A 57,605-nucleotide genomic window follows, 5' to 3' on the forward strand; every position below is an offset into this window, starting at 1 on the left:
ATCAGTATGGACGGCCGGGGCGCCTGGCGGGACAACGTGTTCGTTGAGCGGCTGTGGCGCAGCGTCAAATACGAGGAGGTGTATCTGCGGGCCTACGACAGCGTCAGCGACGCTCGCGCCTCGATTGGCCGCTATCTGGACTTCTACAATTGCCGCCGTCCACATTCGAGCCTTGACGGCAGCACACCGGATCAAGCCTACTTCACCCCGCTGCCGCTCCGCACGGCAGCCTAACCCCGGCAGAGGCTCCACTTATCGACGCGGATATTCTGTTCAGACAACCGGGGCCAGCTCACAGATCAATCTTTTGGCGATGAGCGCCAAGATGATTTCCAAGTCGGCGAAGCACCTGAGTATAGCGCTTAACCGTCGTCGGTTTTGGGTTTTTCTGAGCTGCATATTGGGCAATCGCCTTATCGATAATGTCCCGATGTTCTGCAGAGAGATGGGGATGATAGTTGCGGCCGCCACCGGAGACAGGACCCGGATCGGGTGGGCGCGCCTCCGCCAAGTTCTGCTCAAAGCCCTCTTGCCCGGCATGCCCCCCTGCGGCTCTTCCAAGACCGCGTGCTGCACCCGGGACCAAGCTGTTACATTGGATGGATCGAAATTGTACGGGTCCACGATAGCCTCACGTCCAAGAAATCAATTGAGCTGATCCTATTATGGATAGGCTTTCCAGAAGCTGACGAGGCCGTCGCTCGCAAAGCAATGCATCGCCACATCGGCAAAACGACCGACCCGCGGCTCTCAATCGTCGCGGGGCTTCATGGGTTTCAGGGCCCGCCTTGCTCTCGGCCGATGAAGCCTTCCGGCGGCATGGGAACCGACGACTCGTCATTGCTTTGCTTGAAACGGCATACCGGCGGCCCCGCACTTGTCCGCGGTCGATCTTCTCTCCCGGCTGGAAGCGTCTGCGCGCGGTCGGTTGAGCGGCCATCAGCGACGTACCCTGCAGTGATTGCTGAAGTATTGGCGATCAAAGGCCGCTCGACGGCTCATAAGCACCGCAGAGATCAAACTAGCGGTCCGAGCTTCATGTTTTAGGATCTAATCTCGACAGGTTATTTCGTCGAACACCGCAAGCCGTTCGCTCGCTACGGCGCTCTGGAGGGCGCGCTTCGCGAGCGGCTTGCTCGACTCGCGGCAGCTGATTCAGGAGAGACTACCGTGGGCTTCCGGCCACAATATCGACAAACAAGGAGTTCGTGAAGTAAGCGTAGATCGGATCCCGTTTTGACTGGCGCTTCACCGTTATATTAGCCCGCGCGCCGCGCTGACGCGCCTTCCACTTTCCGGACAATGCGAAGAGATCGGCATCACTGTCCGCCAATGAAGTGGCGATCAAATCTATGGGCCGCACGGGCGCACATGGTCCTGTTCGGGAGAAGACGGCTCACCCTGTGACATCGAGGTATTCGACATCGCCCGACCCAACCGCCGACATCTTCCGGAGGACGCGACCGAGGGCATCGGGTAACAGTGAAAGGCCGTTCGTTGGCCTGGTGTCCGATCACTTTCGAGCTTGATCGGATGCGCCCGGCTGTCATCGAAGTCTCGGAGGTAAAGGATCATCTTTCGTGAATGATGTCGCAGAGCCGGGCCTTGCAAATATCGATAGGCTTCTGCTGACATCATCTCGCGGCACATATTATATGTGAGTTTCACGACCTCTTTGAAGAGATCGGCTTATGTCTATGCTTGACCATACTCTTAGGTCGGACGCCCGCTGGACAGATGGGTGGCTTCCAGTCAGGAGGGCCACCGGCCGCTTTCGTTTTTGTGAATCGCGTCGGGTTCGTCAGCTTTCGGAAAGCTAGTCATTCTACAGTGACGTCGAAGTTAGCGGCTCGTGGTAGGGACAGCGCTTGCCCTGTGTATGCGTGGGGCTTTTGGGCGCCGAGTCACGTTTCTGCTAACTTCAACCAGTGCGGGCGTGGCAGCGACAGCGTCTGATTCACCGTCCTGACCAGCGCCGAGTCGCGCCCGCGCTGCTTCCGGTGTGGCACTGGGGTCATATGTAAGCCCTCGGATCTTCCAGAACTAATAGCCAGCTCCGGAGAGGGGATCCAGGCCGTAAATTCGAAAATTGTTGAAGGACCTTGTAGTCGGCTCGCCCAAAAGCTTGCCCGTTAGGCTTGAAACGAACACAGTGCATAGTGTTATCAGTTTCGGTTCCGGTGCTGAGATCTTCAACCAGAGCCGGACCTCAGCGAAAGCGCAATGACGAGGACAAGCACGGATTGTTGCCGAGCTCGTGGCGAGCGTCGACCCGGTCGTGCGATGGTGCGACGGCACGCATTGTCGTTGACAGCAGCTGTTTGGCTGGCGAGGTCAGTGGAGAAGCGGCCGGTGACGATTCTAAAGCAGACGAAAATACAACTGGTGCCGATTGTTTTGGATGCGTGATGCCCGCCCTTAGCCCTTAGCCCCGCGCGCAAGAGCTAAAGGCGTCGAAACCCACACGAGGAGCTTAGCCAACTTTCAGGAAAGTCTAACGGGCCGCCGGTCCTGCATGAGTTGCAAGCGCAGCCCATTCAGACTTTGACGCGCCAGCGCACGAGCTCATCAATCTGAGTGACCGACCAGCCTCTCTCTGAGCATTTTCCCCTTGCTGCATTACTTCCAGAGAGCTTCGGCCGAGCATGGCCTCCAACGTCCGAAGGGGGCGCTGTGAGCTCTGCTTCACGTCGGGCGCGCGTCAGGGCGCCACAATCCATGTTTCCTGCTGTAGTTGCACTGCCGGACGCGAGGCGGATGTCCGGCATCGACCGCGAAAGGATCCACTCGCGGGCCTCGGCCAAGTATGTTGCAACCTCCCAAACACTCACGTCATCCTTAGTGTGACGACAGTCGATATATCATGTCGGTTCGGGTTCCAGTAGCGGTAGGCGAGACTTTTGAACAACTCACCCATCTGATCTGAGCGAACAGTAAATTCCCCATAGTTGGGATCAAAGAGGGTCGTCATTCCATTCGATGTCGACGTTGCGATTGTGTGGGCGCCACCTGCGGCGAAACGCAAGCTGACCAAGTAGATCGACCGATCGTCGGCGACCTCATTCACGATCTGGTCAATGCGCGAAGATGTACCAAATCTATATCGCGTCTCTTGGGCGAACGGCTCTAGACCGGCTTCGCGTAACATCGTCCTTTTTGCCTGAAGGTTGTGGGACCCTTCCGCCCTATTCCTTCGCAACAGACTCTTGAGGTCTTCATACCGCTGCTGCCGGATTGCCGCTGAGCTGTGATTTTGAGTTCCCGGGCGCAGCGCCGTCATCCGGGATGATGGGCTGCTCGGGAGATTGAGGAGCCACTCCGCTGCCAATCCAACGCAGATTCCGTCCACATTGGCCTCGGACAATTCAGCAGTCCTGTATTCGAAGAGAGGACGAATGGGCCTCGCGGGAGAGGATGGATTTGAGCTGGAGGACAGAGAAGATGTGCTGGGCTCCAAGGTGCTTGGACTATAAATGACTGCATCTGAGGTCTGTGGCTTGCTGCAGCAGAGCCCCATTTTGTCGGACAATTCCCTAGATGGCGGGCTCTCCCGTTGAGCGAGATCCGTCAATGCTTGAGCAAATTCGTAGCTGTCCGCCGATCCACTCGGTTCGTCAGCTTGATTAGGGCGTGTGGATCGGTCACTAACTCGATTATACATGCCGCCTCGCCTGCTTCTTCAGCCTACGTTTCCTCAGAACGAGCGCGGGCTGCTTGCACTCTGCTTGTGAATGATCTCGCGGCAAGCTGACGACGAGCTGACAACCAGATAACTTAGCGAAGCTACCGCCCCGCGCCTAATTGGTGTCTCGACGGTCTCTGCTCACGGGCCCCGCTGCAGATGCGAGATTGTGGCCGACGAGCTGATGACTGTCGCACAGCGACGGCAGGCCCGACCTTCTGCAATTCCGGATGCGGTCAGGGTGATGGGGCAAGAGCGCCTTCGTCAAACTGAATTCGACCGTCGCCTTGAACTCGATCTCACAACCATCGCATTACGCCGCCGGTCGGCACACACTTCTCGTTGCAAAGAGTGCGCAATTCGCATCGTCGGATCGCCCAGTGATGTCTTGTGAGGATCGTCGGCCCGGCGAGATGCTGTTGTTGCCGCCGAACTGCGTTCAGCATGGCTCCGCGATCTTTACCGGGACCAGTGCACTATTAGCTTCTCCTACTCGATAGTAGCAAATTCGGCTCAGCCCCGCGCACGGCTACGACCAATTGGATCCTGGACATACACACGCTTTTGGCGCCTCAGTTCGGCGGCGCCGAATCGGTGCTTCTGCAGCCGCTCGGCGTCACCTTCCGCTTGGGTTCCTAACTCAGCTCATCATGGTGCAGCGCTCATCCGCGCGAACAACATTGCTGCGTCTGAGGGCTCTAGTCCAACGATGCCTACAAAGCTCGGCGGCGGCATCGGGATGTCCCGATGCGTGGGTCTCCACAGGTGAAGGCAATATCGGCTGTTATTCACATACTGCGAATATGGCGGATGCAGTTGCATGACGCACTCCTCTTCATCCCAGAACAGGTCTTTTACAAAGCACATCTCTTCCCAATTCGGACAGCGCCGCGGCGTCGAGACTGCAACATGCTCCCAGCCAGGACGAACAAATCCACTTATCTTTAGCTCACACCCGCAAGGCCCCTGCACAAGGAAAACGCCGCAAGGGCCTGATCCCGGAACCGTAGCGAACCGGCCGTGTTGCACGCGGCCGGCCTCCAGCTTCTCTATCAACTGCGCTCGCACGCCCGCCCCTTTGCCTTTCGGAGGTCATTGAAACCGACGCAGAGCACGTTGTCTCGCAAAGCGCTACTATACCGCTCTTCAGAGCACCATCTGAGAAAGCCGCAGATGTCCATCATCACTCGTTCTCCTGCTATACTCTTCTAACGATCGCATCGTGCGCCGAACGCTCTCAGGGGCCACTGATGACGTGAGTACGAGCGGTAGCACATCTGAGCGAACCCGAATCAGTCCGCCGACGCACCTTCCCGCTCATAATACAACTCTGTCATCGAGCCCCTCTCATGCCCAGCATCTTACTCATCGATGCCATCCAGTGTTGGTCGCACATCGCCGAATAGAGCGCGCATCAGCAACACTTATGTCTGCCATCGCTCTCCCCGCGCTTCAAGCAAGCGTTAGTGCGCATTCATGTCATGGCCGCTTGAGCACAAGAAACTGGCGGCACCTCCTCTTCAATGAATTGGTCGGCATCATGGCATTCTCTCTATAGCGGGCTTTGACATGTACATTCCATGATGACTCGCAAAGCCAGTGATGGCTCCAGCTGAACCGACGATATTACTGCTTGTGAGATCGTACCTGTCATTCACGGCTTTCTCGCCGGGTCTGAACAGTGGCAATCCGCCCATCTAGGTGAACATGATTGAAAGACCGGGCGTCGAACCGGCCTGCGGCCCGAGCCGCGTACGCCTGGCATGAATCGTCCTTGAACCGACGACATCTAGCGGATCGTTGCCATCTCGGCCTCTTGTCGTAAGCTAGCGGTCAGAAACAACGATTAGTGGATCTCAATCAGGGCGATCGTCGGCCGCTCTTCACGCGACACTACGATGCAAGTCCGAATTCATTGCTCACGGTATGGCGCTCGCGATACGCTCAGCCTTCTGTCGCTAATGCCGTTGTTGTCTTTCGGACATGGACGTCGCGAATCCGACATCTGGCAGCGGCTCTGTGTCGAGAACGTCCGACATACGCGCTTTTGTCGGCATCAAAGCGGTCCTGATACTTCTGCGTCGTGGCATGTAGATTGCTGCGGTGACGGAAAGCGACCCTAACTGTACCGACCATACACGAGCCTACCATCGGACGGAGGCTCGCCGCGCAACAGGCAACATTCCGATACTCTCCTTATGCAAGATGACTGCGAACTTCTGAGTGGTACGAGGTATGCAAAGCCCGGCATTTTTCTTTCGGTCGATCAGGGCGACGTCTGATGAAATGACGCATTGGCGCGCACCAAAGCACCCGCCGACCAAGCATTACGGCGCCGTTTGTCGCTCCCGGCAGCAAAGGGGGTGGAACCTTTGGCCACTGGCCGCACTCCTCATAAATGCGCTGCTTTGGGCCGGACTCTGCTGGATCATCGCAACGTTCTTCTGAAGTCATCTCGCGGATGGCAGAGGCGCTAGGGCTTTGCGACCTCTTCGCATGCCGCGACCGCACCGCATGCGCACGCATCATCAATCGGACGTGCCCCCTTTCACACTTGGTTCCGGCGCAAACTTCGCGGGACTACCTGGAAATCCGCCCCTCGGGCGAACGCAAAGGAAATCTTGAGGCATGACGCAGATATCTCGAGTTGGCGAAACTGATATGCCATTGCAGCCTCGACCAAGTTCCACGCACTGACCTGTAACAGCTGAACGTTCCGACGCTGATGGCATCGCGGCGTCCGCGTTTACTGCGACGCATTGACTGCAAATTGAGGTCCAGGCTGCGCATTTTCTTATGAGGATTAGCTTTCGAGAAGCTGACGAAGCAAGTCGGCCTGAAGGAGCGTTGGGCAGGCGGACTGCTCCGCCATATATGTCGCGATCCGGAGCGCGGCACAAGACCGTCAGGATGCCCGCCCTACGGTGCCCCTCAACGTCCCTTCCAGGCACTGACTTGCTTGCTGAGCGACATTTGCGTGGCATTGGGTCCGGTAGCGACCAACAGGTTGGCGTCTTTTGATGATCTGTGGGGACGCTTTACAGCTCTTCCTCATGCCATGGATCGTCCTCGTCTTTGTGCATCTGCCACACGTGGGCGCGCCGAGCCAGCTTGTCGTATTCCACGGCAATTTTGAGCAGCCTGTCTTTAGCTTTCCCGTCGCCGAGCGCCTCCGCTTTCTTTCGCGTTGCTTCCGCACGGCCTCGCCAGTGCTCGGGTTGGTAGAGTTTACTCTTCGGATTCATGCCGAGAGCATGCAATTCGCAGATCAAAGAAATGCGACACCGGCGCTCCGTATAATCACGTAGCAGCGACGCTTGGAGCCTCGGGTGCCGAGGCGGCAGTCGCCATGCACAGCCGCTATTCTGAAACACCACTGTGCGCGTTGCGGCCGAGGCTCGTACGAAGAACGCACAGCCCCGACATCATCAGACGATCAGACGCACGAAGGGGCTTGAATCGCACGTAGCGTTAGATTGTACGATCCTCGACAAGCCGCAGCCACCTCCGACAATCCAGCCCGTTCCAGACACGTCAAGAGAATTGCGAATGTTTCAGATATCTAAACTCACCTGGCGCGACTCGATCAGGACGCTACGATCCTCAACGAGCATCCTCGTCCGCGCTGCGTCGGAGCTGCTCCTGTCGCGACTGGACGAAATCGCGCGTTTCGAGCTCTACACGGCAGGCGCTCCACCCCAGCGGAACGCCAGACGGAGACTCCATCCCAGATAACCTTACCCAGCGTCTTCACATATCTCTGAACACAGGCGCGATTACAGCAAACGTAGTCTCGTCGCGCGCCATCATGGTTCGCTAACGATCGAATGCATCATCAACAGTGGCTTGGGCGCACCTGCGCTTTTGCCTGCCCTCTCCCTGCGTCGCGATAGGGGCATGCCCTTCCCCCGGCGTCGCGCCGGCTACGGCGTCGGTTGGCGGTTGGCTGAGCCAGAGTACCTCATGTCAGGCCCAAACAGTGCCTCGCGACACCCAGGCATGCACCGAGTCACTGGAAGCTCCAGAATGATCACTTGCTGGGCCAGCTCAGCCGCCAGTGCTTCCACTCTTCGTGGTACTCCGCCACTAGGCAGGTGTCGCTTCTGTCGTGCCGGACGGAGGACCAGCACCGCACGGACCGCAAAAGCGGAAGAACGAGCATGCCGGCACCTTCCTTAAGCAGTTCAGCCTGTTTCTCGGCGGACAGGTCACGTTGCGCTTCGCGCAGGAAGAACAATAACGCAACCAACCGGACTTGAATGGATATCATGACTCAAAATCAACGAAGTCATTTGGCTTCGCGCCTCACAATCTCCCGCTGCGCCATTGCTCTTGTCATCGCAACAGCGGTAATCTCAGGGCCGGTCAACGCGGGCGAGGAAACGCCGACCGCAGAAGAGAAAGAGGCTTGCATGGAGGACGTGTTCCGCCTTTGTAGCAGCCACATACCAGATCGCACCGCTATCACTGCCTGCCTCAGATCCAAGCAAGCGAGTCTCGGCCAGCGATGTCGCTACGTGATCTCCGTGCGAGACACTGGCAAGAAAAGCAGCGACTCGAGGTGAATGTGGCGGCCTGTTCGTTCGCCTATCCGCGGAAGTGATCGCAGCGTGACCTGCAGGACACCCGCGGTCAGGCGACGCGCATGGCCGCCTACAATTGCCCAACGCTCTGGTTCAGTCGCGCTTGTCGAGATAGGCGAATGCAGGAATTGCCCTTCGATACGTTCTGATTGCCAATAGGGGTGCGGCGTACGTTATCAAAACGCTGCACAAGCTTGAAATCGCTCTGCAATCCTACCATGAGGTTGATGCGGGGCCCGCTCTTCGAGCGCGACTGTTCGGTGCAGCCCGTTTGCAGAAGTTCATCCAGGACCTGCACTTTCGCAGTCCGACATTGTCTCAATTGGGCATGCAATCGAGCTCACCCCTGCGCGGCGGCTCCGATACGCGGATATGTCCCGACCACCGGCAAAGTACTTCGTCTCGAGTATCCGGATGGCCTATGGATCGACAGCGGCGTCATGCAAACCGGCACATCACGGCGTTCGATCCCATGCTCGCCAAAATCATCATTCCACCGCAGAGGCTGTTCTGAAAACAGATCGCCTCGACGCGCCACAGCACGGCGTATTCTGCTGTAAGGCAGGACCGAACATGACCGGGCCCACGCGGGCGGATCAACGGGACGCGTCCATCGCTCTGGGACGGCCACCTTCATTTACAACCAGGTGGGGTTATTGTGTGGAGCCAGCTAAGATCGGGCTCGACCTACCCAGCACGGATAGCCTCGAAGCAAGGTAGAGGAAGCCGCTTCCACGGTTCACCACCGCGGCCGGCGACGGACGGCTAAAGGCTTTGAAGGATGCGGTGATCCGGCCGGAACACCGCGGTAAAGAGGCCACTGCGGGCACGAGACAGCGTCATCGGTCCTGTGGCAAACAACTGCAGTGTTCGAACTGACCGACGATCTCCTCTCGACGGCTCCACCGAAATGGAGAGCTTGACCCTCACGTAGCGTCAGGTTGTAGCCTCGCCAAGCATGCCCACACTCAACCGCCTGCCGCCTCAAGCGTCAATGAGGCCATGCCACGTGGGACGGGCGACTGCATCAAGGCAATCGATGCCGGGTGTCTTCAACGATGACTTGCGGAAGAGCTCGAGGTTTGGACAGGAACGTGTAAAGTTCGATGGAAGTGCTTAGATCGATCATCGGCAAAGTTGCCACAGGCGCCACTCTGACGCGTGAGGAAACTGCGTCAGCCTTCGACAGCATGATGTCGGGTTACGCGACTCCCTCGCAAGTCGGCGCCTTGTTGATGGGGATGCGGGTCCGGGGCGAAACGGTCGAAGAAGTCACTGGCGCCGCCTTGGCGATGCGGAATAGAATGCCGCGGGTCGAGTCGACATGCGACCCCGTCGGCCTCGCCGGCACGAGCAAGACCCCTATGCATTCGGTCAACGTGTCGACTTGTGCTTCCTTCATCGTCGCCGGGGCCGGCATTCCCGTGGCCAAGCATGCCAACCGCGGTGCGTCTTCGGGTTCAAGCGACGCAGTCGTGTTGGCGCGCCTCGGTGTAAAGGTTGATCTCAAGCCTGACGCGATCGCACGTTGCGTGCAGGAAGCCAACATCGGCTTCATGTTTGCGTCAGCCCATTATCCGGCGATGCAGCGCATCGGGCAGATCCGGACCGCAGTTGGAACCCATACGACCTTTGATCTGATCGAGGCTCTGTGCAATCCGGCCGGGGTCAAGCGGCAGATCGTTGGGGTACTGTCTCCCGAATGGTTGCAGCCTCTGGCATACGTCTTGAAGAACCTTGGTGCCGAGTCAGTGTGGGTTGTTCATGGCTCGGACGGGTTCGACGAAATAACCCTCACCGGCCCAACGTTTGTTGCTGCGCTTGAGGCAGGTATAGTCCGCACCTTCGAAGTGACCCCGGAACAAGCCGGGCTCCCCCGCTGCCGCAACGACGCGCTGGAAAGCAGCGATGCGGAGACTAATGCCGTTGCGCTGCAAAATGTGCTTAATGGCGTACCAGGTCCATTTCGCGACGCCGCGCTTTTGAACGCGGCGGCGGCGTTGGTCGTGGCTGGGCGGGCCTCGACACTGCAGGAAGGCGTAGCACTTGGACAAGAATCACTTGATCGCGGCGCCGCAGCCGCTCGACTGAAGCGCCTGATCACGGTTTCGAACGCCTGACAGCCGAGCCGGCCGATGTTCCAGTATTGCGACCAGGTCTGCTGCTCACGAGCGCGAAAATATTGGAGCCACGAATGCACGTCACTTCTGCGGGATTCAAGGAGCCTGCGCCGCCAGCGCTCGGTCGAAAGCAATTCGCGCCGAGCACGGGCGCGAGAGCCAACCTCAACGATGAAACCCTGTTGCAGCCCGCGTTGCCGAGGGAGGACCCGCGATGAAACGCGCTGCGCGCCAAAGGAGATGATGATGTCCCGGCAGAAGATTGAAACACTCGGATCTATTGCTGCGATAGAACACATCATACGGAAGTTTCGGGAATTGATCGATACAGATAGCTCGATCCCACCGGAGTTGCGGGGTGCGCTGCACGCGACGCTCGATGAGCATCTTCTCGCGGCAAAAAAACGTGTTCTCCTAAAAGTACATTAGGTGCGCCGATGCCGTCTACATGCGGAGACCCTCTGGCAGGGCGGGCGCCGTTACCGCAATCGGCGTCATCCCGTCCGAAGGGGGCTCAGCGAGATTCCGGCCCAGCTGGTTGAATCGCGACCACGATTCCCTGTGCACTGGCGCGTCGCCGGGCTGCTCAGCGCGGTTCGCTGTTTAAGGAGGCCTGTCGAAACAAGGCGGCGGCAATTCTCAGTTCTGCCGCTGCGATCGCCATCCGGCGTAACCCGCCGAGATATTGCACATCCGTCCGGTCATGACTGTAGCTAATCCGGAGGACATCGAAGTCATACCCGGTCTCCATCTGAGCCTATTCGTCACGCAATTTCGACACCGGGTAACTCATTACAGGCCCCATAGGGATCAAAGTCGTCTCTGGGTGTGGAGACACTAGAAGTGGGGTTCCACAGCAGGGACCAATCATGAGCCACCAGTTCCCTCCTGCGATTCGGGATATGCCATCTATCCAACCGGCAGAGTTCCGCCATGCCATGCAAAGCCTGCCGAGCGGTGTCGCCATCGTGACGACCGGGACGGCAGCCGGACGACGTGGACTGACGGTGAGCTCTGTGACGTCCATCTGCATGGAGCCGCCGTGCCTGGTCGTTGGCATCAATGCCCGCTCCGAGGCACATGACGAGATCCTTGCCAACGGCAGCTTTGGAGTCAGTGTTCTCCGCAGTGACCAGGAGGACCTTGCGCTGCGTTTTGGCGGTGGGGAGGGGGCGAAAGGCGTTCACCGCTTCGACACCGGGGCCTGGGATCAGGGCGTCCTCGATGTACCGCTATTGCCCAACGCATTTTGCGCGCTCGAATGCGTTTTGTATGACCACAAGGCGCTTGTCACACACACCGTCTTTATCGGACGAATTGTCGCGGCCCGACAAAGCGATGGAAATCCATTGATCAACTTCCGGGGCGCACTTCGTACTTTACTGCCAGACTGAGTGCGGTTTTTGCGCAGGCCGTCGGGACAGCGGAATGGTCGATGGCCTCACTCCCTAGTCGCTTCCACGACAGCCATCCAACAATTGCCTGGGCTGCGACTGGTTCCACAGATTAGGCTCGATTGAAAGGTCTCATCAGCTCCGGCGATTTCGGCGCTTCGCCTGTCGAGCTACGCTTGTGCCGGTCTGCGACCTCCCGCGTCGAAACGCGTGCGGGTACCTGATCAGGACAACTGCATAGTCTCCTCGAAACTACCAGCTTTGGTAGATCAGTTGTGAACGACAGGCGAGTAAGCATCGTTGCCGCAGCAGGATCGGGTTCATAGGCACGCCCCGGGTCACAATGGTTGGCGCTTCTCTATATCTTCGGGCTCGATTCCGATGTGAGTACTTGGTGACGTTATGATCTTGCGATGACAAATCGAATTCAAATGCGTCAGACAACTATGTCCAGCAACGCGTTCGAAATCGCCCAGATTCTCGAGGGCATTCGCCGCTGGGTCCTGATCGAATCTCCGACGGAGCGGCCGGATCAGATCAACAAACTCGCTGATGTCGTCGCAGCAGGTTATCGCGACCTGCCGGCCGGTGTCGAGCGCGTTGCGGGGCGTCACGGCTGCGGCGATCATTTGGTCACCCGCTCTTCTTGGGGGCAGGGCGTACCGGGCATTCTGGTGTTGAGCCATCTCGACACAGTTCATCCGATGGGATCCATCGAACGGCTACCCTTCAAGATCGACGGCGACCGTGCGTTCGGCCCCGGCATCTACGACATGAAAGGCGGTGCCTACCTCGCCTATCACGCGTTCCGGCAAATCTGCGCCGATGATGCACGCCCGCCGCTCGGCATCACGCACCTCTACGTCTCGGACGAAGAGCTCGGCAGCCCAACCTCGCGCGCGCTGATCGAGGCCGACGGCCGCAAGGCCAAATACGTACTGGTGACCGAGCCCGCTCGGGACGGGGGCAAGGTCATCACGGGACGCAAGGGCGTTGCGCGCTTTGACGTATTCATCAAGGGCGCTCCGGCGCATGCAGGTACGCGGCCCGAGGACGGCCGCAGCGCGATCCGGGAACTCGCCCATGTGATCCAGACGCTGGAGGCGATGAACGATCTCACGCGCGGTATCACCGTCAATGTCGGCGTCGTCCGCGGCGGCACCAGGCCCAACGTCGTCGCGGAACTGGCCTATGCGCAAGTCGACGTGCGCGTCCCCACCATGGCACATGCCGACGAGCTGGTGCCGAAGATTCTCGGCATCACCTCGCGCTCCGACGGCGTCAGCGTGACGGTATCAGGCGAATTGAACCGTCCGCCATATGAGAAGACCAGCGCCGGTGCTGCACTTTACGCACACGCCAAAACGCTCGCCGCCGAACTTGGCTTCGAGCTGCTCGACGCGTTCAGCGGCGGCGGCTCCGACAGCAATTTCACCGCGCCGCATACCGCGACCCTTGATGGCCTTGGCGTTGACGGCAAGGGCGCGCATACGTATCATGAGCAACTCTACATCTCGTCGATCGAACCTCGCGCGCGGTTACTGTACCGCCTGTATCAGACGCTGCGATAATCCTGACGCCAGGCGAAGTCAGTGACGGCGAGGTGCGTTTGATGACGGCCGCCGGCAATCGCAGGACCGTTCCTCGCCCACCCCCACGGCGCCTACAGTCTGCGCCCCCTCTCGCCGACTCATCGAAAACCATCGGTCGGATGCCGGATTTGCCATTGCCAAATCATAGAAGTGACTGAGCTATCCAATGACGGCAGCGGAGGTCAGGCGGGCAATCGGCTGCAAAGGGCGCGAGCCCTTGGTCGCGAAAGGGCGAACGTTTCCGAGAATGGGCTTATCGGCAGCGGCCCTGATCTCAAAGGCAGGCGAACTTTCTCGACGCAAATCGCAGCGCTGAATGCGTGCGACACCAGACCGGCCGGCGAGCCGATTTAAGAGCTTGGCCACGTTCACACAGTGCATAAAAGGGCTTGAATCGGACGTAACGTTAAGTCGTACGGTCTTGAGGTGGGCACCTGTCTCGGTCTGCTGCCAAAATCGTGAAGGATTGCGAATGTCTCAGCTGGTCAGATCCTCGTCTCCATGGTCAATCATGATCATCATCCCCGGTGGCGCGGCGGTCGGAATGGTTCTGCAGCCAGTCCTAATTGTGGCGCGATGGCTCGAACGTAGCTTTGAAAGGCTCTCCATTCCGAAAGCGAGACTACGTGGCTGTTCTGGCCCGGGGCACCAGAGAGCCGGCGAGGTCAGAGTTGAGCGACGTAGACCTCCATCCGACCCCCTAAGTCGGGGACGCTGCTTGCCGAAGCTGAACAAAGCCCCTCCTCTGGCGCGACACCGCGCCAAAATCAGTTCGCCGAACTGGCTTTCCGCTCTGTCACTGCTTTCTCGTGGTGGCAAGGCATGGCGATCGCGCAAAGGTGCGACAGATGGCTGGGCTGCGCAGGTTTTCAAGGAGCCAGAGCTGCAATTGTCGCTCCGCTTGGCCAGCGCGGCATCGCAAAATATTGCTTGGCATTATGGAGCAGCAAGTTGAAAGAGCCCGACGGCCTCAAGAAGGTCCTGTTGATCGACCATATTGAAGGCCAATGCCGTTGCATCATCGGCTTCAAAGATGGAGATGCCAGAGAGGCCTATATGTGCGGCGAGCCTGTATATCAAAGACGCGGCAAGAAATTGTCTTCGTGGTGTTTCTATCACCACGGACAGATGCACACGACCGTCGCCCAGCAGAACAGAGAGAGTGATCAATCGGCCGAGATCCCTCAAGTAATATCCATTGTTCGCACCCCATGAGAACCATCATCCCTCCAAGGCCGTCTGATCATAGCCTGTATAAATGCCAACCGAATCATGTCATCGGAGACTCGCCAAGCAATTCCGGGTTGCGGCGGAAACCACTCCCTGCAAGCGTACTATGCGGGCGTGAGGTGCTTGAATATCGAGTTGAATCTCCGCAGCCTGACCGACCAAAAAGCTGCGTATACTCCAGGCGAAACTGCGATCTATTTCGAAGGGCAGCCTCTCAGCTACGTCGGCCTCGGCCGACAGACTGACGATATCGCTCGCGCTCACCGACCTAGCCTCTCTCGTAGCAGGACGGCGCCAAATCAAGCTTCGCTCAGTGCTCAACATGGCGCAGCAGGTTCACCATTGTTTGCATCACTGCCTGATCGCGCCCAAATGCCCGGAGGTCACGGATGCCGCGGATCCTGATCATGAATGCCGGTACGGCTCAAATGTCGGGCTCCGATCTGACACGAGCTCAACTTTCGCTGGCCGCCAATTCGGCATACCGTTCAGCGTGGTTTGCTCATGAGGGTGACCTGATAGTCTCCCCGGTAGTCATCCCCGCGGATCTGCTATCCTTCATTGGCGCGACGCTCAATTTCGACGCATCGAGTCTCTGTCTGCTTGTACCTCAAGGCGGCAACCAATCGCCGGTGCTTGATGATTGCGCACTCCTGTCCAAGACTGTTGTTGAGCGAATCAACAGACATATTCGTCAGAAATCAACCTGGCGATTGTATCCCTGCTACTCTACTGAAGGCGTCGCACGCCTGGCGGCCATGCTTGGCATACCGCGGACCGGCGACGACTTCGCTCTGCAGCGAGGGCCTGATCTGTTGAACCGCAAGAGCCACTTCCGTCAATTGGCGACAAGCGTCGCACTTCCGCTGCCAAATGGGGCTGTCACGACGGACTCAAACGAACTCTTCAGGGCGGTCACTTCCCTCAGAGCTGAGACCGGCAGCGTCATTGTAAAGCTGGACAATGGAGCCGGTGGAGTCGGAAATGTCATCCTGACCGGCAACGAAAGCGATCCACTACCTGGGGCAAGAGATACCCGGCGGATTCCATGGCTGTCGTTTGATCCTGATGCGCTTTGGTCTGAGATGACAACGGCATCGTGTAAGACGCTGGTCGTGGAGTCGTACCACCTAGCGAAGTCTTTGTTCTATCTCGAGTATGAAATCGAGGATGATGGTTCAATCGTTTTTATGAGCAGTGGAAACATACGTCTGCGTAAAAGCGCCGACCGATCCGAAAGAGCTCTGATCTGGACAGGACTTGAGCTTCCAAGCGACCTGAGGAACGAGCAATGGTTGACTGCCCAGGCGCATGCTTACCGATTTGTGGCGCTTGCGCGAAACCTGGGATATCGCGGAATGATCAACATTGACGCCATTTTCGCTACTGACGGACGGTTGCTTTTTAATGAAGCGAACGGCCGTTGGGGTGGCGGCGCGGTGTTACACAGCATTGCCGTCCGGCTGCTGGGATTCGACTATTCCGGTTGCAACGTTATTTTATCCGTAAGAAATGTTCGATCAGGATCCCTCCAAATAGCGCATGATCGTTTGGTCAAGGAAGGATTTCTGTTCGACCGCACACGCAAGGAGGGCGTGATCCCGCTTGCCGCCGACCAAGAGGCTGGCACGGTGGAGTGCCTTGTGATTGCGCGCGATAGGGCCGCGGCCCGCGATCTACAGCACCGCCTACTGCGAATGGTTTGATTGAGATCACAGCGACCATATCTTCAATCGCTCAATTCATCTCAACTTGTCCCTGCTTTCGATCACGCGAGGTTATCTGACGACGCGATGTGAATGTTTGCCTCGTCTAGCTCGAGCTCCGTCAGCCCTAATCGGGACCATCCTTAAGTCGCTCCTGAAGTCCCGAATGGCGATGAGGTGCTCGAGGTGCAGCGGCGCATGGTCTGGCCGCTCGGCCTGCGCCAATCGTCCAATCAGCGCTGGCGTCGCGTCTACCCTGGGTACCCCTATCCAAGCCGTTCTGCTGCTGCAAACGATACTGTTGGAAGACTGGGCGGAGTCATAGTGATAGCCAACCGGTGCCGGTAGGCACTCGCTGGTTAACCAACAGAAGCGACCAGCAGGCGCCGCCGCGAGTGACGCCCGCATCGTTCACAGGCATGAACAGGAATTGGCGGTATCGTTCGCATCCTGATCATTGACGATCTGCTGGAGGTTTGTACGCGCTCGCTCTGGCTCAGGATCGAGCGCAGCAGCTGGGCTTGCGCGGGTTGGACGAATCGGGTCTGGGCGGCGAGATCCGGTTCGTTCCAAAGCAACTCTTCTTCCACATGCTCATCGCCCCGGCGCCTTTTGCCGGAGACAGTCTGAGCACAGTATGCCAAGCTCCCCCCTCTCCTGAGAGCTCACCCTTGGCAAATTCATTCGAAAGCGATCTCAGCCACCCCACCTCATGCGTCAGCGGTAGAACTTTCGATGATCCGGCGGTTCGCGCCGCTGCGTTTTGAACAGAAGTAGACCAGCGATCGGCGCTCGCCGGACCGCACAGGCTTCACCTCGTGCCGGAGCTTACATGTGGTGACAAGCACAGCGCCAAATGGCGGTCTGAATACCTGGTGTTCGTACCCGCTTGGATATACCACGAACTCCCCCCCCTCGAAGTCCCTCGCCAGCTGCACAATGACCGCGTACTCGAAATCCGGATCGCTCGCAGCATCCAGATGAATGCCAACAAACGAACCAGGAGGCATCCGATGCATTTGGCATCTGCGGATCACGTGATCCGACGTGGCCCCCAAGATCTTTCTTATCGCGAAGCTGCGGTCTTTCCTTTCAAGCAGTTCCATGATCTGCCGTGGAGCTGCACCGCTCACGTCGCTAGGAGCGCGGCCGGGCGGGTCTACCCTCACGCGTTTGACGAAAACATTGTGCGAGTCGCCGGCATCTCCCTGCCTCACTTCTTCTTCGGAAATCTCAGCCTGCAGCTGATCGATTTTGGACAAGTCATCTTGGGTGAACAATATCTGGGGGCCGATCACGACCGTCCCCTTTACCAGCAGTTCTATGCGGTATTTTGTCAAAGCTTCTTCTGAAAGAAGACGAGATTTATGATTCATTGCGCGCGCCATTCGAGTTCACTCCAGGGTTTTATCTTCGACGCAGGACTGAAGGTCCTGGTGCATCGAGCGGAAGGCTTGGTCCCAATGCTCGCCATCGAACTCGCTTATTGTTATGCGTTCGATGGCCCCCTTATCGAGGCATCGAATATTTACGCTGAATCCGGCGGGGTTCGAGCGCGGCCTATAGAATGGCTTTACGCCACAAACCCGGCAAAACGTGTGCCGAGCGATGTTCTTATTGAACTGATACGTCGTGAGGAATTCTTCGCCACACTCGATGCGAAGCTTGTTGCCGGGTACGAGCAAGTGCAGAAATCCAGACATTTCGCAGATTGAACAGTTGCATCGAACTGCAGATAGCTCTCGCGGTGCTTTGACGTAGAACTTGACAGAACCACAATGACAACGGCCATGGTGCTCGACCTCCGAGTGATCATCTCCCTTCAGTGAGACAACTCGGCGCAGATCGCGGCACCACTGTAGGCTGAGCCGATAGGCTCGATCGAATTCATCTAAAAAGCGGTTATTCCTATCAGCCGGGATAAGTTCGCCAATCAGCCGGCCTGTCATTTCTCCGTGGTACTTCTCCGCAGGATCTTCTCCGCCGACGTGGCTGCGGAAGTACTCAAGATCGTCAGGCCGCGCCTTAAAGGTTTTGACCAGAGTGGTCCATAGCGACTCGATCATGTCCGCAGCATGTAGCTCAAAAGCGACCATGTAGGCGCAACGTACTAAGGGATCTTTCGATGACAAGCCGGCATAGAGACAATGCAGGTACCGCTTGGTCGTGGCGCTGTAGTTGGGCCGTATTGCTCTGCCGAGTAATTGCGACGCATCCTTTCTAAGCAGGTTGGAGTGGAAGTTCTCAGTCACCAGAATGTCGGGTAGCGCCGCCTTGCCGCCCTGGAGAATTTGGCCATAACCGCCCGTCTCATCCCAACAGATGAAATTTCCAACCACGCTGGTCAGTTCAATGTCCCTCGGAATATCTCGATTGTGATTCATTGCATCGAAAATGAGATCCCGTTGCGACCCCGCCTGCAGGTACGGGAACGCCTGTGACATCGCCAGATAGTCAGGCAGCAGGCGAGCGACCTGGTCCTCGGACATCTCCGCAGCGAACGGGTGCGGGCCGAACAGGGCTCGCGCTTGCTCAGTCAAATACTTGCAGCATATCTGCGGAGACTGATCGGGTGTCAATCGAGACGTTTGAGATGTCATGTGACCCCTGGGATGAGGAGAGAGCGGTCTTTGACCGAGCACCGCGCCAGCTATTGGCCACCGCGAGTTCGTTGGTTTCGATGGGCTTGTCTTCGCGTTCACCATCCAGGCGACATTCTTGGTTGCGCCTTCGCGGTAGCAGACATCGGCATGTTCAGTGCTGCTCACCCGCATCGAGCGGAGCACGTAGATCAACTGAGCGGCGGCGATCAAGACGGATTCCGGTCCACGAAACGTTCGATGCCGCGAATTTCCGGGCCGGCCATCATACGCTTTCAGCGTCATGGTGAGATATTACGCCGCGCAGGCCCTCGCTGTTGCTGCTCCTGCCAGTCGATCGAACCGCTATGAGCTTCGTACAGCATTGCAAGGATTGTCCGCATCTACCTGGCTCGCTGCTGGCCGCCACGAGATTCTCAAAGAGACCGACGCTATGTTTCACGTTCGCGAGTGCCACCACGATGTCTTCTTGCACGCTTACAGCAATCACCGTGCCAACTCGTACACTCGCTCCAAAGATTTTGAGCACATTGACAAAATCGCGACCGACTCCTCGTCGCAAGTGTATTGAACCTGACAGCGCTTGTATGACTGTCGGACACCAGACGGCGAAGAGCCCACTCCACTCACAATGGTTAATGAGTATAGGGATACCGAATCGCGGAGATTGGTCCAAAGTGCCACAAAGGTCGGCTTCGCGCCTTGAACACCGCGACAAGCGCTTTGGGGAGTGGGCGCTAGCATGGTGATCCCGCTCGCTGACGTAATCCATCTTCGCTCGCGACAACTACGCGCTAAGCAGTTGCCTCAACGCCATCGAACACGACCATATAGTGGGATCTGGACGCATTCGCAGCCCTTTGTCGATGCGACTGACAATCGCGGCCAACTCCGGGCATTGATCGAGGCCATAACGCGATCTAGGGAACACGTGGTCCCGATGCCCTTGGAACTCGAAGAACGCCATGGACCAGAACGCGCAGGTCGCGAGCTGAAAAACCTAGCTACGTCTTGCGCGCCCACGCGAGTACCTCATGGTGTTGGTACATCTCGGACGGTTTCGCGCCAGATCAAGCGTCACGGGCAAGTGCAGCAAGATCGGCTTCGAGCTTCGGCTGATGCTTGAAAATCGCGTCTATCAGCGCCAGCGCCGGCTGCTCGCCGGCCTCGACCAGCGCTGCCTTCTCGGCCCGCGCAGAGGGAGCGAACACTCGCTTGACGACGGTCGGTGATCCCTTGAGGCCGCATTTGGAGACGTCTTCGATACCGGCATCGTTTGCGCTCCATTTCACGATTTTGGCACGCGCGGCACGCAAGGCATCCGCCATCGCGCCTCGCCGAATCTGATTCGTTGCCTCCAGCATGGTGATGAGGCAGGGCAGCCTCGTGTGCAGCACCTGGACACCACCTTCGGAGCGTCGTTCTGCCTCAATTGTATGGGCGGCGAGATCTAAGGATCTGACTTTCGCAACGTAAGTTAGCTGCAGTACGCCCAGCCGCTTTGCGATGCCGGGCCCAACCTGCGCCGTATCGCCGTCGATGGTCTGCTTCCCTGTGAAGATGAGATTTGTCGGGCCATATTCCTTACCAATTTTTCGGATGGCTGTTGCAAGTGCATACGTTGTGGCCAGGGTGTCGGAGCCCGCAAAGCAGCGATCCGTGAGGAGGACGGCGCGATCGGCGCCGTAAGTCAACGCCTTTCGCAAAGAATCTTCCGCCGATGGCGGCCCCATTGTAAGCACCGTAATTTCGCCGCCGAACCGATCACGCAGCTCCAGCGCGGCCTCGAGGGCGAAGAGGTCATATGGGTTAATGATGGTCGGCACTCCCTGACGCATGATTGTATTGGTCACGGGGTGCACGCGGATCTGCGCCGAGTCCGGAACCTGTTTGATGCAGACGACGTTGTGCACGGTGTTGCTCCCAAAAGCTGCGACAGCTGCGGAGAGCACAGCAAGTGTTGTACCATCGCCCGCCCTTTTGGGGTCGGCTTGCCATCACAGAGGCTTAGTCCCGGTAATGCCCGCCTCTAGGCCGCTCCCCGACGAACGAATGCTAACACTGTCAGAACTGCGACAGCGCTTTTCAGCAGGCCGCCAGCTGAGTGATGCTAGGACCGCTTGCGACAGATTACCCCCGCCAATCACCAGCGGCCGGCTGACCAGGTGACGTTCAATGAGCATTGGCGCTCACTAGTCCGGAGCTTGATCGACGGATAGGCACGACGCTCGTTACATGATCCGCAACCGACTGTTCGCGATTGCATGGCCCGCAATGACGCTAAGTATGTCATTGTGAGCAAGTCCCTTTGTCATCGAACCAGGTGAGCCCGCCCTTCGACAGCAGTCCCGCAAGCGCGCGGGATGCTTGGGTCCAAGTTGCCCCCGTGGGCGGACCCATTTCCTTCAGATTGTGATGAGAATGCCTATCGGGATCGTTCTCGTATAGCTATTTGGCAGTAGCAGTTCCGACCGATGTCGTCGTTCAGAACCGCTTTATCTCTATTCCATATTTCCTCAGCGCGTAGCCAATTTGACGCGGCGTTAGTCCGAGCAAGCGCGCTGCTTTTGCCTGCACCCAGCCAGATCTTTCCATGGCGGCAATGACCCGTTCGCGATCGGCCATCTTTGCGCCACTAACGAGAACTGTGCCGGGAGGCCCCAGTGAGGCCAGTTTGCCGCCGACAGACTGGACCGGCTGGGTCGCTTCAGCTAGCGGAATGGTGGACTTTGCAGGCACCGATGGCGTGGGAACGGGCTGGTCCGGTCTCTCGTCGGAGGTGCCTTTCCACAGCATCGCAGAAAGACACTGGCCCTGGCAGCATGCAAAGTCACTTCTCACAATCGATGATCCTGCGCACAGCGTCGCTGTCCGCTCGATGCAATTTTCGAGTTCGCGGACATTTCCCGGAAAGCCGCAGTTCATCAGTACATCGATCGCGCTCGCCTCCAAGGTCAGAGTACGACCGTTCTCGTTATTGAAATTTCTGAGGAACTCCCTGGCAAGCAGGGGAATATCACTGCGTCTTTCGCGCAAGGGCGGCAACAGCAAGGGAACTACACTGATGCGATAGTAAAGGTCCGCGCGGAACTCGCTGCTTGCGACAGCCTCTTCAAGGTTCTTGTTGGTCGCAGCTATCACTCGAACATCGACCTTAACAGTCTGGTTGCTGCCGACGCGCTCGAACTCCTGCTCTTGGAGAACGCGCAGCAACTTCGCCTGGAACGGAGCTGAGATCTCGCCAATCTCGTCAAGAAACAGCGTTCCTTTGTCGGCAAGTTCGAAGCGCCCCTTGCGCGAGCTGAACGCACCGGTAAAGGCGCCTTTCTCATGTCCGAATAATTCGGATTCCAGGACGGTCTCAGGAAGCGCCGCGCAATTCAGCTTAACGAACGGGCGCCTGGCGCGGGATGATGATTCGTGAATGGCCTTGGCTACTAGTTCCTTTCCGGTACCGGATTCGCCACGCAGCAGAACCGTGCTGTTAGATCTGGCTACAACCGCAATCTTCTCGAGCAGCCCGCGCAGGGCTGGACTGTCCCCAATGATCCCATGGGCGTGTAGCTTCTTGCGCTCCCGAGCGGGTTGCCTGAGCTCTAGTACTTGCTTTTGTAGCCGATCTTTCTCCGCCATCAGTCGTTCGCGATCGCAGGCGAACAAGCGATGTAACTTCACTGTTTGTCCCACCAGGTTAGCGATCATGGCGAGCAGTCGCGCATCGTACTCGAGGCCGAGACTCGACCTATCGTCGCGGATGCGGTCAACCGTCAGCGTGCCCACGACCTTCGGATCAATGCGAATCGGAACCCCGATGAACGACACTGGCATATCATCCGAGGCGCCGAGCACTTCCCGGTCGGCAGCACTGAATAACGGCTCGGCGGCTACGTTCTCGACGACAAGAGGCCTGTCGGTCGCGATGATCTGGTCGATTGCCGTCCGCGGCAATCGCATCCGATAACGTTCGTCGCTGCCTTCGCTCCAGCCGGCGCCCACTGTAATGTCCGGCATGCCGTCGTCATCGAGCAGTGAGACGATGCCGTGTCGCATATGCACAAACGACTGCAGAAGACCAACAACGTTGGCCAACGTGACTTCGAGCCGCGAGGGAGCGGCGAGTATTTTCGATATTTCGACGATGCCGGTTAGCGCGCTCTCACGCAACGGCTCGCTCGAGAGCTTACGCTCCGGCTCCGGTTGCGGTGCAGGTCGTTCGCATGAGGAAGGTATATCCAGCATGAGGCGGTCTCCGTTCTCTCGATCATCCTCCCTGGTACCTTGTCCGGGTTGGCGAGCTTCGTTTTGCATGTCACTCTCGATCTAACGCCAAGTGTTCACGAGATGACATAGAACCGTAACACCCTTTCATGGCACGACGGTAAACTTACGATGTGCTTTCATGTCATTTTTGCGGATTTCGTGCGCGTCGTCAGCGGAGAACATAAGCACCGCTGCTGCAGCTCAAGTCAGCTGCGTCGCCAAGGCCGGCCGATTCACAGATGTTGCCCACCATTGATCGGCACCTCGGCTCCCGTGACATAGCTGGCCGCATCTGAGCACAGGAAAAAGATGACCTTGGCCACTTCATCCGGGGTTCCCACTCTGCGCAGCGGGATACTTGGCACGAGACGCGATTCTGTATCGGGCGATAACATGTCCGTCCTGATTTCGCCGGGCGCGATCGCATTCACGCGAATGCCATGCGGCGCATAATCGTGGGCCATTTCGCGTGTGAGGCTCGCAAGTGCAGCTTTCGACGTCGCATAGGCACTGCCGGCAAACGGGTGCACCCGCGAGCCCGCAATCGAAGTCACATTCACGATCGATCCTGACGCGGCTCTTAGCTCGTCAAACAACCCCTGCGCCAACAAGATCGGGGCCACAAGATTGAGATGGAACACCTTCATCCAAGTCTCGATTGACGTCGTCAACGACGTCATCCGATCGCCAGCGGGCATTTTCGGCGAAACACCGGCATTGTTCACTAGCGCGTGCAAAGGTGCACCGGCCAAGCGTTTCTTGACCTCAGTGATCGCGCGCGGCAGCATTCGATGATTGCTGAGGTCGATCTGGACATGATCTTCGTTCCCTGCCTCCCACGGGCATCGCCCGCCGTCGAACGGTTGACGCGCGCAAGAAATGATGCGCCAGCCCGCCTCCGAGAACAGCTTGGCAGTGGCATGACCAATTCCGCGCGATGCTCCGGTGAGCAACATCGCCTTCTGTTCTCCGGCATGAACACGGGCTTTATCGACCTGAAAGGGGCAAGCCAAATGTGTGTCGGGCAGCGGGCCTCTGATTAGATCGTCATTTGGCAGATCCAGACCCACGCCCGCCTCCTCCCCTGTTGCGCGCCGCACGCGTAGCAGGATTTGCGCCACTGCGATGCATGTAAATCCGCTTCCGTTTTGCGTCCTAATGTCTCGCACGCGGAATGCTTGGCGGGTTCAAGACACGCTGGGTGTGCTTTGTGACAGCGATGGTGCATCAGCTACGCAATGTCGCGAGCACACTCGCCTTCGTAAAGATAAGGCGACGAGCCGCGCTCTCCTTCCTGATCGCACAACTGGAAGAGCCAAGAAATGGCCAGCGCCTCTCGTCGGGCAACGATCGATTAGGATAGCGGCCGCCGACAGTAGCCGCTTCAACTCGAAAGCTGACGTTACCAACCTGTACGTTAGATTTGTCCGCAACTGCGGCCGACTTCATCGCGCTCTGCTCTGCTGTGTCCAGCACTGGCACATCGCGGGGCGGATTGATCCCGGACCACAACCTGGCGCACTGACTGCTTCTTCAAAATAGTGAATCTCCGAGAGCGCCCGTTCACACCAGCGAGTACCGACCGTAAGACGGAACTCGCCGGCTGAGCGGAGACGCTTTCGATATGTCCATCCGCGACCGACCACCGATTAGCTTCGACTTGCGGCCTCCCCGAGCCGAAGACGAAGCCGTGTTACACCTGTTTACCGGGGCAGCACGTTAAGGTCATTGTTGTCGACGTCGAGCTTCAGCGGAAGACATTCGGACCCCGCGTCGCGCTGTTCTTCGGTGGAAGTCCGCGGCAGAGCTTCACATTGGACAGACAATTGCCGCCCCGAAAAGATCTGCCAATATTGCTGGATGCAACACGCGGCAATCAGATCGATCAGGCGGGCTACGACTTTCATGAAGCCACGAGCTCTCGCGAGGTTTGTTCAATCAGGATCAATCGGCTCGGATCCTTCAAATCGAATTCTATAACGCGTGGGGCAAAGAGACGCGCATAGCGCGTAAAGGCGCTCGTCGGGGGAAAACGGATCACGGTATCGCAGCGCGCAAGGAGGTACATATCGATGAGGGCGGAAAAGCCGCCCTCGGCTCCGAGCGCGGCGTTGTGCAATGGGCCGGCCTGAGGTGCCTGGAACTGTTTGGGAATCGTGAAAACATCAGGAAATATAGTCGAAACCTTCTCAAGGACGATCGCGCTGTCCGTGCACAGGAAAGCCTTCACGGGTTTTGCGTGGGGTAACCCCCTAGCCTTATCAATGGCATTACAGACCTGTCGCAAGGCGCGCTCCGGGTCAGCCCAGTAGGGAGCATGCCCCATAATGTCCTCGCCGTTGCCATGCCGGACATGGATTCCAATTACGCTGTACGATTCAAAGTGCTCGCGGTAGATAGCATCAATCCGAGACTGAATTTCAGGTCGTGGCTTGATGCTCCGAAAGATTTCTCGTTCGGCCTCCTGATCGCAGCGCCACATCAGGCACGCATCACACACGACCGTGTTAGCGTCGCTATCTTTGTGACTTTGGAACAGTTGATCGAGTTCGTCGCGCTCCCGGAAAATCTGCTCGTCCGGGCGATAGACGCAATCGATGGATGGCTTGTTCCACCATGTCGGGAAGAATGGTCCCGGAAATGAGCACTGATTGATCTTGTCGTCGCAAATCACCCGCACGCCAGCAATGTCTTGAACCGGTTCGAAGAAGACTGGAAAGGCGTTGGTGGATGGCTCATCGAGATAGCAAGATCCCCTCCAATCGATGGCTAGCGTCCGTCCTGTCTGCTTTGCAAAACGCCAAGCTGCCGCCAGTGACCACAGGCAGTCGCCGAACCCCGTGCGTCGCCGAGAAACTACGAACCTATCATTCTTCGAACCGCTCTGCATTGCCTCTTCCCGGGCTCCTGTTTGGACAAGAGACGTCATTGCAGACATCTCACGATCATCTTGTCCGACGTCACGGTCTGAAATCGCGGTGCCGGCGAACTGCGTCGGTAGAACTTCATAGCAGCGCTATCCGTGATGGGCCGCGTTCTTGCAACACTTTCCGTCTTTTCTTGAGTGGTGTTGCGTCGACGTGCCCGATTTCAGTCGGATGCCCGATGACCCCCGTGCCTCGGATGGCCTGGCCTCCTCACATGCAGGCATAGGCATGGCCATGCTCATGAGTTCCGGCTATGTTTCGCTTTGCACTTTATTGCAGCCGCAAGCCGCGCGGCGGATGTAGCCGAATGCCCCGCGGCTCCCACACGAGCCGCAGTTCCTTCACGAAATCTTCACGCTTGGCCTGGTCCTGCCTGCTTGCGTCGAGAAGCCAGCCGAGCGACGCCTCGCCCTCGATCCGCATCAAGATCTCGAAAAGCTCATGTGAGATACGCATACTATCGTGGGCGGAATGTCCCGTGCGGATCTCGCAGACCGTTTCCTGACGATCTGGCGCTGTGTGGGAGCGAACACGATGAAGGGATGCATACGGCGGCAATGAAACGCCCAGTGCACTCAAATCCTGCAGTGATGCTGCGCGCTTTCTGACGAGGAACGGCCCAACAACAAGTCCGTCCAGGTCAGTCGTCAAGGACGTGGTGATCGCATCTGACACGGACTCCACGATCGGCTCGGCATTGTTGTTAAATGAGGTATTCAGAAGAACTGGGATGCCCGTTCGCCTCTTGAACGCATTAATTACATCCCAGTAGGTGGGGTTTGCCTTGCGCGATACTGTCTGCAGCCGAGCGGTCCCATCAACGTGTGTGATCGCACCGAGCACGTTACGCTTGGCTTCACGCACACGAACCACGAAGTTCATGAAGGGGAGCTGCCGCGTGCCGTCCGGGAGCTCAAAGAACTCGCTCGCATCCTCCTCCAGTACAGATGGCGCAAAGGGGCGATAGCCCTCGCGCTTCTTGACCATCGCATTGATGCGGTCCTTGTTTCCCGCAGGCCGCGGGTCCGCAAGAATGCTGCGGTTACCAAGCGCACGTGGGCCGAACTCAGAGCGGCCCTGAACCCAGCCGATTACATCGCCATTCGCCATCCAGTCTGCCGCACTGGATGCTATGTCATCACTTCGTTGAATGTCGAGGTGGCCTGACCATGCGTTGAGCTCATGCTCAACGGCTTGCTCGTTGCCGAGATCGGGCCCCCAATAAACGTCCGGCAGTGGCTCCCGCGGCGCCGGCCTGCCCAGCTCGTTTGACAGCATCAACGCAGCGCCGAGCGCGCAACCGGCGTCGTGCGCCGCGGGTTGAACAAAGATGTCGTCAAATAGCCCGGAATAAAGCAGCTTACCATTCAGCGTGCAATTATGGGCTACTCCCCCAGCCAAGGACAAGCGTGTAATGCCCGTCGCTTCACGATGGTGCCGTAGGATGTGAAACACGATCCGCTCCAGCGCCTCCTGCAGCGAAGCTGCTGACATCTCGATGCTGCTGGGTGAATGGCATTCCTTTTCGCCGAACCTCGATGTTGCGGACCAGGGCCGGACCGATCCGATCCGATCCAGGTGAACGCGATAGCCGCCGTTTTCCAACAACTCGTAGAACTGCGCGAAGAGCTCGCGATAGTTAGCGGGATCACCATACGGGGCAAGCCCCATCACTTTGTACTCGTCGAACAACCCGTAGCCGAGATATCGGATCGTCTCGAGATAGAACAGCCCCAGGGAATTATGTTCCGGGAAGCTTGCAAGTTGCGCAATTTCGGTGCCAGACCCCACCGCCAATAAGCCGGAGAGAAAATCACCACCGCCGTCGATCGCAAAAACGAGACTTTGTTCGAAGCCGGACATGGCAAACGCGCTCACGGCATGCGCTTCGTGGTGATTTACGAAGGAAAGTCGCGACGGATCGATCTCAGCGCCGAACTCCCGTGCCAGCAGCTGGCGCAGCAACAGTTTGGCGTCCAACGGGACGGGCTGAGAAACAGAAAGGCGCTCGAGCATGGTATCGCAGTAGGCTTCAGTCGCGTAGAACGCGATACGGTCGATCTCGCCGAGCTCAACTCCTGCGGTAGAAAGGCAGTATTGGATCGAATTGCTCGGAAACTTGTTGGAGTGCTTGACGCGGTTGAGGCGCTCCTCTTCGACAGCAGCAATCACGCGGCCATCCTGCACAAGAACCGCGGCGCCATCGTGAAGAAATGTATTCGGCAGCTCCGGCGAGCTTTCATAGATTCTGTCAAGACCGCCACTCACTCCCAGGCACAACATCCCGTTCTCCATTTGATCATGACGGGAACGCCAACTGCGTCCCACCTATCTAATCTTTACAGTCACGCTCCGTCGGGTGCGCGGGCCAGATAGCACACACAACTCTGCAAAGTCCGTCTCGGCGCCTAGCGACAGGCGCTCAGAAGTACCGGTGCTGGCGTCCGCACCGATCGACCGAACAGACGGCCGTAGACCTTGCCCGATCGGGGCCTCTTAAGGCCATTGAAGCGGCTGCTGTGACAGGCCAGGTCACCCCGAGCTGCCGCAGAACGCATCGTGACATTGCATCGATGTGACTTTCTCCATTTTCGCTGAACTCACGTCAACGCAGCAGGCGGCGCCGAAATAGTGCTGTCGAGACGAAAAAGGGCAGGACCGCGTAAACGCAGAGCGCACCTACGTGCAGGGCAGCGCTGTCGGCGCCGCGCTCAAGCATCGCTGGGCGAATAAGGTCGACCGAATGTGCGAGAGGCAACAAGCCGGCGAAATGCTGAAATGAGCCGGGCAGTTGGCTCGTCGGAAAGACCGCGCCACACAAAAACACCATAGGAGTGAGGACAAGTGTCTGGTAAAACACGAAGTAATCGTAACTTGGCGCAAGAGATATGACGACCATAGCAAGGCTGGCGAAGACAAGGCCAGTAAGGGCGATTGCTGGCATCGCATACAGAATGGATGGCCATGAGGCATAACCCAGCGTGGCAGCGACGATCCAAATCGCTGTTCCGGCCAGAACGGACTTGCTGGCCGCCCACACCAGTTCACCCAGAACGATGTCGCCAAGCGTGAGCTGAGTGAAGAGGATTGCTTCCCAGGTGCGCTTGGCGTCCATGCGTGCAAAGGCTGCATACATGGTTTCAAAGGTCGCGGACGTCATGGCGCTGGTCGCGACCATGCCTGCCGCCAGGAAGGCGATGTAAGACGTCCCCTCAACGCGCCCCACGATCAGTCCAAGGCCAAAGCCGAGGCCAAACAGATTGGTTATAGGATCTGCGAGGTTGCCGAGAATCGATGCAAGTGCGACTTTCTTCCATGCTAGGAAGTTCCGACGCCATACCGCAATCCAATTGTACGCGTTAGCGGGCATCACCGCCGCAAAACTTTCACCCATCGCTCACTTCTCCATCTCGCGCCCGGTCAGCCGCAAAAACACGTCCTCGAGATTAGGGGGGCGCTGCAGAATACGAAGGCCCGCCCGCCCGCGCAGTTTCACGCGTACCTGGTCCGGATATGGTGTATAGCAAAAGAGCGTCTCTCCACTCACTTCGATGTGCCGTGCATGCGGCCTGATCAACTCGCAGAGCTGATGTGGATCATCGCCATAGATTTCGACCACGTTGCAGCCAATATGCTCATCGATCAGGCCGTCCGGCTTGCCTTCGGCGATTTTGCGTCCACCCTCGAGGACACACAGCCGATCGCACAGGCGTTCGGCCTCTTCCATGAAGTGAGTGGTCAAGAGAATCGTCTTGCCCCGCGCAAGCAGAACTCGCAGACGTTCCCAAATCAGGTGGCGGGCGTGCGGATCCAAACCAGTCGTCGGCTCGTCCATCACGAGCAGATGCGGGTCATTGACTAGCGCACGCGCCAGCGTCAGCCGCCGTTTCATGCCACCGGACAGCTCGGCGACGCGCGTGTCCGCCTTGCTTTCGAGGCGCGCAAACTCGAGCAGCGATGGCGCGACCGCCTCGATCTTGCGAGCGCTCATGCCGAAATAGCGACCAAACACGAGCAGGTTCTCTCGAACGGTGAACTCGCGTTCAAGGTTATCGAACTGCGGCACCACGCCGATGCGCACACGCGCCACACGAGCGCGGGAAGGCACAGGCTCATTGAGGACCGTAATCTTGCCTGCGTCCGGCGAAATCATGCCGAGGAGCATACGCGCAATCGTGCTCTTGCCAGCTCCATTTGGCCCAAGCAGGCCGAAGCATTCTCCGCGCGCAACCGAAAACGATAGTTCATTGACGATGACCTTGTCGCCAAATGACTTTTTCACGCCGGCAAGGTCGATTGCTACGGTGGACATGGTCACTCTTAGGCTGACAGAAGTCGCTCGGCCGACAATGGCTTCCTTACCACCTTGTTGGTCCAGAGCTGGCCGTCGCACCACACATGCTCGACACGCCCCCATTGGCAGGCCGCGGCAGCATCCGGGAAGAATCCACGTCCATAGAGATTGGCGCTCGTGTTGCAGAGCAGCGGTATGCCCGTGAGTTGCTCAAATTCGACGAGAAGCGCGGCGATTTTGTGCGGAGAGTTGCGAGGGATTGTCTGCAGCCGGGCGGAGCCGTCAAGATGGACCACAGCGGGGACCTTGTCACGCCATTCCGCCCGGGTCTGGTGATCGAACAGCATGTAAGGATCTGGCGTACCTGGGCTGAAAATTTCTGGCGCCCGATCCTCCAGACAGATCGGCGCCACTGGCCGGAAGTGCTCGCGACGCTTGATGTCGTTGAGATGATCCTTCATCGCCGGGGAGGTCGGCGCTGCAAGAATGCTTCTGCCGCCCAACGCCCGCGGCCCAAGCTCGGCGCGCCCGGAAAGGAAGATGACCGGCTTGTTGTCGGCCAGAATCGCCGCAAGTTCACGCAGACCGCATGGCGCCGCCTCCCAATCCGGCGGAAGCTCGCAGTCCTGCAGGTCCGGACCACTGTAGACTGACCATTCCAATGGCCCGAAGCCATTTTGCGCCGCTATCGCCCCGCAAGCAGCGCCAATTGCCGAGCCGCTGTCATTCGGAAACGGCGGCACCCAAACGTCATCGAACAATCCCGCCGCACGAAGCGCGCTGTTCCACTTGATATTGAGACCGCAACCTCCGGCGATACATAGATTTCGCGCTCCTGGAAGCGACGAGTGTCGCAGCAGAACCATCGCCATTTCTTTGACAAGAAGACGTTCCACGAACGCATGAAACGACGCAAGGACGTCCTCATCTCGCTTGGCCGTCAGGCGCAATGCGCTTGCCTCGAAGAAGTCGTGGATAGCTGCAAGCGACGATTCCGCATTGTTGATGTCAGCGCGGTAGCGACGAGCTTGCTCCGTGTCAGCGGCGAAGCGCTTTTCATAGAGCTCCTGAAACACTGCCACGATGCTTTCGTCGACAGAGCCAAGCGCGATGTAAGCCATCAGCTTGCCGGCGATGCCCAAATCCCAACTGGAGCGGTTCGGCTGCCTGTAAGGGCCGAAGTGAAGGCCAGCGGCAGCATAGGCATGGCCGATCATCGGAAACAGGGATGCAATGAACCGTGCCCCCCGAGGTTCCACATAGTAAAGACGTGGAAAGATGCAGCCGTCCCATACCAGGCAGAACGCGGGTTTTCCCGCGCTGGCAAAGGGACTGGTGCTATATGCTGACGCAACGTGGCCCGTGACGTGCGGGTAGCTCTTATATGGAAACACCTTGCCTCCGAGGATCAGGCCAAAGCCGTCGACGGAATCAAGAAGGCCCTCAGCATGGCGCTCGACATACGGCGCCCCTTTCAGCGCGATCGGCACAGCGCCACTTAGGACCTGGAACTGCGACTCAATCTCCCCATCCCAGCCGTCGATGACGAACTGATCGATATCCCGCGGATCCAGGCCATGCTCCGCCAAGGCGAGCACGACTGCATCGAGGTTCTCGACGGATTGATAGCGTGGACTGTTGCCGCGCTTCTCTTGCTCGGTGCAAAAGACAAGCCGCCCGTCCTCGACGACAGAAATTGCCCCGTCATGTGTTAACTTGATGCCGCAGATGCGCATACGATCCCCTGGTCTAGTGGTCGACGTTTGATTGTTCTGACGAATGACCCGGCTTCCGGAACCGGACGATCAAGCAATCTTCGTTGACCGACTCGGTCTGGCAATGCAGACGCTCGACCTCCGATAGGCTCTCGTTGAAGAGAGCGATCACCGTTTCGGCACCAGCAGCGTGGCCCCATCGTTGACATGTGGCATCACGTGCGGACCCGAAAATCAGAGCTCCATTTGGCGCAAGCATACTCACTAGGTTGCGGATAGCCGCATGCATCTCGACAATGTCCTTGAGGTAGTAAAGAACTTCGGCCACGACAATCAAATCGAACCGCTCCGTGGTCGAGAACCGCTGGATGTCGGAGGTCACCCACGTGATATGCGACCACTTGCTGGTCCGTCGTCGCGCTCGCTCGATCGCCTGCGGCATGACATCGACCACGGTGAGTCGTTCGCATAGCGGCGCCAGCATGCCGGTGAATGCACCGGCTGCACATCCCACTTCGAGGGCACACGCAACGTCTCCATTGCAACGCGACATCCGGAGCATTTGCGCGTATCGCTCCTGCTCGAAGGAACTACTGTCGAGGCGCCATGGATCGTCGGCAGACAACTCTCGCTCTAATAGCTGATGGTTTGCGTCCAGGATCATGAGCCTATCACCTACTTGCAGGCGGTCGAACGATCGCAACCGCAAACACTCTTCGTTGCCGCCAGGCTCGATTCAGGGCTGGAAAGCCTCGCCTTATGAATTGTTCCAGACATTCCCCTTTTACTTGCAGCGTGTCGTCCAGCGTTCGGGTGCAGGATGACAGACTGCTCTTCCCCTTCGGCCGGCACATTGGCGACCTTGCGCGATAGCCAATCGCTGTTGCTCAAGGTACAAAGCGCATAGGCCTTCAAAGGAAGTAAGAGAAAGATATTGATCGGTGTGTGGAGCGCGAAGCCGAGAAACCGCAGTTCGCGAGCACGAAGGGCTGCCACACTGCAGCGGACCATTGTCATTGCAGCAATCGTCAATCCCGTCCACCAGGGTACAGAGCCGGCGATTAGGAGCTGTGCGAGCGCAGCCAGTGATGACAGGGCGAGAAGCAACGGGCCGAGATTTTGCCCGATAACGTCTAGCGTCAGATAGCCATCGAGCTCTGGCAGCAGGCGTAATGCAAGGAACGTGTCCCGGAAGGTACTGCGCGCCCAGCGGAGTTGCTGGCGTAGATATGGCCCAAGGCTGTCCGGGACGAATGTTGCTGCGATCGCGTCCGAGACGTATTCCGTTCGAAATCCCGCCTTGAGCATGAGGATCGTTAGATGGCGATCCTCGCCGAAATCGCTCGGCTTCCCACGAAAGAATTGGGCTTCGTATTGATCGAGAAGCAAGGCGAGCGCGGAGCGACGATACATGGCACATGGGCCGCAGCAGCACATGACGGCACCGAAACGCGCCTGCGCCGCGCGCTCCTCGTTGCATGCCAACCAGTATTCCATATCGATCAACCTGGTCAGCCAGGTTTGGCTGCGGTTGCTCGCTATCAACTGACCCATGGCCGCACCGACTTCCGGGTCCTGCATCTTCAATACAAGCTTCGTGACTACGTCAGCGGCAAGTATCGTATCCGAGTCGACGTTGAGGACCAAGTCACCGGATGAGCTGCGTATTGCGGCGATCTGCGCCTTGCGCTTTCCAACGTTGCTTGCCAGCAAGATGACGCTGAACCTCGGATCGTTCGCATAGATTTTGTGTACAGGCGCGACAACGTCGCGATTTGCAGATCCGTCGTCGACCACATACACCTGTAGCTTTCCGGTGTAGTCTTGACTCGCAAGCGACTCCAGACATTGGGCGAGCGTGATTGGATCCTCGTTGAAGCACGGTACGATGACGTCTACACTGGGAAGGACCGCTTCCGATCGTCCCAGGCTGTCCTGCAGCGATGGGTTCGTCGCCGGTTGGGCGTAAAGCGCTTGCGCGCTCTTGTAGATCGTCGAGAGCAGCGCATAAGACGAAACAGCGACAGCGCTTGTTGTAGCGAGCAGGTCCATAGGGTGTCAGTTTTTTTTCAGTGAAGCTGAGGGAGTGGACGGATTAGAAACCCGCGTCGTTGTAGCGCCGGGATCAGATGTGACAGCGCGATGGTGGTCTGATCGCGCAGCGTGGCATCAGTGTACGGTCGCTCCTCATCAGGAGGATATCCGTCGTGCAGGAGCACAATTGCACCCGGGCGAACGCTCGCTAGTACTGAATTCACAATTCTATCAACCCCGGGGCGGGACCAATCTCTCGGATCGACCGACCAGTGCACAGCTGTGAGACCAGCGCTCGCTGACACAGCGAGCACCTCTTGTGTCCACATGCCGTAAGGTGCTCGCACGTGCCTGGGTGAGGCCTGCGGGCACGCCGAACGGATCGCCTCGCTCGCCGCCAGAACTTCATCGCGTACCTCCGCTGGTCCGCATCTGGATAGATCCGGATGCGTCATCGTGTGGTTCGCAACCTCGTGCCCTTCCGCGATCATTCGTCGAATGAGTTCAGGTTGTTCGGCCGCGTACGTGCCGATCACGAAGAACGTCGCCGGAGTCCGATGTTGCGCCAGCACATCGAGCACCTCTGGCGTGCAAAATGCATTTGGCCCATCATCAAAGGTCAAATAGACGGGGCGACTTCCACTCACGTCAGCGTAGTCGCAACGGACACCAGATAGGGGGAAAAGCTCTTTCACAACTCGGGCCCGTTCCGATCGATGATCGTCCCGGCCGGCCACTCGCTTATCGAGCGTCCAACCGGAAAAACCACCACGATCACGTCTTCGATGCGGATCGGCGACAAATTGGAATAGACATCCGGATGCGTGGAGCGGACGCGAATGCCAGATATGAGGGTGGCGAGCCCCTGCCTTTCGACCAGTCGGGTCATATGTTTCTCGAGCGCAGGCCGAACCGTGCCAAAGCCGAATGGAATCCCAAGCTGCTGCAGCATGGGATACATCACGCGCATTGCCTGGCTAATTCCCAAGCCTTCAAGATCCGGACGCACCGCATATAACCCCAGTTCGCCCACGAGAAGATCGACCCCACCAACATTGATGAAACGGCGTAGTAGCCCGACGTGAGCAGCTATCCCGCGCGCGTCGTAACCGATTACGCGGACCTCAGGTCTTGCACCGGCCCAACTTCGGTTGCCCTCAAATGGCTGCGCATTGAACGCACCGGTCGGCCCGTAACTCTTGCGGAAGAACTCGGCGAGCTCGGCATGATCAGCGAGCCGCAGTTCGCTTTCCCAGCGAAGGCTCCACTGCACTTGAGCGCGCGCAGTAGGAGCTTCCGCAGTCCGGGATGCGGCAATGTTCATGGCGGGCTTCCTTGCGCCAGTGGAATTAAGAGCGGAGATGGTCACGAGAATTCGCTAGTCGCCGAACCGCTGATCAATACTGAAAAGCGCTGCCATGACCCCTCGGAGCGCGGCGCTCCTCGCCTGCACCGTGCCGTGCGCCTTCACTCGCGACGAAGCGATCTCATGGTTCGCGCTCGTCATCCGGCCAATGCCCTGCGCGAGATATCCCGGAAGATGCCGACGAGGCGATTGGACTAGCCAGAACCTGTCTGCACCACGGAGCTTTTCCGCCTCGTCTAGCATCTCTGTCGACGTTTTGACGTCTGCGGGCAGGCCTTCGATGCGCGGCGCCTCATCGATGGCGCAACCGAGTGGCATCAGATCACACTGGTTCTTATACATCTTCGACACGCCCTGAATGCGGTGGACAGGCGAGCCATTTGGAGATTCGCCTGAATTATTGGGCATCCGCAATCTGCGCCTGCCGCTATTTCCCGACACTAGAGTGCGGCTGAACGCGCCCTCAAGTGTACGCGGGTAAACCTGCAATATGGAAACGGATGAAACACGCAAACCAAGGTTTATGGAGATCTGCCTGGCGTCTCGATCGAACGAGCTTCGTACCGAGAAGAAGCGACGCGGCTCGCACGGCGTGCCCATAGCCGCCCTCGAAGCGGATGCGCCGGCTGCTCGCACCTCCAGGAGCTTTTCTCTGAGCCAGCGTGAGCGAGCAGCAGCCATCGTGGTATGCCTCATTAATTTTTCAAACTTATGTTTGCTATCCAACATCCTGCAACTTGGTAAAATCGATAGTTCCGATGGAACACATCCACACGATGGATAGACTTACAACATGCGGTTCAAGGGACTTGATCTAAACCTTCTCGTTGCCCTCGATGCTCTGATGACGGAGCGCAACCTCACAGCGGCGGCGCGCAAAATTCACCTGAGTCAGCCCGCTATGAGCGCTGCGATCGCGCGGCTGCGCACCTATTTTCGCGATGAACTATTTACCATGAGAGGTCGCGAGCTCGTCCCGACACCTGGCGCAGAGGCGCTTGCGGGTCCGGTTCGCGAGGCCCTGCTGCACATCCAACTCTCGATCATATCGCGGGACGCGTTCGACCCTACTCAGTCGAGCCGACGCTTCAGGTTCATTCTCTCCGATTTCATGACGATCGTCTTTCTTCGCAAAATTTTCGACCGTATTGCACAGGAAGCTCCCGCGGTACGCTTCGAATTGCTGCCATTTTCCGATGAACCCGATGAGCTGCTCCGCCGGGGCGAGGTGGACTTTCTCATTCTGCCGGAGCTGTTCATGTCGAGCGCGCATCCTAAGGCGATGCTGTTTGACGAGACCCTCGTATGCGTCGGATGCCGCGAGAACAAGCAGCTATCGCGGCAGCTGACATTCGAGAAATACATTTCGATGGGGCACGTTGCGGCGAAGTTCGGACGGGCGCTCAGACCAAACATCGAAGAGTGGTTCTTGCTTGAGCACGGCGTCAAGAGACGCATTGAGATCGTTGTGCAGGGCTTTAGCCTGATTCCGCCCATATTGTTAGACACAGGCCGTATCGGCACAATGCCCTTACGACTCGCCAAACACTTCGAAAAGCGGATGCCACTGCGGATCGTCGAACCGCCGCTCCCCCTGCCCACATTCACCGAGGCTGTGCAGTGGCCTGCGTTCCACAATACCGATCCGGCGAGCATTTGGATGCGGCGGATATTGTTGGAGGAAGCATCCAACATGGCATCTGGGCATCAGGAGCCTCCAACTCGCAGGCGCTGCTAGGCTCACCGTAAGCCCCTCTCGGCACGTTCCAAACACGCTAACAATCCTTCGACCCGCTCGGCCGCTTTCGTCACTTCAACGTCTCTGAGGCTAAGCTGCCAGCGACGGGCGATCGGCTGCGAAGACTTGCCGAGTCGTGAGCGTGGTGACCTCGCAGATGAGGCGCTTGCACCGCAAACAGGCAGCGCCCAGCACTATCGCAGCACACCACGCCTCCTCCAGTACAATAATGTTTGGCTTGTCCCATAAAATCGCTTGAACCATACACTGCGTCAGGTTGTAGGTTGGCCGCCGTGACTAACGCTGCGCTACGCGGCGCTCGACTGGGCGCTTTGGCGAACTGACGGCACTGGCCGGACACTGGGTTGATCTGCCATTAACCAACCGGCCGGGTCCTGTTGCGTGGCTCGCGGGAAGCGGCGAGACCGATCAACTTTGGGACTCCTGACGGCTTCCGGCCGCTGCTGGTCGGCCTACCGCCTTGCTCTCCATTGTTGCGGTCATTACACGAGCGTCTTTTGCGCGGTCGTAGGATGGAAACGATGTCCATTCGTGCGAGCCAATAGGACCTCTCCAGACGCAGCCGTCATCGCTTGGTGTATGCACCCAATTACGTTCGTGCCGGGTAAGAAGACATGCGTTTCAAAGGTCTGGATCTAAATCTTCTCGTTGCGCTGGATGCTCTAATGACTGAGCGCAACCTCAGCGCAGCGGCCCGCAAGATTAATCTTAGTCAGCCGGCCATGAGCGCAGCCGTTGCCCGGCTGCGCTCCTACTTCCGTGACGAGCTGTTTGGGATGAGGGGGCGGGAACTTGTCCCGACCTCACGCGCGGAAGGACTCGCAGGCCCTGTACGCGAGGCTCTAACGCACATCGATCTTTCAATTATCGCGCGGGACGTGTTCGATCCAGCTCGATCGAACCGGCGATTCAGGATCGGCCTTTCTGATTTTATAACAGTCGTATTCTTCCGAAATGTCGTGGAGCGCGTCGCGCGAGAAGCACCGGCCGTCAGCTTCGAACTGGTCGTGCTCACCGATGAGCACGATGAGCTTCTCCGCCGCGGCGAAGTCGATTTTGTTATCTTGCCGGAAGTATTCATGTCCGGCGCGCACCCCAGGGCGCCCCTATTCGAGGAGAGACTCGTCTGCGTAGGTTGCTGCACGAACAGCCAACTACTACGGGGGCTTACATTTGATCGGTATATGTCGATGGGCCACGTGGCGGTTAAGGTCAAAGGTGCGCGCAAGACGCCGGTCGAAGAATCCCTTTTACTCGATCTCGGTCTCAATCGGCGCATCGACATTCTCGTGCAGAGCTTCAGCATGATCCCGCCCCTGCTGGTAGGCACCAACCGCATAGGGACGATGCCATTAGGGCTCGTAAGGCATTTCCAAAGAACAGTGCCCCTTCGCATTGCGGAGCTCCCGCAGCCGTTCCCCGCCTTCACTGAGGCGGTTCAATGGCCCGTGCTTCACAATAGCGACCCGGAAAGCCTGTGGATGCGAGAGATATTGTTGCAGGAAGCTACCCGCATGGCAACTGAGCAAGAGGCCTCCATCATCTGCACTTCGGAACGGGCTGATACTGCCGGAGATTTCGTACGATCTGTCCCGCCGTTGTAATAAGGACGTTCGCAAGATCTGTGAACCTCATATCCCAACTGCATACAGTTTTGGCTCGCCTCGCTCGAATTCATGGTCGCTCTATCAAGAGCATCGCAACAGACGGCTATCATGACGACGTTGTGTAGCTCTTTCGCACGTTGACAATAGGCTCGACGTGCGAGCGGCGGGTCGGCCTGGTTTTAGAGCCAGGGACGTACGTTGCACCCGGCCGTCGGCCGCACCTGCAACGATACAGCAGAATCGGCGCTGGGCTGCCCTCGTCAACTCTCCGAATCAGCAGTGGCTCCCGAAGAGCGGAGACGCTTCAGCTTCTTCGGAAGCCGTACCATCACGCACCGTGAGCGTGATGGTCATCGATCATGCACATGACCACGATCTCTTGCGCCATCGAGGCAAGCATCGCGCACGCATGTTGCCCTGTCGCATCACATGGGAGTACATCGCATCTTCGTCGCTCCGCGCCGCGGGTCTGACTTCTTTTGGCCCCATCGCAGCCAAACGTCTTGACGACGTGCGCTGCCATGACGCAATGACAAACGAGGAGCTGAACTTGGAGCAATGCAGCGGCGTGTTCGATCCGGAAGAGCTTTCCGTCCTGGGACGCCTTTATGATAGTGCGATCACCGCGCTACCCCCATCGATGCGAAGTCCGGAAAATCGCACAGCAATCGCCAAACTCATCCTGGAGCGTACAGCGGCTGGCGAGGCTCAACTGGCATGCCTGACGAACTTGTTGATCACCATTTCCCCTCAGGGTTGATCCCCCGCCATTCTGAGGATAGTCACCAGTCTCGCGCTGGAACGGAAGACGATCCAGCTAGAGCTTTGAAATAGCTTGAATCACACGTGACGTCAGGTTGTAGGCTTTGAAATGAACACCATGAGCAAAGCTACACCACGAAGGCGTCGATGGCGCATTGGCGAACTTGCAGAGGCGACCGGAGTAACGGTACGCACGCTGCATCATTATGAACACACCGGGCTCCTAGCAGCTTCAGAGCGTACTGACGGGGGCCACCGGATGTACGACCGCGAAAGTGTGCAACGGGTTCACCAAATTCGAGCGCTACGTGAGCTTGGCTTCTCCCTTGTCGAGATCCGTAAAGCTATGGAGGGCACGACCTCACTTACCGATCTTCTGCGCAAACATTTAGAACGGATAGAACTTCAAGTCGCTCGAGCAACTCTGCTGCGAGATCGCTTGCGCAACATGACCATCGACAGTGATATTCAGGTAAGTGTGGATGAGCTGCCTGCCACCCTCAATGCCATGTCGCGCGTCGAGACGCATAATCAGACGTCCCGATGCACCTGCAAGTTAGCGGCAGATCGCGAGGAGCGGTGGCGGCGGATCCGCGACGACCTGCGTGATTGTATGGATCGAGGCGAGCATCCTTGCGGCGAGCGGGCAAAGGCTGTCGCAGCTGCAGCACGCTTGCTGATCGGCGAAATCGCTGGCGCCGATTCACGCGTTTCGATGATCCTGAAGGTACTTGCACGATTAAGCGCCCCCCGCAGTCTGGCTGGTTGGGATCCCTGCCTCATGCAATATCTCGATCTGGCCCTTGGCGGGTTGGAGGATCAGCCGTACTGACGTCCTCCTGGCCGGCTCCGCACGGCATTGCCGATAGGCGCTCGTCGGCTCTGATGCGGGCCAGGAGTTTTATGGACTAAACCGGACAGTCGTCGTGACCTCGTCAATCCGCGCGCCCTGACGCACCGTCGAGGCTCATTCAAAACGGCCTTGAAACGCACCTAACGTCAAATTGTAAGTTCTACCGTGGTCGCAATCTGGCGACCAACGCCAGCTTCGCTTTGACAGACAGTCTCAACGTATCGACACGTCTGATCACAGCTGTGGCTGTTACACTTCAGGTGAACATTGGGAGCTCTACAATGTTAAATCGTTGTGCGCCTGCTGCGAGTGCAGCGCTTCTCTTCTGCGCCCTCGTCTCTGTTGCGCGCGGCTCCGACGTCAATATTGCCGTGGCTGGCCCAATGAGCGGAAGCAGCGCTGCGTTCGGCGCACAAATGCGCGATGGTGCAGCTGCGGCAGTCGAGGCGTTGAACGCTTCTGGCCTACTTCTCGATACCAAGGTGATATTGACTGTCGCCGACGACGCGTGCGACCCGAAGCAAGCTGTCGCAGTCGCGAATAAGCTCACAACAGAGCGGGTCCGGCTGGTCGTTGGACATTTTTGTTCTTCTGCGTCGATCCCGGCCTCCGAGATCTACGCCGAAGCAGGCATCATTCAGGTGTCACCAGGCTCGTCAAATCCTAAGCTAACAGAACGGGGCCTTGACACCGTCTTTCGGATCTGCGGCCGCGACGACCAACAGGGCATCGTTGCCGCAGAGTATATTCACCGGACCTTCCCTAACGACAAGATCGCAGTGCTCGACGACAAGAGCACCGCAGGCAAGGGTATCGCCGACGTCGTTGAAGCACAGCTTCGGAGATTCGGTGAACAAGTCATTCGGCAAAGCTATGTAGCCGGTGAAAAGGATTACAGGGCGCTGGTCTCAAGGATGAAGAAGGAACGGGTGCGTGTCGCCTATATCGGCGGTTATCATACAGAAATCGGATTGTTTGTACGCCAGGCGTCAGAAGCAAGAGCGGAACTTAGGGTCATGGCGAACGATCCTTTGATGACCTCTGAATTCTGGGCCATTACAGGCAGCGCCGGAAATGGCACGTTGTTTACCTTCATGCCGGACCCCGCCAGGAATGCCAATGCGGCCGGTGTGGTGGCCGCACTCGAAGCTTCCAACCTGTCCGCTGAAGGCTACACGCTTTACGCCTATGCGGCCGTGCAAGCATGGGCAGAGGCGGTGAACCGGACCGGTTCTTTCAATGCTGTGCGCGTAGCTAGCGCACTTCGTTCACGGCCGACCGATACCGTGATTGGCCCAATCCGGTTCGATAGAAAGGGAGACAATGCGGCTCCTGGCTTTCTGGTTTACCGCTGGCGAGAGGGCCGTGTTGAAACTGTCGAGCAGAACTGATTGGCGTCATCGCCATCTCCCCGAAGCCAAAGCGACACGGATAATGAGACGCGCTCAGATCGGAGAAGCGATACTCGCAAGCTCTTTCATACTTGCAGCCTTCGGAGCGTTTTTCGCGTTCGTTGCAGCGGTTGCAGAGCTACCCGACGTCGCCCTGAAGGAGACGTTACGTCCGATGATAGACAAATAGTAGCCGTGCCGGGCTGATCTGGCTCGCGAAGCACAGGACCTTTGAAGCGAATAACGATGCTTCTGGTCGAGCATAACTCGCCTTTGGAGGCGGCTCGCGGACGTCTATCAACAGCGCGGCGACGGCATTCGCATTCTCGTCACCCGCTCACATGGTGCAAGCCCAGATCCACGCACTCAAGGAAAAACGGCCTGACCGGTCAAATGACGAACGAGACCTCTTTGAGCGCAAAGGCACGAAGCAACCAGGACCCTCCATCTAACCGTAATCGGAGATTGATCGAGTGAAGAGTGGCCTTTCTTCAAGACTAAGGTGCGGCATTTTCGACCATTTGGATGACGACGGCCAAGATGCCGCACGACAATATGAAGATCGTCTCAAGCTGATCGAGGTCTGCGACTCGCTCGGCTTTTACGCTTATCACCTGGCCGAACATCACTGCACACCTCATGGCAGAGGGCCCTCGCCGCACCTGTTCCTATCAAGTGTTGCGCAGCGCACCCGGCGATTACGGATCGGTCCGCTCGTACTGTTGCTCAACCTTTATCATCCATTGCGCGCATTCGAAGAGATCTGCATGCTTGACCAATTGAGCGGCGGCAGGCTCGAGGTCGGGATAGGCCGCGGCTCCCAGCCGATTGAATCGGGCTATTTCGGCATCAGTGCAGACGCCGCACCAAGTCGTTATGCGGAAGCCAGTGAAATCTTGAATATTGCGCTGAGGGGACACACACTATCTTATCAGGGAGACCATTTCGAGTTGAGCGACGTACCCTTAGCGTTGAGGCCCCATCAACGTCCATATCCGCCCATCTGGATCGCAAGCAATCGAGCTGAGTCGGCGCAGTGGGCCGCGGCAAATGGCGCCAATCTCGCGTGCATAGGCCCCGCCTGCGTTGTCCGGAACGTTACGGACGCCTACCGTTCCCATCGACCCCACAACACAGCCGCACACGGCCGCGAGCCACTTCTCGGGCTGGCCCGCATGGTCGTGATTGCGAAGTCTGATCAGGACGCTCATGCGGCGGCCGAAACTGCGTATCGCCGATGGCTGGAGAGCTTTAAGTTTCTTTACGAGCTTAACGCCATTCCGACACCGCCCGCCCTTCCGCTGACCTTCGATGCAGCACTTGAGAGCGAATTGTGCGTCGTTGGAACGTCGGCTTCCGTCCGACAGGTCCTTCTCCAGCAGATGGAAGTGGCGGGTGCCAACTATTTGCTTTGCCAGCTTGCATTCGGAAACCTTCCGCTGGAGATTTCCCTGTACACCGCAACTGCAATTAAAGCTGAAATTCTTGACAGCTTTGACGGATAATGTCTGCGTTGTGGGATCGTATGCGTGGCAAGTATACCGACGCACTGAGGCCGAAGCTGGTTGCCATATTGGTTGTCGTTGCCCGGGGCGCAAGGCGACCGTCAGCCTCAATGGCGGCGATATCTGACCGCCTCGCGCTCCTATTTTGGGGACCGCTTTGGCTAAGTTGTCTGCGAACCGCTTTATCAACTTATCCGCGGCCGAACGCTCTTCGTCCGCTTCGATCTCGCGGACCTTTTCAATGAAGACCCGCGATTGCTCAGGGCTCATCCTGCATCTGCGGGAGGCCGGAGCTGGTCGGTCAGTCCGGGACGAGACTCTATGACCCTCCCTTCGGCTTATGGGGATCGAGGAGTTTCTCTCACCTTCGTGAGATCTGGAGTCCAATTTAGAGGTATTCGCCTGCGCTGCTGTGACCTTTCTGAGCCGCCGGTCATCAACGAATCAGCAAGCTCGTCTAAGAGGCCCATAAGCTCACTGCACCAAGCCGGCAGGAAACACTGACCCGCTTTCGATGTAAGAGGTGAGATTACGCGCGTCCGCGATCCACGAACTGGATGCATCCCATCGACACTTTCGATTTTACCAATTTCAGCCAAATACCCATAAGTCGATCGCCGGTTTCCGGAAAGCACATTCCACGGATGTCGTTTGAGCAATGAACCCATTTTACTTTCAGCATAGTCGCAGGGCGCTTCAAGGTCCTCGTGGCTGCTTCGCCAACGATAGCCATCAATCTTTGGAATCGACGCACGAGCGGCGTAAATGCGGTCAGATCGCTAATCGCAACGTCTGGCGCGTAATCTGTCGCGCTGGCGCCTCCCCCTTTGCAATCATACTAAGGCCCTCCAGGAAGATCGACTCTCACGCACACTGCTTGGCCAAGGCAAATGCGTGCGCTGCATAGAATTGGGGCAGGCGAACCGTCCTCTAGCCCGGTGCAGGCTGCACTCTTTGTGGCACTCTGCCTGACAAGGCCCCCGGTTACGTCTGGATTGCTATGTCAGGCGACAAGCAATCGTGCAGCAGTTCGAGCCGCAATTCTCGACTTGCCGTCATCGCAGCGTCCCCGCCGGCTGGAGTTACTGCGACTGTCGACGCGCTGGATCGGCTCAATGGTCGAATCACATGACAGTTCACAGCGCTCTCTGGTCGATTCCGCCTTTGCGCTCTCTTCGCGGCACATGCCTGCAACCCTCTCCCTTCGGCGACCGCGCGTGCGCACCTTGGCTTGTGCAGCAGCCATTCGTACTTTCGCCGTGTCTGCGGTCTCGCGGCCGGGAAAGCACGACACAACCCTTACTCAGCCTGCTTCCTGCATTTAACTAACCTTGGAGCAAACACCGTGGAACTTGACCCTTCCAATGCACGCGCAGAGGACCTCGAGGATCGCATCGATCTGCAACTCGACCTCGTGGCCGCCCTCGTACGCGAAGAAGGCAACGAGCTCGAAGCGGTCCGACTGCTAAACGCCCTGACAAACCAAATGATCATGGCGGAACTGGAGCTCGGGCAGCTCGGGGATGCCAAAACCGGGGACCCCGCCCGCGACCAGCAAACGACGCGCCTCTCGCGAGACCGTGGCGTTTACTACCCAGAAGACCTTCAGATTTTGGGACGCCTTTTCGACCAGGCCATGGCAGCATTACCCGAAGTGCTCCGAACTCCCGCTAATCAAATGAAGATCGCGAAGCTAATTCTGTCACGTGCAACAGTAGACTGAGATTTCATTTAGGTTTCTTCGTGGTTGATGCCGCTTTTATTGAACGTTTATCGCTGGGCTGACTGCGACGGTCGTACGCGCCAGGGATCGGCGACTCGGTGTTTATGGGCTACCGTCCCGTAAGCGAGCCGGTTCCGCTGGCTTTTCCGAATCACAACTGTTCGCCACCACGCTTAAAAGCGGGAGCCCGCACCCAGAGCAGGAGGCCGCGAAGGGTCGAGCAAAGAACGACGCCCCGCGGACACATGTCAGAAAGCAAACAAGCAGTGGCCGGAAAACGCCACACGCTTCGATAAACGCGTCCTAGCTAGAGACTGGGAAAGGAGGGGAACGATCCATTTTCATCGATGTTCGTCTTTACTCGTGATTGGCATGGCCCGATCTTCCGATTGCAGGAAGAAGAGCCTCAATTATCGACCGATACCAAGCAACAAGCGCACTTCGGCAACGAAGCCGCGCGAACAGCGCGAGCTCGTTTCAGCCGCTTCAGAATTATTCGAATGCGCCTGGCAATCCGACACGCGGGTCATCGGAACTTCAACAAACATCTGTAAATTCATTGAACATCGAGACCACCTCGATGTCCGAGCGTACTGCGGCTCTGATGTCTTACTAGCTGGTACAAGCCACAGACGCTCGGTTTGCTCTTGCGAAGGTACTTCCTTGTATCAGGACGGCGTGGAGTGTTGAGATGGATCAGCAGATGCAAGATGCTATCGTGAGCGTCGCATTTGATAAGGCCTGGCGCTTTGTTGAGAAGGATCCGTTGCTGGCGCATAATCGCAAGACGGTCCTCCATAGCCGGTTGTGCACTTTCCTTGAGTCTTCGATAAAGAAGGGCGAACGGAATACGTTGAATCTGGCTAACGAGGCGATACGCAGCTTGCGGGCTGAGCTGGCGCGGTCGACCGAGCAATAGGCGCCTGAACCCGCACTGCCACATAGACTTGGCTTGTTGCGGGTCTTGGGAACCTTATGCGGCGGAAAACACCGGGGCAGAGCGTGGTGGAGCTTCCCCTCCAGTCATGTTCAGCCCGTTGAAGAGGAGCACATTCGCGACGACTATCGCCTATGCAGCTCTTATGGTGACCCCAGACCAGTCTCCTGGAATCCAGTGCAAGTCGGCGACGAGGCGGGATAGCCGCGCTAATATTCGCTGGCGCCAGGAAGAGCCATACCGTTTCCTCTCCTGACTTTTGGCTCGGCACGAGGTCCCGCAAGTTCAAGCAAGAGCCTCGTCAAGCACAGCCGCATCGGCTCCTTGACACCCGTCGATCGAGGTCGAGGTTGAGGAACATCGTGCTAAACTTGCGAAAGGTCCTGAGCCAGAGCGGTCCAAGCCTGCGATCGATCATCGCCGTATCACTCACGATTGCAAGCGGCAGCACGATCGTCCTGCCGGGGAAGTGAGCCTGATCGCAAGAGACGCGTTCTGGATCAGCGGTCTTCTTTTGCCGAACTCTCTGAACGAGCATGCCCGGGACGTGTTGGCGCAGCCTGGCTTTGTCGCTAGTCAGCGAAAGAGAGAGCCAAACAGCTCGTAGCACTGCGTCCCGTCACAGGCCATCATGAACGGATCGTATTCAAAGAATCATCTGCACGAAGCGACCAGTGTCCCGGCCCCAGCATTTCGGTCGAGGCATGGAAAAGATGCGCGCTCCACAATCTGACGCGGCGTGCGATTGGGATCATTTCTTTCGACGACATGTTGTGCGGCAGTTACAGCAATTCGCGATCTTATTGTTAAACGCACGGCGCCGGGGGGCATCGAAAGGAACGAACTCAAATGAAGAATTTTCTGATTCTGACTGCAACCATCGGCGCACTCGGTGCCGCCGCTCCCTCGTTCGGCACGGACTTGGCGGGGCAACCTGCCAAGGTCAAGGCGGTACCGCTGCCAGCCGCAGCCCCGATCATCGATTGGTCCGGCTACTATATCGGCGTCAATGGTGGCTGGGGAACGAGCCGCAACTGCTGGGATTTCAATGGTGTCAGTCCCGAGGGCTGCCATAATTCGACTGGCGGCACCATTGGCGGCCAGATCGGCTATCGTTGGCACATCTTCAACATGGTCTACGGCATCGAAGGACAGGGCAACTGGGCCGATTTCAGCGGCTCCAATGTCAGCACCGCCTTTCCGGCAAACACCATTGGCACCACGACAGACGCATTCGGTCTACTCACGGGACATATCGGCTACACGTTCAATGCCGTCCTACTTTACGGAAAGGGTGGCGCTGCGGTGACCAGCAACAACTATCTCATCAATTCGGTAGCTTCTCGCACCGAGCTTGCGAACAGTAATGATGTGCGTTGGGGTGGCGTGCTGGGAGCCGGTGCGGAAGTCAGCCTCACGCCGAATTGGTCAGCTGGCGTCGAGTATAACCACTTGTTCATGCAGCGCAGCAACATAAGCTTCCCAGGGTTTCTCGGCACGGACCGCGCCCACCAGGACATCGATCTCATCACGGCGCGGCTCAATTACAAGTTTGGCTCGCCCTTTGCCAAATAAAGACCTCCACGCCGTTGCGTGAATCGGAACTCCGACCCCCGGGTCGGGGTTCTTTCCTCAGCTGCTCCTCTTCCTGCCGGCCCCAATCCAGTTCCGAAGCACCAGGTGCGAGCCCGTCTGAGTAAGATCCAGAGGCTGGTTGGAGTGTGGCCGAGATGCTGCCAACACACTGGAGGAACAGGTCAGTGGATTCGACAATTCATCGATCTGGTGAAAGTCCCACAACCTCACGCAGCGTGAGATAGCGGACTTGCCCAAAGGAGCGTTGCGAGCTCGCCGAAGGTGCCATGCACTATGTCAGAAGCTGGAAGCCCATGATTTGGCTGCTAGTGCCCCGTTCTCAAATTCAAAGAACATTTAGGCGAACTGCCACAACGACCGCTTGAATCCGGCTGGCTGCACCCAGCTTTCGCATCGCATTCTTGACATGAAAGTTGACTGTATTGTCGCTGATTCCCAGGATTTTCCCAATTTCCCATGACGATTTCCCCTCCGCCACCCACTGCATGCAACTGATCTCCCGCGGCGATAGTGCAACTTTTCTTTCGCAACCATTATCGCAGGGACGAGAGATGTCGCCACAGGCGGCGTGAAACTGCCAGGCCAGCGCGTTGAGATGACCGATGCGGTGCTGAGGATCAGCATCGTCGAACGCAGATGCAAACGACACCACAGATATCCGACCCAACGGGCCAAACAACAGCACACTCATGCCATGCTTCAGCCCCGCCTCTCTCGCCTCGTTCAGTACGCGTCTTTCGTCCGGTAGAAGCTGACAGTGGTCGGCGAGTTGATCCCACAAAAACGGCCGCGAAAGCATCGGCGTCCGCCGGACCACCGGATCGATAGTATGGTACTTGCGCTTGAAGTAGCGGTCGCACCAGTCTGGCGGCCACTTCACAGCCACAGTCGGGGGTGGATACTCTGCCAAGCGAAGTGGCTCAACGAAGTTGAGAGAGCCGTATGCGACTTCACTGAAGCCTTCCTTGGTAGCACAGCCTACAAGAAGCTCGAATAGCTCTCTGAGCGAATGAGTCTGGTTCGCGCATTCGGTGACGCTAAAGAGGTCCATGATGGGCGCTTGAGCACGACGAACGAGCTCCCCGTCGTCGGGTTCGATTGCGCTTGTTTCAGGCGGAGCCAAATTCCAGTCCATGAGCTGCACTCGAGGGTTAGTTTATTCGTGCAGTCTGAGCGCTCGCGCTATGCCGGACGCCATTCGACGAATTCGTTGCGCCGCCGCCGCATGCACCGGCATGATCGCATCAAACACCGGAGATAGCGTCATCATCCCTGCCTCCGAGGCTGAGCGGAAGTGATCGGTCCAGTTTGCGGATAACGCACTGGCCAAATCGAAAATCATCGCCCCTGATCCGTATTGGAGGAGGATGCCATCGATACGAACCCAACGGTGTCCCGTTTGATCATCCCGATGGTCCGCGGGGGCCTGGACTGAGCTTCCAGACAGCTCCACCGGCTAGAGGCTTGGCTCTGTTGAGCTTGCATAGCGAGAAAACGCAGCCGAACGACGCTTTGGTTTGTCTCGGGGCCGAGCACGACGAGATCCTGGGCTCTGATCTGCGCGATACGGCTAAGCTCGAGGGGCTTGGCGGCCCGGAACTCGACGAGTGTCCTGTCAGCATCCATTCTTTGCTTAGGGACGAAGACAATACGAGATTCATGTCTTTTCCCAATCTTGCGAATTGCCATCGCTAACCGTTCGCCGATTCTCCGCCGTGCGACGGCGCCGGTGACGGAATCGATGAGCAACACGGAACAGTCGAGGCAGAAGCCATACTACCCGCATCATTGTGCGCCGTCTCATCGAATCCGTCCGGCAGGCCTGGCGCAAACGTACCGAACGTGCAGAAAGGGGCCACCTTAAAGGCGCAACGAGAGATACTCGTAACCGCGAGATCTGCTTGATGCGGAGGACATTTTGCATGCGCTTCTCCAGCAGGGAGACGACCCGCGCCAGACCAGCAAGTGTCATACCAACTGCTGATTTCACAAAACCAGACGTCCAGAAAGAGCTTCGAACGCGCATGGTTGGCGCGACGTCGGTCCGTCGAAGCATTCATGACATGCGGAAAGCCGACAGCACGTCGCGAGACGCAACACGAGGTGAGTTACAGCAAGAAATGCAGCTCACCTCGGCGGCCCGTCGAGTGCTGCTTCCTCAGGAAGCAACGCAGTCCTATTCCAGCCAGTCAAGTACCAAGTCGGCAATTGATTGGACGGTCCAAACATGGCACTCGCTAAAGGAACTTGAACTGACTGGACCTTTGCCCAGCTATTCCGGCGAAGCGGTTCGATCCGTCCCCAAGCAGAAAAACAGTCAGACCGCACCTGATTGCGCGACTCATGATGGGCTCCGTGGAAAAAGGCGAAGATCGTCGCCAAGATCGGTGAAGCATGGCTTGTCTGCTCATCGCGATCATCTCACTGCTCTATGCGAGCGTTGGCCAGGCTGGTGGCACTGCATTCCTCTCGCTAATGGCATTTTTTGGTATGTCATTGACAGAGATGCGCCCGACGGCACTTGGTCTCAACATTGTCGTCGCGGCTTATTCTACGTGGCTCTTCAACCGCAACAAGGTCGTTGACTGGACCATCCTGCGCCCGCTTCTCTTTTCGTCCATGCCAGCGTCGCTTGCCGGCGGCTTGATTGTGCTCGATGGCCACATGTACAAGACGCTGACCGGGCTCGTTCTTCTTCTGGCGAGCGCCGTGATGATCATGCAGCGGGGACGTGCTGCTGATCGTGTTTGCGAAACTCCGCTCACGGCAATCGTGAGCATTGGCGCGGCCCTTGGCCTGGTTTCCGGTCTGACCGGCGTGGGTGGTGGAGTGTTTCTCGCGCCGACGCTCATCACACTGAATTGGGCATCACCGAAGCAGACCGTAGCGTTATCACCCCCTTTTATTCTGGCCAATTCCACAGTCGGATTCGTCGGAACTTTTTTCACCGGCCAATTTCCCTCTCCGGATTTGGCTCTTTACGCTATCTCCGCGCTGGCGGGTGCCGTCGCTGGAACGATAGTCAGCCTGAACTGCCTGAACCCGGCAGGCATCAGATTTATCCTCGTTGCGGTTCTGGTCATTGCCGGCATCCAATTGGTTCTCGCTTGAAAGTCTCAACTCCCATCTTTCGTGGATCGGCAGGAGGTCCAGCACGGTCAGATCGGGGTGCAACATGATGAAGGCGGCAGCTTATGTCTGTCCGCGCGCCTTGACTAACTCTGAAAGCCGCCAACGCGAACACGAAAAGCTGTCGGGTCGAGCGGCGATGGGGCGGATCACCTCGTGCATCCCAGCTGATCGTCATGGGCCGAGCGGTCCGTACCTCGTCACATCCCGTTCGCGCTTTCCAGTTGCCGGGAGGGTCAATGTCGGCGCGGCGCGCGAGCGGGATGAAGCGTACCTCCATCTCGTCCATGGCTTGCGCGCCCCTCTCATCTAGGGCGCAAGAACGCGGGAAGAAGAGCATCTGATGGGAGGCGATCGGGCACGCTCTCGCTACCCTGCGGATCGTGCCACGGGGGCGCATTCGACTTCTTCAAGAGCGGTCGGGGCCTGGAAACTCTACTTCAATGTAGAACTGCAACGCCGCGCGTGTGTGTGGGTTACGTTCTCATGGAGTCATGGAGAATGTCAGGGAAGATGATGTGCTGAGCGCCAGAAAGACGCAGGCAATTCTTGAGCGCATGGATGCAAAGCGCGGCAATGAGCCGCCTCGGCCACGAAGCCGTCAAAATGTTGCGCGTGCTGCCTTTGAAATCAGCCGCGCCAATATACTCATCCTTTTACCGGTGCCGAATGAGTTCGATGGCTTCGGCGTTGTATAACAGAGCTTGGGTGGGGTGCCCACTTTCGACTGATCGAGCTGTTTGGCGGCCATCTCCTTCCGGCCTGGCTAGGCTCAGCTCTCATTTTCGCGAGGCGAGCTCCAGGTTTGGTGGCCTACCGAACCACAAACTTCCTCGATCCGTTGTGAATGGACTGAAATGCCAGGCCGCGAAGGCTACTTTCATGCAATGAATAGGCGCAAGATCATCTCCCAGTCGGCTCCTGCATGGCAGCGCCAGCTCGCAGCATCAGAACATAGTGACGGGTTGGTCGAAACCTGACCAGGCGGTCTATGTGAAGCTGAGAGCTGCAGGTGCATCGCATCGATACGACGCCAATGGAGGCTAACGGAATAGATATGCGCGATCTGGCAGGGATCGATAGCTCCAAAGCCGATGTAAAAAGACAACAACCCAGTTTGAAGCAGAATAGAAACTATTGCAGATAGTGTCTCGCCCGATTGCATCTGGCCGGGATTCGCTTGCCATCAGCAGGCGCCCAAAAGTCGTTGTGAGTTGGTGAGCCGCATTAGACAGCGACGACACGCCGCCGAACCAAGGCGCCCCGACGCACTTCGCCGGGGGGCTGAAAGTGCGCTGGGGTCGCCCCAACACCATCAGTACATCCGTGATGATGCTTGTGGCAATGAGACAACCAGCGTGGCGGAATTGAGGCTTAGGCGTCCGATACTAGAGATTAAGAATGGCTTTCGTCGGCCGCGCTAAAGGACTTTGAATCGCACGTTGCGTCAGGTTTTGTGCTATTGCGCTCCTCGCGCTCTCATCTAGCAAGCAACTTATCTTTTGTGTCACGCCGGCCTTTGACGGAGGCATCCGTCGAACTCTGTGAGCAACCAATCGGCTTTGCTTGAAAATATCGGTTTGAAGATCGAGAAGCCGAGCTGCTCTTGGTGAGACCTACAAGTCCCTGTGTTGGTCGCAAAAATGACGGGCCGTCGGCGGATGCGAACCGGCGTGCCCTCGGATGAGCGATTGATCGCTCGCGCCGGCTCTCTAGCCGCTTCAACCGTGCTCGGACGAGAAAATTCATACCTAAACGTCCAAATAATCGCCAACGAGCGGCTCTCACTCCTTGCTCTGCCCCTAAGCCGCGTTGGCAGTAACATCGAAAACGGGACCAGATCTCAGAAACCACTACGTTTGACATAACGCAAAGACACAATTGACGGCATCGGTCAGCTTCATGCTGTTGAGCATGGGAAAGTTAAGTCTTGCAGACCTCCCTTCTAAACAAGTATTGCGATGCTCGCCTGCCTTGGTACACCATCTATCCAACCGTACCGGAATTCTCCGCGATGGTCGGAGCCAAGACTTGTGAGACATGGCTGAGGCGGCTGCCTCCCGACGAGCCCGTATCGCTCTACATCCACGTTCCGTTCTGTCGCTCTATCTGTTGGTATTGCGGTTTTCCTACAAGCCTCACGCGCGGCGAGCGACCGGTCCGCAATTACTTGGCAGCAGTGCGGGACGAGATATGCTTGGTCGCAGAGCAATTGCCGCGCGCTCTGCCGGTGCACGACGTGCATTTCGGCGGCGGTACGCCGACCACCATTGCACCGATCGATTTTGTCGCCTTGATGGAACTCCTGCGCCACTGCTTTGCGTTCAGTAAATCAGCTACCATCGCCATAGAAATCGATCCGCGTGGGGTCACGGCCGAGATGGTCGAAATGTTACAAGCGGCTGGGACCAACCGCGCGAGCATAGGCGTGCAAAGCTTCGACCCCGCGGTTCAAAGGGCGGTCAACCGAGTCCAGAGCGAGGTACAGACGGCTTCTGTCGTCGAACGTCTAAGGCAGCATGGCATAAGCCGCATCAATTTCGACCTTCTCTTCGGACTGCCGCATCAGACAGTGCGGTCCTGCGTTGACTCCGCGCGAACGGCTCTAGCCATGCGGCCAGACCGGCTTGCGGTTTTCGGCTATGCTCACGTCCCCTCCTATATGAAACGTCAGCGCCAGATCGATGAGACGGCGCTGCCGGATAATGTCGCCCGCGCTGAGCAAGCCGCGGCTATTGCAGATACGCTGGTCTCAGCCGGCTACCGCCAGATCGGGCTCGACCATTTCGCCCTGCCCAATGACGAGCTCGCGCTGGCCCAGAAAGCTGGTCGGCTGCGCCGCAACTCGCTGGGCTATTCGGCTGATACCTGCAAAACCGTAATCGGCTTAGGTCCGTCAGCCATCGGCCGTCTGCGCGACGGTTACGTCCAGAACGAGATCGCAACCGCTTCCTATCACCAACACATTCAGGCTGGCCGCCTGGCAACCTCAAAAGGCTACTGTCTCACCGCCGAAGATCGCCTCCGCGCAGCAATCATCGAGCGTCTGATGTGCGATTTGCAGGCCGACGTACCAGCGATCTGTGCTGCTCACGGATTTGATCCGATTCCTCTTCTCGGTTCCGCCGGCCGCCTGGGAATGCTTGCAGAAGATGGGATCGTGGACATTGAAGAGGGATTCATTCGAGTCAAGCAGAAGCACCGGTTTGTCGTTCGCGCTGTTGCTGCCGCTTTCGACACTTATCTCGACCGCACCCTATTATTAAGCCACGCAAGTGAGCAGATCGCAAAGCTCTAAGCTCGTCGCGGGGGCGATAAGAAGCCATCGGGCAGGCACGCCAGATTGGTGTGATGACGCGACCTTTCAGATATGATCTCAAAACTGGCGAGGCTGATTGGAAGAGAGCTGATTTAAAGGAAAGGCGCAGCGTATTCCGCCGTTCAGGATCACGGTTCGAGTGCTCTCCACCACCTGCCCTGGAGTGCTCTCGATGATAGTGACGGCCTCACTACATGCCGCTGGAGACGACGGCGCCCGCACAAGCTCCGGGTATTTTACGGCCGGAGGCAGCTTTGCGAACCTACGGGCCACTTCATCGAGCACAGTTGGAGACTCGACCACGCCTGCCGCGTCTCAGACCTCAAGGCTCGGCAGTCTTCGGTGCGGCGATCACTGGCGCGCCTCCGACGGAAACAGGTCCCTGCGGTTTGGATCACCCGAAGCGTTTCCTGGCGACGCTCGAAGCAGCCCGGGCTGGCGACAAAGGAGGCTCGGAAGCAGCAGAAGGAACAGGTGTTAAACTCTGCAGCGAATCGATCCGCGAAGCCAGAATGGTGATCTGATCCAGGATCCCTTTGAGGTCATCCCGCTGAGCGTTGACCCGGCTGTTGAGCACTGAGATCTCATCTCCGGTTTTCTGCAGTGCCCACTTTATCTCAAACAAGGATGCCCTGTCCTCCAGTGACAGGCTCATCGTTGAAGCTTCCGGCGTCTCGATAAAGGTTTCAAGGTTAGCCCAAAGCCAGGCGCCAGCAGCACACGAGCCAACGAGGACAAGCGGGAGCACCAAAACCGGGAGGAACCGTCTTGACGGCCCGCGCAAAAGCGGCCGCCAGTCTGAAGCGGCCGCTTGATCCATCAAATCCATTGTCCCTCGCTCAAGATCCCATTCCAGCAGGCTTGTTTCGTCGACGCGATAGGCTGCGATGCTCACGCGCTCCAGGAGCTGCGAGCGCCGACAATAATCAATCTTGCCGAGCGTCCCGATCGGCCACCCTGCTCGTATGAAACGCTGCTTCTTGAGGTACGCAACGCGACAATTTGCGCGCGTCCTCCATGATAGCGTCACCAGCGAGCAACGGTGCTCATTTTCGCCGGCGATGGCGCAGCAGTTTCTCGCCATTCAGAAGAACCTTGGCGATTTTCTTACCCGCGGCACGAATGCAAACCGTCCACTTCATTCCTGCAGAGTGTGGATGGAGCCCCCTCTTGCCGGACCAGCAACCTCATCCGGGGCGGCCACGGCTGATCGGCCGAGCGGCAATGGCCGATTGGAACGGCAAGCACTGTACCTGGTCAACTACCAATTCCGGCAGATTGTTCGAGATGACGGGCTCGTGGCAAGGGTGACCAACGAACGTCGCGTACGTCAAGGATTCGGATGCAGGACGGGTTGTGCCGCGCTCACGGCAGTCAGCAACTGTTTGCCGATACTCGCCAAAGCTGCTCGATGGCTGATTCCTCCGGTCTCCTGGGCCATCACTATGGATGTTGTGGTGAGGTTGGCGCGCGAGCAAGTTCAAGCCTGGCTATTGTCTTGTGTTTCGCTGAGAACGATACCGCTAAAGCGCTTCGTGAATCCAAGCTTCTTGCACGGAGAGCCTTGCTTGCCGGTCGCTGCCGTTTCGTCCAGAAAGCCGCCTTCGATGCAGATGCGCGACACCGCCAGACTCGCCTAACTCACAGTGAGCAGGGCGGACATTCGCAATGTTTTGGCGGCCAGGCCAGCAAGCCCCCGCGCGCTCGTCGTGAGCATTTGCCGAGCCAGCGCCCTCCTCTGGCTCCCGGCGCACCGGCATCATGCACGAGCAAAGTTTCGGACCAGATCATCGTCGTGCCACGGGGTGAGAGGTTCAGCAAACCTGAGTGGTCCTCTTCGGATAGATCATGTTCTGGCTCGTCCCCCTCGCCCTCGGACGCGCAAACGCCGGGAGCTCACTCTGGCCAATCAGGCCGCAGTTCAATCTATTCATGGCCGGGCGACATGGGCCCGAAGTACGCCATTCGTGATTGCCCTCTCGCGACGAGCTCGACTCGGACACACTCGGCTACGGCAGCACGCAAACCAAGGGGAAAGCGATTTTGGCTCGTTATCGCGCTTTCGCTAGCGGCTTGTCTCGTCGGCAATTCCGTACTGGCACAAACCGCGAGCGGACTTGATCCGAGTAACCACTCCGTGGATCAGGCCAGCAAAAGAGGAAAGACCCCCGATCGGGCCGCAAGGCTCCCGATCGACCTGATCCGTCAGGAAATCCGCGCTCCTGCCTCGGCTCCAGCAGCAGGTCTCGGGGTGCCTTTCGAGAAGCGCGGCAATGCGGGCGCGGGTGCTCAGAGGAGACCGCAAAAGACGATCGATCCCTTCGAAAGGTACGACGAGCTGCGTGAAAAAGGGTTGTGGTTGAACATACCTGGCCCTGCGGACACGATTGATCAGGACAGGGACGGCGTTAGATCGGCGCTGGCAGATGTCGGCATCGGGTACATCGGCTGGACACACAACAGCTTTGCAAACAACCAGCTACCGAATGCGGCCAGAAGCCCTATCGCAAACCAGCTCTATATGGGCCAGAATCCGACCTTCGCGTCGGCAAACTTCATGATCGTTACCTACGATCTCAGCCGGTTTGGCATTGCCGACGGACAGATTGTCGTAGGAGCCGAGCAGCAATACTGGACGTGGGATCGCCCGGGACCAGATCGAGCGGGAATCAATACGCTCGCCTACTATCAGACTTTCTTCGACAGGACGCTAGAACTCAAGCTTGGCTACCTGAGAAACCAAAATGAGTTCACCGGCACATTGTTCGGAGGGATTACAGGATCGAACATGTCTGCCTTGTTCCAGGCAGGGATGAGCACCAATGCTGCGCCGACGCCGGCGGTCAACTTGAAGTACAATTTTGACGATCGCTTGTACAACAAGGTTTCCGTCCAGCGCTCAATCAGTCCAGATGGTGCCTATGCCCACATAACCGAGAATCCCACCGGCCTGAACTGGAGCACGGCCAATGCAGGCATCCTTCTCGTTGACGAAGCCGGCTACAAGAGCAAGTCGGCTCCCGGCGTACCCGACACGTGGCTGCGGGCGGGCGTTGGTTTCAACAATAGCCGCTACACGAATTTGGCGGACCCCAAGCAACAAAGGGAGACTGGGAATCATTTTCACTACATCGCTGTGGACAGGCAGCTCTGGCAGAGCGACGCCCTTGGGTTGCCGTCTCGCGGCATCTATGGCGGCTTCTCCATCATGGAAGCTCCGCCTGACTGAGCTGGCCCCGGTTGTCTGAACAGAATATCCGCGTCGATAAGTGGAGCCTCTGCCGGGGTTAGGCTGCCGTGCGGAGCGGCAGCGGGGTGAAGTAGGCTTGATCCGGTGTGCTGCCGTCAAGGCTCGAATGTGGACGGCGGCAATTGTAGAAGTCCAGATAGCGGCCAATCGAGGCGCGAGCGTCGCTGACGCTGTCGTAGGCCCGCAGATACACCTCCTCGTATTTGACGCTGCGCCACAGCCGCTCAACGAACACGTTGTCCCGCCAGGCGCCCCGGCCGTCCATACTGAT

At 57.8% G+C, this 57,605-nt stretch carries 45 protein-coding genes; 20 read left to right on the forward strand and 25 right to left on the reverse strand.

Annotated elements, in window-relative coordinates:
• Positions 1-234, forward strand: a 234-nt coding sequence (locus tag E4K64_RS34595; protein WP_135161597.1) for an integrase core domain-containing protein, incomplete at its 5' end; no start/stop codon positions are given.
• Between the two features lie 58 nt (positions 235-292).
• Here E4K64_RS34595 and E4K64_RS34600 read toward each other — a convergent pair.
• The 5 genes from E4K64_RS34600 to E4K64_RS40705 form a co-directional block, all read right to left on the reverse strand.
• A complete protein-coding gene (locus tag E4K64_RS34600; RefSeq protein WP_135167350.1) occupies positions 293-511 on the reverse strand; it encodes a hypothetical protein in 219 nt (72 codons plus the stop codon).
• Positions 512-2,827: 2,316 nt separating this feature from the next.
• Positions 2,828-3,661 carry a YopT-type cysteine protease domain-containing protein gene (locus tag E4K64_RS34605; RefSeq protein WP_135167351.1) on the reverse strand — a complete coding sequence of 278 codons (834 nt, stop codon included), beginning with the start codon at positions 3,659-3,661 and terminating at the stop codon, positions 2,828-2,830.
• Positions 3,662-4,330: 669 nt separating this feature from the next.
• Positions 4,331-4,750, reverse strand: a complete 420-nt coding sequence (locus E4K64_RS41960; RefSeq protein WP_126262060.1) for a DUF7694 domain-containing protein — start codon at positions 4,748-4,750, stop codon at positions 4,331-4,333.
• Positions 4,751-6,720: 1,970 nt separating this feature from the next.
• Positions 6,721-6,927, reverse strand: coding sequence for a hypothetical protein (locus E4K64_RS34615; protein ID WP_205680571.1), 207 nt, complete (start codon positions 6,925-6,927; stop codon positions 6,721-6,723).
• A gap of 785 nt (positions 6,928-7,712) precedes the next feature.
• The gene (locus E4K64_RS40705; RefSeq protein ID WP_164719141.1) at positions 7,713-7,952 is read right to left on the reverse strand and encodes a hypothetical protein; all 240 of its coding nucleotides are present in this window, start codon (positions 7,950-7,952) and stop codon (positions 7,713-7,715) included.
• 1,419 nt (positions 7,953-9,371) lie between these two features.
• Here E4K64_RS40705 and trpD point away from each other — a divergent pair.
• The 6 genes from trpD (at position 9,372) to E4K64_RS34655 (ending at position 16,307) form a co-directional block, all read left to right on the forward strand.
• Positions 9,372-10,385, forward strand: a complete 1,014-nt coding sequence (gene trpD / locus E4K64_RS34630) for an anthranilate phosphoribosyltransferase (RefSeq protein ID WP_126262062.1) — start codon at positions 9,372-9,374, stop codon at positions 10,383-10,385.
• 246 nt (positions 10,386-10,631) lie between these two features.
• On the forward strand, positions 10,632-10,814 hold the full coding sequence (locus E4K64_RS34635) for a hypothetical protein (RefSeq protein WP_235884872.1): 183 nt from the start codon (positions 10,632-10,634) through the stop codon (positions 10,812-10,814).
• 440 nt (positions 10,815-11,254) lie between these two features.
• Positions 11,255-11,779 (forward strand): flavin reductase family protein, encoded by a 525-nt coding sequence (locus E4K64_RS34640; protein WP_235884873.1) that lies wholly within the window; start codon positions 11,255-11,257, stop codon positions 11,777-11,779.
• Between the two features lie 431 nt (positions 11,780-12,210).
• A complete protein-coding gene (locus E4K64_RS34645; RefSeq protein ID WP_235884874.1) occupies positions 12,211-13,350 on the forward strand; it encodes a M20 family metallopeptidase in 1,140 nt (379 codons plus the stop codon).
• Between the two features lie 843 nt (positions 13,351-14,193).
• Positions 14,194-14,586 (forward strand): hypothetical protein, encoded by a 393-nt coding sequence (locus tag E4K64_RS34650; RefSeq protein ID WP_126262064.1) that lies wholly within the window; start codon positions 14,194-14,196, stop codon positions 14,584-14,586.
• A gap of 404 nt (positions 14,587-14,990) precedes the next feature.
• Positions 14,991-16,307 (forward strand): preATP grasp domain-containing protein, encoded by a 1,317-nt coding sequence (locus tag E4K64_RS34655; RefSeq protein ID WP_126262065.1) that lies wholly within the window; start codon positions 14,991-14,993, stop codon positions 16,305-16,307.
• 710 nt (positions 16,308-17,017) lie between these two features.
• Here the strand turns inward: E4K64_RS34655 and E4K64_RS34660 are convergent.
• From E4K64_RS34660 to E4K64_RS34745, 16 genes are all read right to left on the reverse strand, one after another.
• Complete coding sequence (locus E4K64_RS34660) at positions 17,018-17,695, reverse strand: 2OG-Fe(II) oxygenase (RefSeq protein WP_126262066.1); 678 nt, start codon at positions 17,693-17,695, stop codon at positions 17,018-17,020.
• Between the two features lie 6 nt (positions 17,696-17,701).
• Positions 17,702-19,120 carry a GFA family protein gene (locus tag E4K64_RS34665; protein ID WP_235884875.1) on the reverse strand — a complete coding sequence of 473 codons (1,419 nt, stop codon included), beginning with the start codon at positions 19,118-19,120 and terminating at the stop codon, positions 17,702-17,704.
• Between the two features lie 857 nt (positions 19,121-19,977).
• Positions 19,978-20,820 (reverse strand): electron transfer flavoprotein subunit beta/FixA family protein, encoded by an 843-nt coding sequence (locus E4K64_RS34670; protein ID WP_126262067.1) that lies wholly within the window; start codon positions 20,818-20,820, stop codon positions 19,978-19,980.
• 571 nt (positions 20,821-21,391) lie between these two features.
• Positions 21,392-23,146, reverse strand: a complete 1,755-nt coding sequence (nifA, locus tag E4K64_RS34675) for a nif-specific transcriptional activator NifA (protein ID WP_235884876.1) — start codon at positions 23,144-23,146, stop codon at positions 21,392-21,394.
• Positions 23,147-23,400: 254 nt separating this feature from the next.
• Complete coding sequence (locus tag E4K64_RS34680) at positions 23,401-24,237, reverse strand: SDR family NAD(P)-dependent oxidoreductase (protein WP_126261954.1); 837 nt, start codon at positions 24,235-24,237, stop codon at positions 23,401-23,403.
• Between the two features lie 633 nt (positions 24,238-24,870).
• Positions 24,871-25,074: a hypothetical protein gene (locus E4K64_RS34685; RefSeq protein WP_126261955.1), complete on the reverse strand. Its 204-nt coding sequence runs from the start codon at positions 25,072-25,074 to the stop codon at positions 24,871-24,873.
• A complete protein-coding gene (locus E4K64_RS34690) occupies positions 25,071-26,096 on the reverse strand; it encodes a nodulation protein NodZ (RefSeq protein WP_430642553.1) in 1,026 nt (341 codons plus the stop codon). The genes E4K64_RS34685 and E4K64_RS34690 overlap by 4 nt, the downstream gene beginning before the upstream one ends.
• A gap of 268 nt (positions 26,097-26,364) precedes the next feature.
• Positions 26,365-28,377 carry a carbamoyltransferase family protein gene (locus E4K64_RS34695; RefSeq protein WP_235884877.1) on the reverse strand — a complete coding sequence of 671 codons (2,013 nt, stop codon included), beginning with the start codon at positions 28,375-28,377 and terminating at the stop codon, positions 26,365-26,367.
• A 322-nt stretch (positions 28,378-28,699) separates the two neighbouring features.
• Complete coding sequence (locus E4K64_RS34710; protein WP_126261956.1) at positions 28,700-29,488, reverse strand: ABC transporter permease; 789 nt, start codon at positions 29,486-29,488, stop codon at positions 28,700-28,702.
• 3 nt (positions 29,489-29,491) lie between these two features.
• The gene (nodI, locus tag E4K64_RS34715; RefSeq protein ID WP_126261957.1) at positions 29,492-30,412 is read right to left on the reverse strand and encodes a nodulation factor ABC transporter ATP-binding protein NodI; all 921 of its coding nucleotides are present in this window, start codon (positions 30,410-30,412) and stop codon (positions 29,492-29,494) included.
• 2 nt (positions 30,413-30,414) lie between these two features.
• Positions 30,415-32,124, reverse strand: a complete 1,710-nt coding sequence (gene nodU, locus E4K64_RS34720; RefSeq protein WP_126261958.1) for a nodulation protein NodU — start codon at positions 32,122-32,124, stop codon at positions 30,415-30,417.
• 13 nt (positions 32,125-32,137) lie between these two features.
• Entirely contained in the window at positions 32,138-32,767 is a 630-nt protein-coding gene (nodS, locus tag E4K64_RS34725) for a nodulation methyltransferase NodS (RefSeq protein ID WP_126261959.1), read from the reverse strand.
• Between the two features lie 11 nt (positions 32,768-32,778).
• Positions 32,779-34,155, reverse strand: a complete 1,377-nt coding sequence (gene nodC, locus E4K64_RS34730) for a chitooligosaccharide synthase NodC (RefSeq protein WP_126261960.1) — start codon at positions 34,153-34,155, stop codon at positions 32,779-32,781.
• Between the two features lie 17 nt (positions 34,156-34,172).
• A complete protein-coding gene (gene nodB / locus E4K64_RS34735) occupies positions 34,173-34,832 on the reverse strand; it encodes a chitooligosaccharide deacetylase NodB (protein WP_126261961.1) in 660 nt (219 codons plus the stop codon).
• Positions 34,829-35,461: a NodA family N-acyltransferase gene (locus tag E4K64_RS34740; RefSeq protein ID WP_126261962.1), complete on the reverse strand. Its 633-nt coding sequence runs from the start codon at positions 35,459-35,461 to the stop codon at positions 34,829-34,831. Before E4K64_RS34740 ends, nodB begins: the two co-directional genes overlap by 4 nt.
• Before the next feature lie 54 nt (positions 35,462-35,515).
• Positions 35,516-36,103, reverse strand: coding sequence for a hypothetical protein (locus E4K64_RS34745; RefSeq protein WP_235884878.1), 588 nt, complete (start codon positions 36,101-36,103; stop codon positions 35,516-35,518).
• Positions 36,104-36,296: 193 nt separating this feature from the next.
• Here E4K64_RS34745 and nodD1 point away from each other — a divergent pair, with 193 nt between their 5' ends.
• The 9 genes from nodD1 (at position 36,297) to E4K64_RS34790 (ending at position 47,615) form a co-directional block, all read left to right on the forward strand.
• A complete protein-coding gene (nodD1, locus tag E4K64_RS34750; RefSeq protein WP_126261963.1) occupies positions 36,297-37,241 on the forward strand; it encodes a transcriptional regulator NodD1 in 945 nt (314 codons plus the stop codon).
• A 635-nt stretch (positions 37,242-37,876) separates the two neighbouring features.
• Entirely contained in the window at positions 37,877-38,866 is a 990-nt protein-coding gene (gene nodD2, locus E4K64_RS34755) for a transcriptional regulator NodD2 (protein WP_126261964.1), read from the forward strand.
• A gap of 349 nt (positions 38,867-39,215) precedes the next feature.
• Positions 39,216-39,629 (forward strand): hypothetical protein, encoded by a 414-nt coding sequence (locus E4K64_RS41340; RefSeq protein ID WP_235884879.1) that lies wholly within the window; start codon positions 39,216-39,218, stop codon positions 39,627-39,629.
• 120 nt (positions 39,630-39,749) lie between these two features.
• Positions 39,750-40,463, forward strand: coding sequence for a MerR family transcriptional regulator (locus E4K64_RS34765; protein WP_205680563.1), 714 nt, complete (start codon positions 39,750-39,752; stop codon positions 40,461-40,463).
• Positions 40,464-40,765: 302 nt separating this feature from the next.
• A complete protein-coding gene (locus tag E4K64_RS34770; protein WP_126261965.1) occupies positions 40,766-41,875 on the forward strand; it encodes a branched-chain amino acid ABC transporter substrate-binding protein in 1,110 nt (369 codons plus the stop codon).
• A gap of 473 nt (positions 41,876-42,348) precedes the next feature.
• Positions 42,349-43,380 carry an LLM class flavin-dependent oxidoreductase gene (locus E4K64_RS34775; RefSeq protein WP_126261966.1) on the forward strand — a complete coding sequence of 344 codons (1,032 nt, stop codon included), beginning with the start codon at positions 42,349-42,351 and terminating at the stop codon, positions 43,378-43,380.
• A 1,345-nt stretch (positions 43,381-44,725) separates the two neighbouring features.
• The gene (locus tag E4K64_RS34780) at positions 44,726-45,103 is read left to right on the forward strand and encodes a NolY (protein WP_126261967.1); all 378 of its coding nucleotides are present in this window, start codon (positions 44,726-44,728) and stop codon (positions 45,101-45,103) included.
• Positions 45,104-45,794: 691 nt separating this feature from the next.
• The gene (locus E4K64_RS34785) at positions 45,795-46,022 is read left to right on the forward strand and encodes a hypothetical protein (RefSeq protein WP_126261968.1); all 228 of its coding nucleotides are present in this window, start codon (positions 45,795-45,797) and stop codon (positions 46,020-46,022) included.
• Positions 46,023-46,889: 867 nt separating this feature from the next.
• Positions 46,890-47,615 (forward strand): outer membrane protein, encoded by a 726-nt coding sequence (locus E4K64_RS34790; protein WP_126261969.1) that lies wholly within the window; start codon positions 46,890-46,892, stop codon positions 47,613-47,615.
• Between the two features lie 346 nt (positions 47,616-47,961).
• Here E4K64_RS34790 and E4K64_RS34795 read toward each other — a convergent pair whose 3' ends face one another.
• Complete coding sequence (locus tag E4K64_RS34795; protein ID WP_126261977.1) at positions 47,962-48,687, reverse strand: LuxR family transcriptional regulator; 726 nt, start codon at positions 48,685-48,687, stop codon at positions 47,962-47,964.
• Between the two features lie 105 nt (positions 48,688-48,792).
• Complete coding sequence (locus tag E4K64_RS34800) at positions 48,793-48,978, reverse strand: hypothetical protein (protein ID WP_126261970.1); 186 nt, start codon at positions 48,976-48,978, stop codon at positions 48,793-48,795.
• A gap of 1,052 nt (positions 48,979-50,030) precedes the next feature.
• Here E4K64_RS34800 and E4K64_RS34810 point away from each other — a divergent pair.
• From E4K64_RS34810 to hemN, 3 genes are all read left to right on the forward strand, one after another.
• The gene (locus tag E4K64_RS34810) at positions 50,031-50,747 is read left to right on the forward strand and encodes a sulfite exporter TauE/SafE family protein (protein WP_126261971.1); all 717 of its coding nucleotides are present in this window, start codon (positions 50,031-50,033) and stop codon (positions 50,745-50,747) included.
• Positions 50,748-51,259: 512 nt separating this feature from the next.
• Positions 51,260-51,463 (forward strand): hypothetical protein, encoded by a 204-nt coding sequence (locus E4K64_RS34815; protein WP_126261972.1) that lies wholly within the window; start codon positions 51,260-51,262, stop codon positions 51,461-51,463.
• 1,232 nt (positions 51,464-52,695) lie between these two features.
• Positions 52,696-54,063: an oxygen-independent coproporphyrinogen III oxidase gene (hemN, locus tag E4K64_RS34820; protein ID WP_126261973.1), complete on the forward strand. Its 1,368-nt coding sequence runs from the start codon at positions 52,696-52,698 to the stop codon at positions 54,061-54,063.
• A 415-nt stretch (positions 54,064-54,478) separates the two neighbouring features.
• Here the strand turns inward: hemN and E4K64_RS41345 are convergent, their stop codons facing one another.
• Entirely contained in the window at positions 54,479-55,168 is a 690-nt protein-coding gene (locus E4K64_RS41345; protein ID WP_235884880.1) for a hypothetical protein, read from the reverse strand.
• 1,053 nt (positions 55,169-56,221) lie between these two features.
• On the opposite strand from E4K64_RS41345, the gene E4K64_RS34835 reads away from it, so the two are divergent.
• The gene (locus E4K64_RS34835) at positions 56,222-57,313 is read left to right on the forward strand and encodes a carbohydrate porin (protein ID WP_235884881.1); all 1,092 of its coding nucleotides are present in this window, start codon (positions 56,222-56,224) and stop codon (positions 57,311-57,313) included.
• Between the two features lie 58 nt (positions 57,314-57,371).
• On the opposite strand, the gene E4K64_RS34840 is transcribed toward E4K64_RS34835, so the two are convergent.
• Positions 57,372-57,605 (reverse strand): integrase core domain-containing protein (locus E4K64_RS34840; RefSeq protein ID WP_135161597.1); only part of this gene is annotated, 234 nt, incomplete at its 5' end.

The organism is Bradyrhizobium frederickii (assembly GCF_004570865.1).
Classification (GTDB): Bacteria; Pseudomonadota; Alphaproteobacteria; order Rhizobiales; family Xanthobacteraceae; genus Bradyrhizobium; species Bradyrhizobium frederickii.

Excerpts from the sequence above, each read along its gene's own strand:
- E4K64_RS34605 (WP_135167351.1), bottom strand. The coding sequence starts at position 3,661 with ATGTATAATCGAGTTAGTGACCGATCCACACGCCCTAATCAAGCTGAC.
- E4K64_RS34615 (WP_205680571.1), bottom strand. The coding sequence starts at position 6,927 with ATGAATCCGAAGAGTAAACTCTACCAACCCGAGCACTGGCGAGGCCGT.
- E4K64_RS40705 (WP_164719141.1), bottom strand. The coding sequence starts at position 7,952 with ATGATATCCATTCAAGTCCGGTTGGTTGCGTTATTGTTCTTCCTGCGC.
- trpD (WP_126262062.1), top strand. The coding sequence starts at position 9,372 with ATGGAAGTGCTTAGATCGATCATCGGCAAAGTTGCCACAGGCGCCACT.
- E4K64_RS34635 (WP_235884872.1), top strand. The coding sequence starts at position 10,632 with ATGTCCCGGCAGAAGATTGAAACACTCGGATCTATTGCTGCGATAGAA.
- E4K64_RS34640 (WP_235884873.1), top strand. The coding sequence starts at position 11,255 with ATGAGCCACCAGTTCCCTCCTGCGATTCGGGATATGCCATCTATCCAA.
- E4K64_RS34645 (WP_235884874.1), top strand. The coding sequence starts at position 12,211 with ATGCGTCAGACAACTATGTCCAGCAACGCGTTCGAAATCGCCCAGATT.
- E4K64_RS34650 (WP_126262064.1), top strand. The coding sequence starts at position 14,194 with ATGGCGATCGCGCAAAGGTGCGACAGATGGCTGGGCTGCGCAGGTTTT.
- E4K64_RS34655 (WP_126262065.1), top strand. The coding sequence starts at position 14,991 with ATGCCGCGGATCCTGATCATGAATGCCGGTACGGCTCAAATGTCGGGC.
- E4K64_RS34660 (WP_126262066.1), bottom strand. The coding sequence starts at position 17,695 with ATGGCGCGCGCAATGAATCATAAATCTCGTCTTCTTTCAGAAGAAGCT.
- nifA (WP_235884876.1), bottom strand. The coding sequence starts at position 23,146 with ATGCTGGATATACCTTCCTCATGCGAACGACCTGCACCGCAACCGGAG.
- E4K64_RS34685 (WP_126261955.1), bottom strand. The coding sequence starts at position 25,074 with ATGAAAGTCGTAGCCCGCCTGATCGATCTGATTGCCGCGTGTTGCATC.
- E4K64_RS34690 (WP_430642553.1), bottom strand. The coding sequence starts at position 26,096 with ATGACGTCTCTTGTCCAAACAGGAGCCCGGGAAGAGGCAATGCAGAGC.
- E4K64_RS34695 (WP_235884877.1), bottom strand. The coding sequence starts at position 28,377 with ATGTTGTGCCTGGGAGTGAGTGGCGGTCTTGACAGAATCTATGAAAGC.
- E4K64_RS34710 (WP_126261956.1), bottom strand. The coding sequence starts at position 29,488 with ATGGGTGAAAGTTTTGCGGCGGTGATGCCCGCTAACGCGTACAATTGG.
- nodU (WP_126261958.1), bottom strand. The coding sequence starts at position 32,124 with ATGCGCATCTGCGGCATCAAGTTAACACATGACGGGGCAATTTCTGTC.
- nodS (WP_126261959.1), bottom strand. The coding sequence starts at position 32,767 with ATGATCCTGGACGCAAACCATCAGCTATTAGAGCGAGAGTTGTCTGCC.
- nodC (WP_126261960.1), bottom strand. The coding sequence starts at position 34,155 with ATGGACCTGCTCGCTACAACAAGCGCTGTCGCTGTTTCGTCTTATGCG.
- E4K64_RS34740 (WP_126261962.1), bottom strand. The coding sequence starts at position 35,461 with ATGAACATTGCCGCATCCCGGACTGCGGAAGCTCCTACTGCGCGCGCT.
- E4K64_RS34745 (WP_235884878.1), bottom strand. The coding sequence starts at position 36,103 with ATGGGCACGCCGTGCGAGCCGCGTCGCTTCTTCTCGGTACGAAGCTCG.
- nodD1 (WP_126261963.1), top strand. The coding sequence starts at position 36,297 with ATGCGGTTCAAGGGACTTGATCTAAACCTTCTCGTTGCCCTCGATGCT.
- nodD2 (WP_126261964.1), top strand. The coding sequence starts at position 37,877 with ATGCGTTTCAAAGGTCTGGATCTAAATCTTCTCGTTGCGCTGGATGCT.
- E4K64_RS41340 (WP_235884879.1), top strand. The coding sequence starts at position 39,216 with ATGGTCATCGATCATGCACATGACCACGATCTCTTGCGCCATCGAGGC.
- E4K64_RS34765 (WP_205680563.1), top strand. The coding sequence starts at position 39,750 with ATGAGCAAAGCTACACCACGAAGGCGTCGATGGCGCATTGGCGAACTT.
- E4K64_RS34770 (WP_126261965.1), top strand. The coding sequence starts at position 40,766 with ATGTTAAATCGTTGTGCGCCTGCTGCGAGTGCAGCGCTTCTCTTCTGC.
- E4K64_RS34785 (WP_126261968.1), top strand. The coding sequence starts at position 45,795 with ATGGATCAGCAGATGCAAGATGCTATCGTGAGCGTCGCATTTGATAAG.
- E4K64_RS34790 (WP_126261969.1), top strand. The coding sequence starts at position 46,890 with ATGAAGAATTTTCTGATTCTGACTGCAACCATCGGCGCACTCGGTGCC.
- E4K64_RS34795 (WP_126261977.1), bottom strand. The coding sequence starts at position 48,687 with ATGGACCTCTTTAGCGTCACCGAATGCGCGAACCAGACTCATTCGCTC.
- E4K64_RS34800 (WP_126261970.1), bottom strand. The coding sequence starts at position 48,978 with ATGATTTTCGATTTGGCCAGTGCGTTATCCGCAAACTGGACCGATCAC.
- E4K64_RS34810 (WP_126261971.1), top strand. The coding sequence starts at position 50,031 with ATGGCTTGTCTGCTCATCGCGATCATCTCACTGCTCTATGCGAGCGTT.
- E4K64_RS34815 (WP_126261972.1), top strand. The coding sequence starts at position 51,260 with ATGGAGAATGTCAGGGAAGATGATGTGCTGAGCGCCAGAAAGACGCAG.
- E4K64_RS41345 (WP_235884880.1), bottom strand. The coding sequence starts at position 55,168 with ATGGCGAGAAACTGCTGCGCCATCGCCGGCGAAAATGAGCACCGTTGC.